Origin of the sequence: Niallia taxi (assembly GCF_004005475.1) — a bacterium.
In the GTDB taxonomy this organism is placed as follows: Bacteria; Bacillota; Bacilli; order Bacillales; family Cytobacillaceae; genus Niallia; species Niallia taxi.
The window spans coordinates 403,699-460,399 of record NZ_RZTZ01000002.1; the positions used below are offsets into that span (position 1 = coordinate 403,699).

Below are 56,701 nucleotides of genomic sequence, written 5' to 3' on the forward strand. Positions count from 1 at the left end.
TGGCTTTCTAATACAAGTCAAACATACATCATATTAACAGCAGTTGGTGACGGTGCGTTTTACTTCTTGCCAATTATATTAGCTGTAAGTGCTGCACGAAAATTTGGAAGCAATATGTTCGTTGCCGCAGCAATTGGTGCAGCAATACTGCATCCTGATTTAACAGCATTATTCACTGCAGGTGAACCAATTTCCTTTATCGGGCTGCCTGTAACAATTGCTACTTATTCATCAACAGTTATTCCAATTCTGTTAGCAATTTGGATTGCTTCTTATGTGGAAAGATGGATTGATAAAGTTACACATGCATCTTTAAAACTTATCGTAGTACCAAGTGTTACATTATTAGTTGTTGTTCCGGTTACATTGATTACAGTTGGACCGCTTGGAGCCATTCTAGGTGAATATCTATCTGGAGGAATCAACTTCTTATTTGATAATGCAGGACTATTTGCGATGATCCTTCTTGCAGGTTCATTCTCGCTTATCATCATGACTGGAATGCACTACGCATTAGTGCCAATCATGATTAACAATGTTACAGTTAACGGTTTTGACTATTTAATGCCGGCAATGTTCCTAGCGAATATGGGGCAAGCTGGAGCTGCCTTTGCAGTTGCAATGAAAACGAAAAACAAAAAATTCAAATCACTTTCTTATTCTGTCAGTGTAACAGGATTAATGGGTGTAACAGAACCAGCTATGTATGGTGTTAACGTTCGTCTTAAAAAGCCATTTATCGCGGCACTTATTGGTGGTGCAGTCGGTGGTGCATATTTAGGAATCACAAAAGTTGCAGCATATATCATGGGTGGTAGTGCAGGTATTCCAGGGGTTACATCATTCATTGGACCAGGACTTAACTTTGTAAACGCTCTTATCGGTATGGCAATCGCGTTTGTTGCAGCAGCAGTTGCGGCATATCTAATTGGTTTTGAAGATGTTCCAGCAGAGAATTCAGAAGAGCAGACTCAAGATGCAGAAGCAGAAGCTGCTGCAACGAAAGAAGCAAGTATTGTCTCAGAACAGATTTTAAGCCCAATCGTAGGAAAAGCAGTTTCATTAAGCGAAGTGAATGATCCAACATTCGCTCAAGAAATTATGGGGAAAGGGATTGCTATCATCCCAGAAAAAGGGGAAGTTCTTTCTCCAGTAAATGGTGTAATTACAACGCTTTTCAAAACAAAGCATGCTATCGGTATTACAAGTGATAAAGGAGCAGAGATCCTTATCCATGTCGGATTAGATACAGTTCAGCTTGACGGTGAGCACTTTACAGCACATATGAAAGAAGGAGATGCTGTCAAAGTCGGAGACAAAATCACTTCCTTTGATATTGATGCATTAAAGAAAGCAGGCTTTGACACAATCACGCCTGTTGTTATTACAAACACAATGGAGTATAAAGATGTAACACCACTTAAGAGTGGCCAAACAAGCTCTAATGATGCAGTGCTTGACTTGACTGTAGTTTAAGTAAGAAAAAGGGACCTAAATATGGTCCCTTCTTAATACAACGAAGAGGTGAATAAAATGGGAAAAAGATTTCCAGAAGGTTTCTTATGGGGCGGTGCAGTAGCTGCTAACCAGCTTGAGGGTGCATATAAAGCAGACGGAAAAGGATTGTCTACAGCAGACGTCTCTCCGTATGGAATTATGAGCCCGCCAGATGAATCAATGACTGCTTACAATTTATATCATGATGGCATCGATTTTTATCATAAATATAAAGAAGATATCGCCCTTTTTGCGGAAATGGGCTTTAAAGCTTTCCGTCTATCGATTGCTTGGACGAGAATATTCCCAAATGGCGATGAAACAGAGCCAAATGAAAAAGGCTTAGCGTTTTATGATAATTTATTTGATGAACTGAAGAAATACAATATCGAGCCTGTAGTAACAATCTCACATTATGAAATGCCTTTGGCTTTAGTGAAAAACTATGGCGGCTGGAAAAACCGTAAAGTTGTTGAGTTTTATGAACACTTTGCAAGAACGGTTTTCACACGTTATAAAGATAAAGTGAAATACTGGATGACATTCAATGAAATCAACGTTATTCTTCATGCACCATTTACAGGTGGCGGACTGTTGTTTGAAGAAGGAGAAAATCAAAAGAATGCTCAATATCAAGGCGCACATCACCAGTTTATTGCAAGTGCACTTGCTGTTAAAGCAGGACATGAGATTATTCCTGGCTCTCAGATCGGTTGTATGATTGCTTCCATGGTAACATATCCATATACATCTAAGCCTGAGGATATGTTTGCAGCAATGCAGCAAGACCGTCAGACTTTATTCTTCTCTGATGTTCAGGCAAGAGGCAGCTATCCTGGATACATGAAGCGCTTTTTCCGTGACAATAATATTGAAATTGTTATGGAGGAAGGCGATGAGCAGCTCCTTAAAGACGGCACAGTCGATTATATCGGCTTCAGCTATTATATGTCGTTTGTTGCCAGCACAGATCCAGAGCATCAGAAAACGAGCGGAAACCTGCTAGAAGGTGTTAAAAACCCGTATTTGGCATCATCTGAATGGGGTTGGCAAATTGACCCTAAGGGATTGCGAATTGTCTTAAATCAGCTTCATGACAGATATCAAAAACCGCTGTTTATTGTCGAGAATGGACTAGGCGCAGTCGATACACTAAGCACGGATGGAACTGTGGAAGATGATTATCGTATTGACTATCTGCAAAGCCATCTTGAAGAGGTGCGAGAAGCAATTGAGGATGGAGTCGAACTAATCGGCTATACTTCCTGGGGACCAATCGACCTTGTGAGCGCATCTACAGCTGAACTTAGAAAACGCTACGGCTATATTTACGTTGACAGAGACAGTGAGGGTAAAGGTACTAATAACCGTATTAAGAAGAAGAGCTTCCATTGGTATAAAGAAGTAATTGAAACAAACGGCGAATCACTGTAAAAAAAAACAACCCCTTAGCGAATTGCTAAGGGGTTGTTTTGTAGTAAAAACCCCAATCAAAATCGATTGGGGTTTATTTCGTAAATTATTGTGAAAGTAAATCCTGCTTCTTTTGTTGTTCTTCCGCTTCCTCCGCCGCTTTTTTAGCAAAATACTCTTCGGCAATAGCGTCAATTTCTTTTTTCAATTCCTCTACCATTGTTTCCTCTGGCACCTTACGGACGATTTTTCCTTTGCGGAATAGCAAGCCTTCGCCTCTAGCTCCAGCAATGCCGATATCAGCCTCTCTCGCCTCACCAGGACCGTTAACAGCACAGCCTAGCACGGCTACTTTAATAGGTGCTTTAATTGTAGAAATATATTCTTCTACTTCATTTGCAATGGAAATTAGGTCAATCTCAATCCGTCCGCATGTCGGACAAGAAATCAATGTAGCTGCATTTGCAGATAATCCGAATGATTTAAGTAGCTCACGGGCAACCTTTACTTCTTCAACAGGGTCTGCACTTAAGGAAATACGAACCGTGTTTCCGATTCCTTTGCTAAGAATAGCACCTAATCCTGCTGCGCTTTTTACAGTTCCTGCAAACAAGGTACCTGATTCAGTAATCCCAAGGTGAAGTGGATAATCAAAAGCTTTTGCAGCCTTTTCATATGCTTCAATTGCAAGGTTAACATCAGAAGCCTTCATCGAAACGATAATGTTATGGAAGTCAAGGTCTTCTAATATTTTAATATGATGCAGAGCACTTTCTACCATACCGTCTGCTGTTGGGTATCCGTATTTCTCAAGAATTCTTTTCTCAAGAGACCCGGCGTTTACTCCAATACGAATTGGAATCCCTTTTGCTTTTGCAGCTTTAACAACTGCTTCAACCTTTTCCCTTTTTCCGATATTACCAGGGTTAATTCTGATTTTGTCAGCGCCACCCTCAATTGCTTTTAATGCAAGGCGATAATCAAAATGAATATCAACAACAAGCGGGATGTTAATTCTCTTTTTTATTTCTGCAATTGCATTTGCTGCACGCTCATCAGGACAAGCAACACGGACAATTTGGCATCCAGCTTCTTCAAGTCGATTAATTTCTGCAACTGTAGCTTCCACATCATGTGTTTTCGTTGTGGTCATACTTTGGATAACAACTTCATTGTTTCCGCCAATTGTCAAATTGCCAACTTTTATTGGTCGGGTTTTAGTACGATGTATAATTTCACTCAATGGTGATTCGCTCCTTTAATAATTGGAGAACCTAAAAATAACTTGATTCTCAAATAAATTCAAAAGTACATTCCTATTGTAACAATGAAATACTTATATTGACAAGAAACTTGCTGATTTTAACAACTGGAAAATTGCAATCGGACTTTTTATTGGTGATTACTGTAATCAGGAAAAGTATATGATTTTCCTACTTGGATATCCTCTGGAGAAACTCCTTTATTTAATTGCTTGAAGTCTTCAATTAGTGTATCAATGCTGACAGGGAGAGTTTTGGTTGTCTCTTTCTCCATAATCGTCAATACCGTTTCTCCTGCTTTTACCTCATGCTCGAAATATCCTGTGTTAGCAGAATCAGAGGAAGCAGCTTGAACCTCGATGGAAGGCTCTTCTTTTACATTTAATGTACCGTGATTTAAATCATAGTAGATAACGTAGATTGTCAATAGACAAATAAAAATAGTGAAGAGCCTTTTCATATCGAGTTCCTCCTGTAATGGTTTATAGTAAAGAATATGCATAAAGAAAAAATGGTAGAACCTTTTTTCTATCATTTTTTCCAAGCAGTTAACTTTTTAAGAGGATTCATTTACATTGCTATATAATTCTTTTCGAAAAGGGGAACAATGTGCTGATATGTCAGGGACTGACCCTTCATTCCGTGAATTTACTACACATAAAGAAGTTTCGACCCTGCGCCTAAATCTTAAGAAAAGTTCTATCACTTAGGCTTTCTTTCTTCTATCATTTCTTGTAAATAGTAGATTTTGATACAAAAAAAACTTGCTCCGTATTATTAGAGCAAGTTGAATTTGGGTATAAGTCTAGTAATTATTCTTTTATTGGTGTTTTTGTTTCTATTTCTTTTATGGATAGGAAAACGATAAATATCGTAATGAACCAGCTGAGAAGGCTGCCATTCGGTACGTTCGTTTCTAGGCTGTCCATAATAAAGAAGAACAGAGTCGGAATTGTCATACTGTAAACTGTGATTTTCCAAGTCTCCTTATAGGTTATACCTTTCCCTAAAATCCTTGCGAAGAAGGTGCCAAAAATAGCAAGAATAAAGGCTTCAATTACTTTTGAAGCAGCTAGGAAAATAAAAAAGACGACGGCCATTATGGCTGTTAGCATTGGTATTATAGAATCGAAGTATTGGGCAAGATCCGTCAGGTCGCTTTTAGTGGCAGTTATATTTCCAAAATAGGAATATTCAAACGACTGTGCCTGCCCTGCTGTTACAATTACAAACTCTTTTTGAAGGAGTGCAACAGTATTGCCAGAGGAGCTAATATTCTTTTCATTGTAGGTCCCTGTTGAATCAATGATAATTGTTAAATCCTCTTTATTGATTACTTTAGGCTCCTTTAATTCTGAATGAAGAGAATTGTCTTCGATTCGGAAATCTGGGACATCCTCTTCCATTGTGGAAGCCAATGTATGTATTCCGTCATTCATGCCCTTGTTCAAATAATAGATGGTAGGAATGGAGGTAACAATAGACAGGATGAGCAAGTATGCGATTGTTTTCCAAATCCCTTGAGTTCGGAAGCTTGCTATATCTTTTGGTGAATAGAGGCTCCGATAAAATTGCTTAAAAATATTCATTCAATTGACACACCCTTATAAAGATTCACTCCTTATTTTATCTTTGCCTAAATGCATATACAAGTATAAGCCGTTGATTCACGAAAAAAACTATGTTAAACATATGATAAGAATGGAAACATTACTTCTTTTCATGTAAATCATTTTGAGGAGGCGAACGATGGATATCATCTACTGGGTAATAATTGTAGCACTATTTATTGTAGCGTATATAGGATTGGTATACCCAATTATTCCAAGCGTTATATTTATTATTGGAGGTTTTTTGCTTTATGGACTGTTCTTTACCTTCCAGGAATTTTCATTGTTGTTCTGGATCGTTCAAGGAGTGTTCGTCATCTTATTATTTATCGCTGACTATATGACAAACTTAATCAGTGTTAAGAAATACGGCGGGTCCAAAGCAGGTATATGGGGGAGTACGATAGGTCTCTTAGCAGGCCCGTTTCTCATTCCAGTTGCAGGTATATTAATTGGTCCATTTGTAGGAGCGGTGATCGCAGAGTTACTCGTTAATAAATCGCATTGGAAAGCAGCCCTTAAGGCAGGTGTCGGTTCACTAGTCGGTTTTTTAGGAAGCGTTGCAGCAAAAGGACTCATTCAAACAATTATGATTGTCTACTTCCTTGTTGCCATTTAATTAATAGAAGGAAGAAGGCTATGTTAGTGTGAGCATTTTAGTTAAGTCCGCACACTTCAATGGGACAGCTTTGGCAGTCGACAGCCCTTTTCAAAAAGCTAAGATCTTTTACAGTAATCTTTTGGGAGGATATAGAGATGATTCCGTCATCTCTTAAATCCTTCATTAAACGCTGAATAACTTCGCGCGTGCCGTACGTTAAGTTTGCTAATTCTTGATGTGTAAGGGGAAAATCAATAAGAATACCATCACAAGTTTTCTTTCCGAAAGAATGGCATAATCTGATAAGAATGCTATACAATCCACCTTTTTTTCCATTCATGATTAAATCCTGACATTTAATGTTTGCTTTCAAATAGCCAGTGCTTAAATAGGAAGTGAGCGAGGCTAGCAGCGCTTTGTCGTTTAAAGCACAGTCCTCGAATTCAGCCCTGTCAATAACAAGCAGCTCGCAATCTGTGATGGGCTTAGCGAAGTGATAATACTTTGGGGCACGCTTGAATAGCTGATATTCAAGAATTAAATCCTCCTGTGTAAGAATCTTCATAATAAATTCCTTGCCGTTTTCATGAATTCTTCCTACTGACATTTTTCCATCCAAAAGGATATATATATTATTGACAAGGTCACCTTCTTGAAAAAGTAAGCTTCCTTTTTGATAAACCTGAATATTTTTTAACGAAAAAAAATGCTGTAGCAGCAGACTGTAAAGTGATAATGTTCCTTCCTTCATAGTTAGCACTCCCTTATTTGTGTCTTAAGTTCGATTAAAAAATATTGTGAATATCTTGTCAAACTGTAAATGTGAAATTTTAGGTTGTTTATTAAGCGCTGTTTTCATGAATCCTTTATATACCAACGAATAACCGTTAATGTGTCTATTTAACGAAACTTTTAAAACGGTAACTACTTTCTTGTTAGGAAATGATGTTTATAATTGTAAGCAAGTTGGTATAAAAAAAATAATCATAAAGATACTAACCGAAGTATGCAGAGCTAATTTTAAGGCAAGCCTTCCAAATAAAAAATAATCCTTCTAAATAAGGCAAATTATTTGAAAGGAATGGCTTAATTTGGTACTGTTTTAATAGATAAAACTTCTCCCATAATTATTGTCAAAATAGTGATAATAATTGTAGGGGAAGCAAAAAATTTACCTATACATAGGAGGAATAACAAATGTCTTTCTCATTACCACAATTACCATACGCTTATGATGCATTAGAACCGCATATCGACAAAGAAACAATGAATATTCACCACACAAAACACCATAACACATATGTAACAAACCTAAACAATGCTTTAGAAGGAAATGCAGAATTGCTTTCTAAAACAGTGGAAGAAATTGTGTCTAATCTTGATGCAGTTCCAGAAGCAGCACGTACGGCTGTACGTAACAATGGCGGCGGTCATGCTAACCATTCATTATTCTGGGAAGTAATTTCTCCAAATGGTGGCGGACAGCCTTCAGGCGACCTAGCTTCAGCTATCGACAGCAAATTCGGAAGCTATGAAAACTTCAAAGAAGAATTCGCTAAAGCTGCTACAACTCGCTTCGGTTCTGGTTGGGCATGGCTTGTCGTTAACAATGGCGAAATTGAAGTAACTAGCACACCAAACCAAGACAGCCCACTTATGGAAGGTAAAACACCAATCCTAGGCTTGGATGTTTGGGAGCATGCTTACTACTTAAACTACCAAAACCGCCGTCCAGAATACATTAATGCATTCTTTAATGTAATTAACTGGGATGAAGTTTCTAAAAGATACGCTTCAGCAAAATAATGTTTACATGGAAAGCTTGTCGGCTTATAAGTCGGCAAGTTTTTTTATGTCTTTTTAAAATGTTGCATAAGCCATCCCTCTTTGATAAAAACTAGCGAGACAAAGGGGAGTTTTTATCATGAAATTAGGGAAATTGATAGGCGATATTAAGTACACAAAGGAATTAGGATTATTGCTGACAATCGGGGGGCTCTATTCGCTTAGCGTAGCTCTTTCCAACACATTCGTAAATATTTTTCTATGGAAACAATCCGGAGAATTTAAGGATTTAGGCTTGTATAATATGGCTATTATTGTCTTTCAGCTTATTACCTTTACATTGGCAGGGCGTTGGGCAAAAAAAATCGACAGGGTTATTGTTTTCAGAATCGGTGTTATTTTCCTTGCGATCTTTTATTTGACCGTGCTGTTCATTGGCGATAATGCGTCCACCTTTTTACTTCTGTTAGGATGCTTGCTAGGCATTGGGAATGGCTTTTATTGGCTTGCTTTCAATGTACTGACATTTGAAGTGACCGAACCAGATACAAGAGACTTTTTTAATGGCTTTCTTGGCATTCTTGGGTCTGTCGCAGGCATGGTTGGCCCAATGTTGGCAGGTTACATCATTTCAACATTAACGAAAACGACTGGTTATACGATAATATTCGGCATCTCACTCGGTTTGTTCTCGCTAGCGGTAGTACTGAGCTTCTTTCAGAAAAGGCGACCTGCAAGCGGTCAGTATTTATTGAAGCGGATTATTGAGGAACGAAAAAACAATTTGAATTGGAAATTAATTACGAATGCACATTTTTTTCAAGGAATGCGCGAAGGAACATATGCCTTCGTCATTACTGTATTTGTTTTTATCGCAACAGGGAGTGAAATGGCTTTAGGGACATTTGGGCTCATAAATTCAGGAATTTCCTTTTTGGCTTACTATATCGTTTCAAGAAGTATTAAAAATGAAAGGCGCAGTAAGTCAATATTAGTAGGGGGAATTCTGTTATTCTTATCCATTTTCATTATTGTCTTTGATTTTTCCTACATTCGACTTCTTATTTATTCGGGAATCATTGCTATCGCCTATCCATTAATATTAGTTCCGTATACGAGCCTGACTTATGATGTGATAGGAAGAGGCTGGAATGCTGGAGAAATGAGAATTGAATATATTGTCGTCCGCGAATTGTACTTGAATTTTGGACGGTTAGTGTCTGTGTTAGTATTTATTACAGGTGTGATGATATTTAATCCTGAGAAGTCAATTCCCGTTATGCTATTTATTCTGGGCTGTGGCCATTCTGTTATTTATTTCTTTGCACGAAAAATAAAGCTTTCTCCTGCACCGCCTCTTCATGGACAAGAGTAGCGAAAAATGACTACACATTCTTTTATCGACCTTTAAGCAGTCGGCAAACTGGTAATTATAAGTTTGCCGACTTTTTGTTTTGGTCTAAAAACTATATCCTGGGAATAAAGAGAACAAGTAAATTCCAGTTAATAAGAAGACTATGTTAAAATTGTGAATTCTGTTAAATATTGATAGAAAGAACCATAATTTTACTTTAAAATAGAGGAGAGTGATATTTAAAAAGAGAGGTATATATATGGGGGAAAAAAAGAGAAAGAGGAAATTTCAGCTTTCCTTACGGTTAAATCTATTGTTTTTGGCGATTTTTTTGCTTTTTTCAGCATTGATTTTTCGGTTAGGCTTTGTGCAGATTGTATATGGAGACGAATATAAACGTGTAGTAGATAAAACAGAGGATATTGTGATCAGCACGACTGTTCCAAGAGGAGAAATTTATGATAGGAATGGAAACAGTATCGTAAGCAACAAAGGCAAAAATGCTATTCTGTTTACGAACTGGAAGTACAAACCGAATCAGCTGAAGGAAACAGCTGGAAAGCTTGCTGACTTAATTGACATGGATTCAGACAAGGAGTTAAAAAAAATCACAGACATAGACAAACAGGATTATTGGCTACTTCTGCATCCGAAACAAGCAGCAAAAAAAGTAACTGCTGAGGAAGATGGGGCATTAAAAGAAAAGTACGGCAGCAAAGAATATCAGAAGAAATTTAATGAGCTTCTTCGCGAAAGGGTAACAAATGAAGAAGTTAAAAGCTTAACAGCACATGATTTAGAAACATTGGCCATTTACAGACTTATGAGCAGCGGCTATTATTATGCTCCGCTTATCATCAAGAATGATGGAGTAACAGATGAAGAGCTTGCGAAAGTCAGTGAAAATCTTTCCTCCATGCCTGGTGTTGATACTGCTAAAGACTGGGATCGAACATATCAATATGGAGATACACTTAAAACGGTGCTAGGTAAAGTCAGCTCCACACAAAAAGGAATACCAGCAGAGCAAAAGGAAGAATATCTTGCAAAAGGCTATAACATGAATGACCGTGTTGGCTTGAGCTATATTGAAAAACAATATGAGGATGTTTTGCGCGGAAAAAAACAAATAGTCGAGTATGTAAGAGATAAAAAAGACCAAATTGTCTCATCAAATACTGTTTCACCGGGGAAGGCAGGCAGCGATCTATACTTGTCCATTGACATGAACCTCCAGCTCGAGGTCGAAAAAATAATTGAAGAAGAATTAAAGAAGACTAAAGCAGGCTATGCAGGTACACAGTTTTTAGACAGAGCATTTGTCGTGTTAATGGACCCACATACAGGGGAAGTATTAACAATGGCAGGGAAGCAGCTTGCCAAGGATGATAAAACAGGCAAGCAGGAGGTACAGGATTTCGCATTAGGCAATATTACAACCTCCTATAATGTCGGTTCTGCAGTCAAGGGAGCAATGGTGCTTACTGGATACAAAGAGGGTGTAATTCACCCGTATTCGACAATGCTTGATGAGGTGATGAGGGTAAAGAAATCACCTGATTTCAAATCATGGACTGTGATGAACACAATAAATGATTTGCAGGCACTCCAACGTTCTTCCAACGTTTATATGGCTAAAACAGCTATTGCGATTGGAAAAGGTCATTACGTAGCAGGGCAGCCTCTTGATGTCAATCCCCAAGCATATACAACTATTCGTAATTCCTTCGGGGAAATGGGCCTTGGTGTGCGAACAAATATAGATTTACCAAATGAGATGACCGGATTTAAAGGAGAAGTGAATCCTAATCAGCCGGGTAACCTGATGTTTCTATCAATTGGCCAATACGATACATATACAAATATGCAGCTTGCACAATATGTTTCCACAATTGCCAATGGAGGTTACCGAATCCAACCTCATATTGTTAAGGAAATCAGAAGCTCATCTAAGAACACAGAGAAATATGGTGTGCTAGAGCAGGAAATTAAGCCAGTTGTGTTAAACAAGCTTGATATGAAGGAAGAGTGGATGAATCAAGTACAAAAAGGCTTCCGAATGGTTATGCAGCCAGGTGGAACAGGCAGTGTCTTCGCTGGAGCCTCCTATACACCTGCAGGCAAAACAGGAACAGCTCAGGCTTTTTATGATGGTCCAGAGCGTGATAATTATAAGGAGCCACCACAAGTCATGAATGTCAGCCTTGTTTCTTATGCACCATACGAAAATCCAGAAGTCGCAATGGCAGTCATGGTTCCATGGGTGTATACGACGGCCAATGGTCCATCACCTAACTTAACAATTGGAAAAAGGGTCATGGATAAATACTTTGAGATGAAAAAGGATTAACAGGAATTGCTTAGCAATTTCCTGTTTTTTTGTGTAATTTTCGCCAAAATTCCACAATATAGAAAGGCAATGATTGCATTTTTCGACTTTTGCAGTATATCCCAGCAGGTTATTAATAGAAATATTAACGAAATTCCATTACAATAGAGTTAGAATGATTGAAGGAAGTGTGGTATTACATTGGGAAACAAGAAGAAGAAAAGGACGTTACCGATTCGCCTTAACCTTATCTTTTTTGCAGTCTTTTTGCTCTTTTCTGCCCTGATTTTAAGGCTTGGATTTGTGCAGATTGTTTATGGAGATGAGTATAAAAGGAAATTGGAAAGAACAGAGGATGTTACGGTTGATACATCTGTGCCCCGCGGGAAAATCTATGATTCGACAGGAAAAGTAATTGTCGATAATAGTGCAAAAAATGCAATAACGTACACAAACACTGGCGTCAAATCAGATGAAATGCTGAAGACTGCCGAAACGCTGGCAAAATATATTACGAAAGATACAAAAAAGGTTACCGAGCGTGATAAACAGGATTATTGGATTATGAAGCATCCTGATGAAGCGGAAGCCTTGGTAACAGATAAAGAAAAAACCGCGCTTGCGGAAAAATATACAGATTCGGATGAGTATAATTCAGAAGTATATAAATTGCAGCTGGATCGAATTACAGAGGATGAATTGAAATCTATATCCAAAGATGATCTTGAAGTTTTGGCTATATACCGCGAGTTTGCAAGTGGCTATAAAATGACACCGCATATTGTTAAAAATAATGATGTGACAGACAAGGAAATGGCGGTTGTAAGTGAAAACCTTACTTCCTTAAAAGGTGTTGACACAACAACAGATTGGGACAGATCTTATGCATTTGGCAACACACTTCGTTCTGTTCTTGGCAGTGTCAGCTCATCAGAGGAAGGTCTTCCAGCCGAATCCTTATCCTATTATCTGTCAAAAGGCTACAGCCGAAATGACCGTGTCGGAAAAAGTTATCTGGAGCTTGAATATGAGGACGTCCTAAAAGGTCAAAAGGAAAAAGTCCGCACGCAAACAGATAGTGACGGGAAAGAAACGACAGAAGTGATTACAGAAGGTAAGCGTGGAAATGACCTCGTGCTTGCAATAGATATGGAGCTGCAGCAAAAGGTGGAAGACATTATAGAAAAACAGCTTAAAGCTGCGAAGCAAATGTCTGGGACTAAATTTCTTGATCGTGCTTATGTTGTTCTGATGAATCCGAATACAGGTGATGTCCTGACAATGGCAGGAAAAAGACTTGTTACACAAAATGGGAAAACAGAAGTGCAGGATGATGCACTTGGTAATTTGACGACATCCTACAACGTTGGTTCTGTTGTTAAGGGTGCAACCGTATTAACAGGCTATAAATATGGAGCTATTAGCCCTGGAACAGTTATTAATGATACACCGGTAATGATAGGTGATACAAGGAAGAAATCATGGACAGATATGGGACCAATCAATGACTTAACAGCATTAATGCGTTCCTCAAACGTATATATGTTCCAAACTGTCATGAAAATAGCTGGTGCACATTATGTTTACGGTCAGCCATTGTCTGTAGACGCAGAGGACTTTACAAAAATGAGAAATGCGTATGCCCAATACGGCTTAGGAATTCGGACAGGCATCGATCTTCCGAATGAACAGACAGGCTTTAAAGGAACAGAAACTAATGTCCCTGGTAAGTTACTAGATATCGCGATCGGTCAGTATGATACGTACACAAATATGCAGCTTGCTCAATACATCTCGACAATCGCCAATGGCGGAAACAGAATGGAGCCGCATATTGTGAAGGAAATACGCAGCCCTGTCTCAGAGGAAGGCGAGCTTGGTGCGATTGTTGATTCCATTGAGCCGAAGGTGTTAAACACAGTTGATGCGAAGTCTGAATGGATTGAACGTGTACAAACAGGCTTTAAGATGGTTGCTCAAAGTCCGAAGGGAACAGCCTATACGTATTTAAGCGGCAAGTCATACTCTCCTTCTGCTAAAACAGGTACAGCAGAGGCCTTCTATGATGGTCCGCAAAAAAGCAATTACAAAACATTGCAGGAAGTTATGAACCTGAGCTTGGTTAGCTATGCACCTTCAGATAATCCGGAAGTGGCAATGGCAGTCCTTGTCCCATGGGCATATAACGGCTCTGTCGATAATAAAGCAAACTTAAAAATAGGTGAACAAGTATTAGATGCTTATTTTGACTTGAAAAAAGAGCGTCAAAAGGATGAGAAATAATAGTATTATCCTGTAACGTAAAGAAAAGGGCTGTCCGAACGGACAGCCCTTTTTTCGTCATTTTGTAATTTTTTCGGCGATTTCTCTGAAGCTCATGTCACTATATATGCGGAATGTACCAACTTGTACCTTTGTATGGTAGTCGTTATCAATTAAAAAAGCTTCAAACTCGTCTTTGTCTTTAATGATTTTTTGCTTTGCCAATGTCTCCGCAATTTCGGCAGGATTCATGCCGCTTTTGATTTTCAGCTTATAGGATACTGGCTGGTTTGAATCAGCCTTGTCTGTTTCTGTTTCCTTTTGCTCCGCTGCTTTTTTTTCTGCATCTGCTTTTGCCTGTTGTGCATCCCTTTCTGCCTTATCTTTGGCAGCTATAAGCTCGTCATACTCGTCTTTTGCAATAGCAGTATAGCCTGCAGCTGAAAGTACTTTTTCTGCTTGCTCTGTTGTAATCTGTTTGTCTGTTTTCTCTGCAGTGCTAGAACCACTGTAAACAGTATATGCACCAATGATGCTAGATGCTGCAAACAGCCCGAATGCAAAGGAACGTAAGCTACGTTTATTCATTCCGCAAATCCTTTCTTCACACCCTCAGTAATAATTTGCTGCACTTGAGCAGTGGATAAGGATGATTGGGAAGCGATTTTTTCAATTGATACACCTTGAGAGGCAAGGGACCAAACTTGATTTTTAATGATGGCATGAATTGGATTGGCTGAATTGTCTGCAACGGGCTGTCTGTCGGCAACAGGGATTGCAGGATTCATATCCACCTCATCAATAAGCAGCTCTTCTTCAAGTACCTTCAGTTTCTTTTTAATTTTATATATTTCTTGCACTTGTTGGATGGAAAGCTGGTCAATATCCTCTTGCAGCTTTTTATAGGGATCCTTCATAAACAACGACACGATGAAAAGAAGTACAGCTATCCCTAATAGACTATACATTAATATGAACAAAATGAGACACCTCTGCTAAATAGTTTGTAAAATACAAGACTTTTTCATTCTACCACTACCTTTGCACATTTCCTAACAGAAATATAGAAAACAATGCTAGTCTGGTCATAGGAAAAATGGGAATAGGGGCAGCAAAAAATGTCGGATACAAACTAATTTTATTAATAGTCATTGTCGAATTGCTGTTTTTTATTCAACATGCAAAAATTTTTATCACCCTTCATCTTAACAGGGAGAATCATTAGCATGATACGACAAATTCCGTTTATTGTAGGTTCTATCATTCGGTGATACCATATAGGAAGAAGCAAGAATCAGTAAATCGACTAGTAGCCTCCAAATTCGACCGATACAATACGTTCAAACATAAACTTTAAAATAGTATGAAATGAAAGGTGCTGATTCCATTGTTAGAACAGATTATTCATTTAAGGAAGGAAGGCATGTCATTCCGCAAAATTGCGAAAGAACTGGATATGAGTCTTGGGAAGGTTCAATACCAGTGGACAAAATATACGAAAGAAGTAGAGAAGTCTGAGGAAAAGGAAAGCTCACTTCCTAAAGAGTATGCAGAAGCAAGTCCTACTATACCACCTTTTTTATGGACAAGCATTCAAACATTAAAAAAGAGTAACGGCATGGAGGCATGGGTCGCAGGAGAAAATAAAGCATTTATTTTCTGGAGTATCCCAGCAGCTAAATGGCAGCTTATTTCCTCGTACTGCGGATTCCTTAATGATGATTTGTCATTAAAAATGCGCATCTACGATATTACTAGCATTTATTTCGATGGAAGTAATGCTCATACAACATTAGAAATTCAATTAGACCATGATAAGAATCAGCTTGTTTTTGAAGGATTACAGCCAAACAGAAGCTATTGCTTTGAAGTCGGCATACAGGATGGCAGTAGATCTTTCATGCCGTTATTAAAGTCTAATCCCCTTCATACACCAAGGACGAGTATATCCCAGTCAGGTGAGAATACAAAGGATGTTATAGACTGGAGTGAAGGGAAATCACCCTTACCAAATTGGATAGAGCATGTCAGCACATACAGTTATTATGAGACAGAGGCAAAGGAGAGTGTGAAAAAGCAATGAACGTATCGTATTTTCAATTAATCGTTCATGCAGACCTTCCTGTCATGAATTATTATTCCAACAAAAAAGAAGACAAACAAGCATTTTACAAAGCATCCATCGCTTTGCTTACTTTCTTGAAGAGCATGGAAAAGAAGGTATTGCCATACAGTGTTTCCTTTGTGCTACCTCCTGTCTATATAGAACTAACAGAAACAGAAGGCTACCAAGAAGAAATAACTGAATATTTGGAAAAGAATAAATGGCAATGGGAAGAGGAGTATTCCTATTGGCTAAGAATAGACCGTAAAATCACAACAGGCTTAAAAAAGCTGATTTCTGCCCACAAGCTAGAGATACTAGCAACTACAGCATCCTATACCTCCATGACAGCTCTTTCGACGAAAAACGGTGTGAAGCTCCAAATGGAAACAGGCCTTTCACTCATAGAGGATCATTTACATAGCCGTAATGGCGGTTTTTGGCTCCCTAATGGCACATATACACCAGGAATTGATTTGCATCTTAAGAAGTCAGGCATTCTTTTTAGCTTCGTACACCATAGCACGCTTGCGTTGACTGACCCACTTCCTGTAGTTGAAGGCATGCCGGTGAAGTCACCACATGATTTATGTCTGATTCCTTTAAGACAATGGGCAGAGCTTGGAGAAACAGTAATAGAGAAGATTAGCTGTTTGAAGGACATAACAAAAACACAAGATACCATGAATGCTATTGCCTTAAGCTTATCAGAAGTAAATGAGCTCAGTGCTGAAATAGGAGAGGTTTTTGGTGAGAATGAAACGTTGATGCCATTATCACCTGAAACTTATATTCGTCAATTTAGCGATAGCCTAGAGAAGGTTCATATTAGCTCCTCTGCTTTTGACCAAGAAAAAACTTCAAGGTTACTAAAAGACGGTAAGAACTATGCAAAGCTGTCTTTTCTTGAAAAAGAAATAGAAGCATGGCGAGAGCTGAAGCTTCCAAATGAGGCGGAAAGAGTAGTGAAGCAGCTTGAAAAAGAATGGCTGATGGCCCATGCTGTAATATCCCAAAAAGATTATCAGGATACGTTTTTGCAGGGATTTTACGATGCAGCAGACAAGCTTAGTTCCTTTTTAAAAGGCGATATCGATAACAACTGGTTGCAAGACAGGGAAAGAAAACAGTCAGTATTTCTCGTATTTCCTTCTGCTTTACCAAAAACGAGCTTACCGCTAATGAAAAAAGGAAGCAAGAAAAAGATTCTCCTTCTTTCTTGGGAATATCCGCCTAATATTATTGGAGGACTTGGTACACATGTAGCTGGGTTGGCAGAAACATTAGCGAGACAATATGAAGTCCATGTTATTACAGCACAGGATATGAATAAAAATCCAGCAGATGAATCCGTGCATGAATCGCTGTTTGTGTATAGAGTGAAGCCTATGCATCATAGGGAAAAAAGCTTCCTCACTTGGATTGGTGGCTTAAATTTAAGTATTTGGGAAAAAGCAATGGAATTGGCTGCTTCTCATTCCTTTGAATTAATACAAGGCCATGACTGGTTAGTAGGTGCAGCTGCCGTTACCTTAAAAGATGAACTTGGCATACCGTTAGTAACAACCATGCATGCAACAGAGCATGGCAGAAACGGCGGGATCTTTACAGAAATGCAGAGGTTCATTCATGAGAAGGAACGACAGCTTCTAACAGCATCTGATACAGTGATTGTATGCAGCGAATATATGAAAACAGAAGTATCCTCTCTATTTTCTATAAGTGGAAGCAAGCTCCACGTCATTCCAAATGGAGTAAAGCTGGATAAAAAGCCACTGCAAAATCCAGCAGAAGAACTAGGGTTGGATCCAAGCAAGAAAACAGTCTTTGCAATCGGGAGAATGGTGAAGGAGAAAGGCTTTGAAACATTGCTTGAAGCAGTAACAATGCTTAAAAGAGATGACCTTCAATTTGTCCTTGCCGGTGCAGGACCGATGTTCAACGAATATAAACAATATGTGTCATTACATGGCTTAGAACATAAAGTTCACTTAATTGGTTATTTACCAGAAGACAAAAAGAACGGCTTCTTTCAAGCTGCAGATATAGTTATTATCCCAAGTTATTATGAACCTTTCGGAATCGTAGCATTAGAATCATTGCTGTTTGAGAAACCAACAATCGTTTCTAATACTGGTGGACTGAAGGGAATTGTGGAGCATGGAAAGACAGGCATGCTGATGGAGCCAGGCAATACAGGAAGCATGCTAGAGCAATTACATTCTTTATTGGAAGATCCGCTTTTGGCTGAGGAAATTGGCAGAAATGGGAGAATCCTTGTGGAGAAGCTTTTTGGCTGGAGCAGAGTCGGTGATGAAACATCAAGGGTTTTTGAAGAAACAATCTTAAATTTGAGAATGGCTGAAAAAGCCTCTTTAAAGGAATAAAAAACTTAATGAAAAAAAGGTGAGTAGGATGAAAACGGAGATTTCTTTACAGTCTGATTTTCAGAATGTCAACAAAGAAATGACAAGAAGCAAGTTGGTCAACACTCCTGGATTATGGATTAACGGCAAAATTTGCTGGCTCCAGAACGGTTATGAAAAAATACTGCCAGAATACTCAGTTTCGGTACATGTTAAAAGTGTTCAAAAGCATTCGAAGGTTCAATATAATGAAATTTATGTGAGGAATCATTCAAAAGAGAATATTGAGGTAAAGGTGTTGCTTCTCAGTCATTTCTCCAAGTCTGATCCGAATCATCTTGCTTTTGTTTCACCGACAGATAACGTCATTTTTCATTCTGTTGAGGATCAGCTAATGCTTGTAAACGGAGAGTTTAATGGAACAAGCCTGGAGCAGAGAACGATTCAGCCAATTTGGAATGTCCATACAGATTTAATATGGAAGAATCAAGAAAATGGCAGCCTCAAATATTTGCCGATGGGCAAGGGCGGATATGTCAGTATTTGTTCTCTTCATATGAAACTAGCTCCCCAAACCTCCAATGTGGGTAGGACATGGACAATATATGGTAACAATAAAGAAGTGATTATGGACTTAAATCATATTCTATTGAAAAACAGTACTAGCATTTCATAAAAAATAATGTTATCATATAAAAGTCGTATGCACGAACTAGTATAGCAATAGTTTGGAGGGAAATAACCATGCGTGTCAACATTACGTTAGCTTGCACAGAATGTGGAGATCGTAACTACATTTCTAAAAAAAATAAACGAAATAATCCAGACCGTCTTGAGCTTAAGAAATATTGCTCAAGAGAAAAACGCACTACAACACACCGCGAAACAAAATAAGACAGAGGGGGTAACCCTTCTGTTTTTTTTTGTATATAAAAAACAATACATATAATAATAAATGGTAAAAGGAGAGGGAATTTGCTATGACAGAAAGTAAACAGGAAATTAGAAGCAGAGTCCTTGCAGAGCTTCGGTCCATCCCTAAGCCAGCATATGAGCAGCTTTCTTATGAAATAGCCCGAAATCTATATAACCATCCTCTTTTTCAAAAGGCTAGTCATGTTGGGGTGACCATTTCAAGATTTCCGGAAGTTGACACATATCAAATTATCAGAGCTGCTTGGGCACAAGGCAAAAAGGTAAGTGTTCCGAAATGCCTGCCAAAAACACGCACGATGGAATTTCGTATACTCGAACGCTTTGATCAGCTAGAGTCTGTTTATAGTGGACTCTATGAACCAATGGAAGCAGAGACTAAATTAACAGATGCAAATGAAATTGAGCTGCTGCTTGTCCCTGGGGTTGCTTATTCGAAGGATGGCTATCGAATTGGATTCGGAGGCGGATACTATGACCGTTTTCTGAAGAGTTTCCATGGCACGACCATATCGCTTGCGATGGAAAGCCAATTGGAGAAGTCTTTACCGATTGAAAGCCATGACATTCCAGTCCAGCATATCATAACAAATAATGGTTCAATGGTTGTGGGAGCAAATGATTAGTATCATCATTATCCTGCTTGCTGTCTTTTTTGCCTGGAAAGAGGGATATTTAAGCAAAAGCGGCAGTATAGCAGCCTTTTTTGTCGGAATAGGCATCCAATTTGGCTTCCACTATCAAGGCTTTATTTTACTTGGTGTCTTTTTTCTTACGTCTAGTTTGCTGTCTAAGTTTAAAAAAGACAAAAAAGCCAAGATGGAGGATATGCATGAAAAGGGCTCCACAAGAGACTATATGCAGGTGATAGCAAATGGTGGAGCAGCAGCAATTGTTAGTTTGCTTTATGGCTGGAACGGGGAACACGGACTAATCGTTCTGTTTGCCGTTTTGCTTGCTGCAGCAAACTCAGACACTTGGGCATCGGAAATTGGACCATTAAGCAGGAATAAACCATTCTCTATCAGAACCTTTAAAAAGGAAGAGGCAGGAACTTCTGGTGCCATGAGTATTACGGGCACATTTGCCGGAATTTTGGGGTCGTTGCTGATTGGATTATGTGCGTATTTGCTGTTTCCAATAAGTATTGGTGAATTTTTGTTGATTTTTGTCTTTGGCTTTATCGGCAATTTGATAGATACAATCTTAGGTGCCTTTGTACAAGCTGAGTATCAATGTACAGTTTGCGGCGCAAAAGTGGAAAAACGAATACATCATGGCAGAAAAGCGAAGAAGATAAAAGGATTTACTGTATTAAATAATGATGCAGTCAATATCCTTTCAGGTGTAATTGCAGCACTTTTTGCTTCCTTTTTTGTCTTGTAATTTTGAAAAAGTTTGGATAAAAAAAAGCTGCTTATCCCAAACTAATCAGTAGGAGGGATGAAAATGTCTAGAATTTTATCCATTGTATTGATTGGTATAGGTGGTTACATGCTATTAACTAGAAGATACCGCATTTTGAACACTGTATTGAAAAGCCCGATTGTCAGACAATATTTAATAAAGATTGTTATGAATTTTCCAGGCTTGCGCAATAAAATGATGGGCAATGTATTTTCTAAGCCTACTGTGTACCAATAAGTAAAAAAATACCCCCAATCAAAGATAGATTGGGGGTATTTTATGTTTACCATATAAAAATGAATATGCTTCATCATCCAGCAGAGATTTGCTGTCTTAAAATAACAGGCTCATTTTCTGCTGTTGTGAAGACCACTAACAGATGATCCTTCGCCAGTAAAATGACAGGAATAGTGCTTCCAATCGGTTTTGTGACAGTGCCATCCTCTTTTGTTATTCCCAGGAAATAATTTTTGTATAGACCTTCTGTCAATTGTCCGATAATTGTCGCCGTCTGAGCCTGTGTAAATCCTGGAAATGGTTTGTCATTATAGGCAGCAAGGTCTGTTAGTAAAATTTTATTAGGATAATCCGCTGAATTAACAGAAAAATGCTTTAGCGCATCCTTTACATGATAATTAATAACATCCTCTGTTTCTTTATCTAGTAATCCTTTCCATTCCTTTTGTGCCTCTGATTGAGGTGTGGCAAAACTGAATGCACCTTTATCAAACTTAGAGTTAACTACATACATATGGTTGGAGGAAAGCTTCTGAGAGCTAAAGATACGATCCTTTTCATCATGGATTTCGGCATAATGGAAGGCGATAGCTTGAAACAGTCTGCTTTCTCTTTCTACAACCGTTTTATCCTCTTTCAGCTCCATCGTATTTTGCTTCCAAGCACCCATTGTGTTTAGCAAACGTCCGTTTGCATAGAGCAGTCCCATGTTTTGCCTTAAGTAAGCTTTTTTATTAACATTGCTCTTCGTTTCCCAAAGAACGCTGTATTCGTCATATCTTTGTTTCCCAAGCTCCAAATTAGTTGCTGCAGTTGGAAAAGAAACACTTGTATCAATTGGGAAATAAGTTATGCTTTCTTTAGCAATTTGATTTTGCTGAAAAAAATAAACAGAACTAATAATAATAACTAATGATATGGTTAAAACAATATAATCCTTCTTCAAAATAAACACCACTTTTCCCATTGGATAAACGTAAAGGACAACCTTTTTCATTTGTTACAATATATGAAGAGAAAGAGGCAGAAATTCATTGTTTTTTTACGTTTATTTATTGGAGCAGTGCTGACTAGAGCAATATCTCGTTCTTGAGTAAAAACGACTTTTCAATTATACTAAAAAATGAAAACGATTTAATGAGGAAGGAATTCCCGTAACCAGGGAAGGTTTTAGGGCGCAAAATGAAAACGATTTACGATGTGCAACAATTTTTGAAAAGGTTCGGAACGATCATATATGTAGGAGACAGATTAGGTGATTTGGAGCTTATGAAGGCAGAATTAAATGATCTCTCTCATACAGAAATAATTGAAAAACAAGATTTTGAGATGGCTGTTTTACTATTAAATCAAGAAATACAGAAATTAAAAGAGAAGCAGAAATAGAAATAGATTGGGGAGAATGCAAATGCAGGAAAAATGGGTGGTTGGAATCGACTTAGGCGGTACGACAGTAAAAATTGCTTTCTTAACAATAGATGGTAGTATGATTGATAACTGGGAAATTCCTACTGATAATTCAAATGAAGGTGCAAATATCACTGGTGATATCGCAAAGTCTATTAATGAGAAACTAACGGAATGGAAGCACAACAAGGAAGATGTGCTAGGCGTCGGAATGGGAGCTCCTGGTCCATTTGATTATGAAACAGGCGTCATTTATAATACGGTTAATTTGGGCTGGCCAGATAATTTTCCACTAAAGGAAAGCTTAGAAAGAGATCTCGACTTGCCTGTCATCCTTGATAATGATGCAAACTGTGCTGCTCTTGGTGAAATGTGGAAGGGTGCTGGTGAAGGCTATAAGAATCTTGTCTGCGTAACATTAGGCACAGGAGTTGGCGGCGGTATTATTGTTGATGGAAAGATTGTACAAGGAGCAAAAGGTGCTGCTGGTGAGATCGGTCATATTACATCAATAGTGGAAAATGGCGCACCTTGCAACTGTGGAAAATCAGGCTGTTTGGAAACTATTTCTTCAGCAACAGGAATTGTTCGAATTGCAAAAGAAAAGCTTGCAGAAAATCCTAACAGCAGTTTGCAGAAAATTCTCCAAGACAATGGCAGCCTTTCTGCAAAGGATGTATTTGATCAAGCAAATGCTGGAGATGTGCTAGCAAATGATGTTGTTTCTTTTGTAGCGCTTCATTTAGGTCTGGTCCTTGCTAATATTGCTAACACATTAAACCCAGAGAAAATAGTGCTTGGCGGCGGTGTTTCAAAAGCAGGAGATGTTTTGTTAAAGCCTGTTAACGAGTACTTCAAAAAGTACTCCTTCAGTGCTGTTGCACAGTCAACTGTAATCGATGTTGCTACATTGGGGAACGCTGCAGGTGTTATTGGAGCAGCCTTGCTTGCAAAAAAATAAAATATTCAGTTGAATTTTGATAACCTCAAACTATTATGCGATGTAACAAATGGTTCTCGTAATGGTTTGGGGTTTTTTGCTGTTTTTTTTCAGAGCAAACTACTGTGGCGGACGCTCATCTCCTTGACCCCGCAGGTGAAGATGAGTTAAGTGTTGATGCGTTTCTTCAGTGAAAGGAAGGGGATTTAAAAATAAGTTCAATTAATTTAGAAGCTAATGATTTTTATAGTCATAATTCTTGTTGTGATATAACCTTTTTTTATGCTCAAGAGGAGGTATATGATACAATTGGAATAAATTAGGTTTTTGTTGATAATTGAATGATAAGAAAAAGAATCGTTTTCATTCTCCCGTCATAAGTATATACAGATGAAAGGAGTGTATATTTATGGAGGTTGTGGCAAGGAATGGTGACACTCTATCGTATTACAGCAGGCTGTTTATGATACCAATCCAGCTGCTTATTGACAGCAATTCAGCTTGCAATCCAGAAAGCCTTAAAAAAGGAGATTGCATAAAAATCCCCGGGTTTGAAGCAGAAACGCTCCATTTACAGGATGGAGATGCATTATGGAAAATAGCAGGAAACAGAAATATTTCAGTAGATAGTTTGCTTTTACTAAATCAAGCTTTAAGCATGAAGGATATGCATGCTGGAACAGCAGTAATTGCTCCAAAAAGAGTCATGCAAAAATCGGTGGATGCAAGAAAGAAGTACGATTCACAAGCATTAAGAAACGACTTAGAAAAGCTAAAGGAGCATTTTCCTTTTATTCAAATAAACATCTTAGGGAAAAGTGTTCTTGAAAACGATATATATGAAATTAGAATTGGCCGTGGAAGCAGAAAAGTACATATGAATGGAAGCTTCCATGCAAATGAATGGATTACTTCGGCAATCTTGATGTCGTATGTTAATGATTATCTGTTGGCTGTTACAAATGGTGGTAAAATCAATAATTTAGAAACATTTCCTATATATCAACATGTAGATATCTCGATTGTACCAATGGTTAACCCTGATGGAGTCGATTTGGTTCTTAACGGACCCGATGAGCGTGTCCGCGATAAAGTAGTTAGAATAAACGAAGGCAGCATGGACTTTACAGGATGGAAGGCAAATATAAACGGAGTGGATTTGAATAACCAATTCCCTGCGTTTTGGGAAATAGAGAAGGAAAGAAAGGAACCGAAAAGCCCTGCTCCACGTGATTATCCTGGGGAGGCTCCTCTTTCAGAGCCTGAAGCGAAAATCATGGCAAAGCTGGCAGAAGAACGAAAGTTTAACAGAATGATTGCTTTCCATACACAGGGGAAGGAATTCTATTGGGGATATGAAAATTTCGAACCGTCAGAATCAGCAATGCTTGCAAATGAGTTTGCCAGGCTAAGTGGCTATAAAGCAGTCCAAAATGTCGATAGTCATGCTGGCTATAAGGACTGGTTCATTCAGGAATTTCGGCAACCAGGCTTTACCCTTGAATTGGGGAAGGGGATTAACCCGCTTCCATTATCACAATTCGATGATATTTATAAAGACGTGCTTGGAATATTTTTGGCATCCTTGTATTTGTAAAATCTACTTCATAAAATAAGCGGAAATTATAAGAAATGGTCGAATATGTTCACACTTTTTATGTTAATATTCAAGATAGTGAACTGCTAGAAAACATAATAAAAGGGTGTGAAAAGGATGGTATGCCTTTCAAAGAGAAATGTGCATGGATTATTTCTTCTCTTGCTCATTTTCACACTTGTTTTATCTGGATGCTCCCATAAACAGAAGGAAACAACGAGTAAAGAGGATGAGAAAGACAATCAAAAAAAAGAAAAAATACAAGCGTTGGCACTGCCAATGCAAGCTGAAAATGGGGAACTTTTGGAAGTGTCTGGATGGCTTGATGACCGTACAATTTGCTATATAAGCAAGGGCGATAGTTATTATGTTTTTAAATATGATATTTATTCAGGCAAGCATACACTTTTGTATACAAGTGAGAATGAAATATCTGCCTTGAAAATTAGTCCTGATTATTCGAAGCTGCTTGTTTTTACAAATGAAGAAAATTATCAAGGAACGATAGTAATTTTAAACAATGAGGGAGAACAGCTTTTTTCTAAACAACTTAAAAGCTATGAAGCAGAATTTGTCTGGAATCCTTTTGATGAAGATAAGCTGTTAGTTTCTTCCTTTACAAAGGAGTGGGCCAGCAGTTCTCATCTGCTGTCCATTCAAAAAGGAACATTGGAAGAAGTAAGTCTAGATAATCCGTTTATTGTTTGGACAGACAAAGAAACCTTCGCTTATTTAGGCTGGCAGGAGGATACGGCGTCTATATCTTCACCAGTAACAAGTAAAAATATTTATACTGGTGAACAATCGGTATTAGAAAGCGACGCCTACTCTATCGGAAGTAAAGGCTCTTCCGTCTTCACCATCTCAGATGATCCAGAAAATATGCAAAAGGCTCACTACACCTTTTATAATAAGCTGAAAGCAACATCAGAGATTTCTCTGCCGCGGTTGTCTAATTTTTCGGATTGGCTTATCCCATACTATGATATTGCTGGCGATAAGATGTACACCTTTTATCCCGAAGAGTCAGGAGATGCAACGACATATACGGGAGCGTATACTTTTGTTACCATTGATATGTCAAGCGGGGAAACAGAGAACGTGATAAAAAAAGACTTGGAGAACGAGCCAATCAGCATTTCACCTGATGGAAAATGGTCTTTATATGGATTTTATATGGAAAATATTATAAATCTTGAAACAGGGGAAATCATTCCCCTGTTTTAATGTTTATATAGTAGATGCTTGAGATTCGTTATAAATTATGACATTATTAAGAATACAAACTAAGTGACAAAAGGAGTTTTTTTTGAATGGCAATAGTAGATGTAACAGTGATACCTATCGGAACAGAATCACCAAGTGTCAGTGCGTATGTAGCAGATATACAGAAGGTGTTAAAATCATACGAGGAAAAAGGGGCAATTAGATTTCAGCTGACACCAATGAATACAATAATAGAAGGAGAATTGCCTGTCTTGTTTGAAGTAATCCAAGCGATGCACGAGGTACCATTTTCTAAAGGCTTGGTTCGTGTCGCAACAAATATCCGAATAGACGACAGACGTGATGTAAAAAGAAAGATGGAAGAAAAAGTCGACAGAGTTCTAAGCCATCTGCAAGATTAATAAAAGGAATGTGGTGACATAAATGATTCAATATAAACAGATGCCATTAGGACCAATACAAACAAATTGCTATGTAATTTGGAATGAACAAAAGGAATGCTTGATTGTTGACCCAGGCGATAATGGCGCGAAAGTCATTAAAACGATTGGGGAAATGGGTGTGCAGCCAATTGCCATTCTGCTTACACATGCTCATTTCGATCATATAGGTGCTGTAGAAACAGTTCGTAACGAATTTGGAATTCCTGTTTTTATACATAGTAAAGAAGATAATTGGCTTACAGATCCGAAGTTCAATGGTAGCTCTGCCTTTAGACTGCCAAATCCTGTTGTTTGTGAGCCTGCAGACCATTATTTGGACGAAAATCCTGCAATGACGATAGGCAGCTTTACTTTTGCTGTTTTGGAAACTCCTGGTCATTCGCCTGGTAGTGTGACATTTTATTTCGCAGAAGAAGGTGTAGCTTTTTCAGGTGATGCATTGTTTTTTGAAAGCATAGGCAGAACAGATCTCGCAGGAGGAAATCAGCGTACATTGCTTAACAGCATTAATGACAAGCTGATATCATTGCCGGAAGAAACAGTGATTTTATCAGGGCATGGTAAAAGCACAACAATTGGTCACGAAATGGATCATAATCCTTACATTAATGGATTTTAAAAAGACAAGCGGAAAGGGATGCCTATCCGCTTGTCTTTTTCATTTTCAGTTCATTATGTGAGAAGGTTCACATACATGTGCTTTATACGCACATTGTTGACAGCCTGAAAGCATATTTTGCCGTTCTGATAAGCGGACATCTGGGAACACAGCTTCAAACATGCCAATAAAAAACTGTTGATGCATCATGCACACCTTATCTTTATTCAGCTTTGCTGTTTCCTTGAAGGGGCAGTTAAATACTTCGAAATAGATGCTAGATTCCTCTTCATCCCATTCAAGTTCAGGCTTCAATCCTGCCAATATGGCTGCATGCTTTAATAGTTGGATTTTATCTTTGTTAGATAATTCATCGATACTGCTTGATAAGCGGTGAAGCTCCTGCCCCATCATTTCCTTGCCGAAGGAGTATCCGGTTTCATAAAGTGCTTTGCTGCCTTCTGGACCAAGCTTCTCTAATGATTGAAGCAAAATGCTGCTTAAAAGCTGGTAGTTCCGAAAAGGAAAGCTTAATTGGATAACCTCTGCTGACAGGCGGTATAATTTGCTTGGCCGGCCACCTCTGCCAGTTTTCTTTGTTTCAGCATACAGCATACGCACATCCTCGAGCTTGGAAAGATGGAGTCTTGCTACATTAGGGTGAATAGAGAATTTGTCGGCTATTTCCTGAACAGTCACATCACGATGACAGTTAGTAATATACTGATAAATATAAAATCGAGTTGGATCTGATAATACATTTGTGATTTTTAATGTATGTTCCATAAGTATTTACCTCCTGGAATTTCAGTATTTTTGTTCATTATAATATAGTAAATCACCATATCCACCGTACTAACTATTTGTTTTTAAAAAGTTCACATCTTAGAAAATAATTTTTCACAAAATAGTCACTTTTACAGCATTTGTACAATTTTCATATTGTTAACCTTTTTGCCAAGGACAAAAAAAGGTACAAAAAGCTACGCTTTTTGTACCAGACTGGGCTAGCTGGATTCGAACCAACGAGTGACGGAGTCAAAGTCCGTTGCCTTACCGCTTGGCTATAGCCCAAAATATTCCCTTTGTATTTATATTATGGATATATTGTTATTTCTTTATACCCGTCATTTTTTAATAAACATAAGAAGTACCGATGATGATCAAAAGAATGAACAACACAACAAGCAACGCGAAACCTCCGCCGAATCCAAAACCTGCTTCTCCCATTTCTGTGCACCTCCACTTTTTAAAACATAATGTATCGTATGCCCTTAGTGGATGTCCTGTTTTCTAAATAGGCTCTTTCTTGGCAAAATAGACATATGCCTATATAAAAGAGCTGCTGATTCATCAGCAGCCCGCTGTATTATTTATCCTCTTTGTGTATCTTTACATGCTTTGGTCGTTCAGGGTAGGAAGCTTCATTAGCTTTTGGTGCGGTAAGGGTGTTTCTTTTATCCAAAACTTTTCCTGAAAACTCAACTGGATCGCGTCTATCCATTCGAAAACCACCTCCTCTTTATAGAATGGTCAATGTGGACAACGTAATGCATTGAAAAAAGGAAAAAAAGAATGAAAAAATGGGAAAATTAAAAAGGTATTTAGCAAATATTGTCGAAATTTACATATAACCAAAAAGGAAAGGATGTGCAATTTTTATTGATCTCCATTGAAGCTTTAGCAAACCGACTCATAAGGGAGGCTGTTGAAGCGAATGCAACAGATATTCATATTGTCCCCAAAAAGAAAGAATCCCACTTGCAATTTCGCATTTCTCACTCCTTATATCACAGAATGACATTGCCTCAAGCTCAATGTGACAGACTAATTTCACACTTTAAATTTACTGCATCAATGGATATTGGTGAAAGACGACGGCCGCAAAGCGGAGCTATCAGCACCAAGCTAAATGGTCAGGACATTAGCCTGAGACTCTCCACATTACCTGCAACTCCACATGAAAGTCTTGTTATTCGTTTACTTGCTGACAACAGCACCATTCCAATCGACAAAATTTCTTTATTTCCAAACACTTCAAAAAAACTGCTGTCACTGCTGAAATATGCACATGGCCTTGTGCTATTTACAGGACCGACTGGATCAGGCAAAACCTCCACATTATACTCCCTTCTAAACAGCAATTCCCATCTTTACAAGCGAAAGGTCATAAGTCTTGAGGACCCCATTGAAAAACCACAGGATAATGTTCTGCAAGTGCAAGTAAATGAAAAAGCCGGAATTACGTATGCTTCTGGCCTGAGGGCTATTTTACGCCATGATCCCGACATTATTATGGTCGGAGAAATAAGGGATGCAGATACTGCCCGGATAGCTGTAAGGGCATCGCTGACAGGGCATCTTGTTCTTGCCACCATGCATACAAGGGATGCAAAGGGGGCTATTTACAGATTGATGGAATTCGGCATCAGTAGGGTAGACATACAGCAAACCCTTATAGCTGTCACAGCGCAAAGATTAGTGGAGCTAGTCTGTCCGTATTGCAGCACTGATTGTCCGCCTTTTTGCTTCAGCGACCAGCATCGCAGTAAAAGGGCAAGTGTATTTGAAATAATGACAGGAAAGCTTATCCAATCGCTTCTTGCTGAAACCTATGTTCAAAACTTGCAGCCCAAACCTGCATTAAAGGAGGCAATCGGCAAGGGGATTGCATTAGGCTATGTAAAGGAGACTGAGTATGCTCGCTGGATTTATGAAGATTAAGAAGGACAGCTGGAGTTTACGCGAACAATCGCTGTTTTTAAAATGTATTGGCGAGCTGTTAACACAGGGCTATTCCCTTTCGGAAGGTGTCCGCTCAAGTGTTCATTATCTCCCTGCTGATAAACAGGAGGATATTATGTCGGTTCTTGGGTCATTGAAAGGAGGGAACTCCTTTTGCGATAATCTGGCAAGACTAAAATTCAATCAGCAGACGATTAGTTATGTTTATTTCGCTGAAAAACACGGTGGATTTGCGAAGGCATTTCTTGATGCCAGCAACATTATGCAAAACCGGCTGCGAACGCTGCAACAACTTAAAAAAATTCTTTATTACCCCCTCTTTCTAGTCCTTTTCACCATCATTTTGTTCTATTTTGTCCATCAAGTTTTATTGCCCCAGTTTTCCTCCTTATTTTTATCAATGAGTGTAGAAACAAATTTATTTATGTCCTTCATAATAGGTGCAGGCAGAGCAATGCCTTTTGTATTGCTGTTAATTGGTACCTTTCTCCTGTCATTACTCTACTATTACCTTCGAATTTTCCGCAAAAAAGATTCTTTGGAAAGGCTGCGGCTTATGGCGGCTATTCCAGTCATTGGCAAGGGCTTTTCTCTTTATTACACCTATATTTTTTCCTTGCAGCTGAGCCATTTGCTGCAAGGTGGATTTTCCATCTTCGAATCTCTCAAGTTCTTTCAGGAAGCCAAAGAGAATGCTCCCCTGGCACTTGCTGGTGAGAAAGTCATAGATCATTTGAAAAAGGGAGAGAGGATGGAGCAGGCATTTTTATGCCTTACTTTTTTAGAAAAGGAATTTTGCAGGATTTTGCAGCATGGACAAGAAAACGGCAAGCTGGATCAGGAATTACATTTTCTCAGCCAATTTTGTATGGATAGCTTGCAGGACATGGTAAATCGTCTCATGAGGAAAATACAGCCAGTTATATATGCCGTTATCGGCATCTTGGTTATATCAATTTATTTGGCCGTTTTGCTCCCGATGTTCCAACTATTGAATGGTTTATGAAAGGAGAAAAAATGAAAAACGAAAATGGGTTTACTTTAATAGAGATGATGATTGTTTTGTTAATTATCTCCATTTTATTAATTGTAACATTACCAAATATCACGAGGCATAATTCAAAAATCAATTCGACAGGCTGTGAGGCGTTTATCAAGATGGTGGAAGCAGAGGTTCAAGCCTATTATATCGACAACAGCAGCTATCCTGACTCTACGGAGGATTTAGTTGCAGAAGGCTACTTAAAAGAAGGTCAGACGACTTGCCCTAATGGAAAGGCGTTATCGATAAATAATGGCTCGGTAAATGTGCAGCAATGAAACAAAAATTAACCGAGTCTGGTTTCACCTTGCTAGAGATGCTAACAGCTTTATCCATTCTACTTGTTATCCTGGCGGTCATTCCGATGCTGTTAAGACCACAATACGAGCTGCTCCAGGAAAGAACCTTTTTTACTCAGTTGCAGACAGATTTGTTATATGCTCAAAATTATGCATTATCCCATCAAAAAATTATCTATGCTCAATTTAATCCGATGGAGAAAAGATATTATTTTCGTGCTGATTTGAAAACTGGAATGATTGTGGACAGGCATTATCATGAGAGCATTACAATAAATGAAGATTCAACTCCAATAAATTTTACTATAACGCCAAGCGGGAATGTATCTAAGTTTGCTTCATACCGAATAAGTATTGGAGAAAATAAATACATTTTCACGATTCAAATTGGAAGAGGGAGGTCGTATGTTAAAGAACAGTAAGGGGATTATTTTGCCTGAGTTTTTTCTTGCCTTTAGCACATGGCTGGTTATTGCCTTCCTTTTTGTACCGGCTTATATGCAGCTGCATATGCAAATGAAGGCAATCGAACATGATCTGCTGGCACATCAGCTTTTATATGAAAGCTTATTGAAATGGAAGGCAGAGGATGTCTTTATGGAGAGCCATATTATAAAGGAAGGTAACATCATGTTCAGATTCAGGTGGGATGAAGGGAAGGAGGCGTGTATAGAGTATGAGGGGGTATCGGAAAAAACAACCCAGGTTTGTGAAAACATATAAGGGGGAGACAGGCTTTATTTTGGCAGAAATGCTTGTTGCCTTGTCGTTATTTTTAATAATATGCGCCTTTTTTCCTCTTACCGTAAAACTTATTACAGACGGCAGTTCTGTTTCCCACAGTCTTCGTAGTCTTGAGTGGGACGTTTTTATTCATCAACTCAAAAAAGAGGTTCGTTTGGCTACAACTGTGCGCGTATCAGAACAAAAGCTGAATTTAACGGTAGAAGGAGAAAATGTTCAGTATGAGAAATATGAAAACAAAATAAGGCGGAGAGTGAACGGCGCTGGACATGAGGTATGTCTTCAGGAGGTAGAGAAGGTAGAATTTGAAGCAATAGAGAGTGGTGTGAGAATACTAGTGACAGATACTTCGTGGTATAAAAGAAATGCAGCAGCCCGTTCCTTTTTGAGCCTGAATGAGGCTGGACTGAAATGAGGAAGTGTCAAAAAGGGTTTATCTATCCTGTAACCTTATCTATTTTCCTGCTTGTCCTCAGCTGTTTTTTGGTGATAATCAGTCTGTATTTGACCGAAAAAAGAATGTATCACAATTCGAAGGAGCTTCTTGTTCAGGAATATTATTTTATGAGTTCAGTAAAGGCTGTCGAGAAGGAGCTACAAATGGGCGAATATGCGAAACAGGGAACACTTCAATTAGTAAAGGGTGCGGTCGATTATTCGGTTGAACAAACGACAGATACTATATTAAAGGTAGAATACCGCCTCCACACAAAAAATGTTGAAACGGTTGGTTACAGTTATTTTGACAGGCTTGAAAACAAAATGACAAAGTGGGTCGAGGCGAAGTAACGTATAAAAGAAGCAGTTACCGGATACACTAACTTCTAAAAGGACGATGTAGGTGATTTATGAAAACAAATGATTATGTAAAATATTTAACGCAAACATTTGTGCAATACATGGATCAGCCGAGGGAAGAACGAAAAAAAATAAAGCAAGAAAGACGGGTAAATAAAGAGCCCTTCATGCTTAGATGGTTCGGCATTCTTCCATATGTATTTGCCTATTTCTTCAAGAAGAAATACTGACAAGAAAAGGATGAATCCTAAACAGGATTCATCCTTTATTACATTGCCTCGGAAGCTAGATAGAATAGCCCGCCATTTATAATGGAAACATTGACTTTCGGCTCATATTGCTCTTTTAATGCAAGTCTTTCCATTTCAAGGCTCTCAATAAGCTCCTCCTCCGCATCCTCATAAAAATGCTCCAGCAAATTTAAGTCCTTCGCCCATCTTTCCCTTGCATCTGCAGCCCATTGATGATCTTCCTGCAAAACAGCTTGTCTAATTGTGTTTTCAATCCGAATCATCCCACTTTTGGGCATGATCAGTGGGGAAAGTGTAAAGCAGTAGTCCGGTATTTTAGCAGAAAGATTAAACTTCTGGACTGTTTCATGAAAATTATCAACAAGCTGACCATTGATAAGCTGTAATCCAATCGACCGGAAAACATCTCGTTTGCGGTCACATTGATAGGAAATCTTCACATTCATGGAAAGCCAAGGCTTCAAGGCTACATGTTTACTCATTTGGCCTGGAATATTTTCATATAAACGAATATAACCAGACAGCTTTTTGGCGCATGCAAATAGTTGATGCAATCTAGGTGAACCAAAATGAATTAACTCTCCCTTTAAATCCTTTGGTGCATGATTAGGATCTGTAATTAATGTAAGTCTGGCAGGATTGGGAACCCCGCCAGTTTTTTCTAAGTAATGCCAATAAAAGGGGCGATTCATCAGCTCTTTATCTAAATCAATGGTTAATTGCACAATCATATAGCCTTGTTGGTCTTCAACAAGCTCACAATCATTAGCGAGAAAAAAACGTTTAAGAAATTGATGAATTTCCTGCTGCTTCATAACTATCACCATCCTTGAGATTTTGGGCAAATTCAATCATGCTAGTCAGGTTATCCATTTTGATTCTCATTTCGCCTTCTGAGTTGGAATTAACAAAAATATCGTTCATATAATCATCCATATTGCCGAAATCAAGCTTTGTCAGAATATCGTCTAAGTCTCCGATAACTTTTTCAAACAAGTGAATTTTTTCATAGAGCAATTTAAGAATATGATCTTCTACAGTATCTTTAATGGCGAAATTATAAATCATAACATCCTTTTTTTGTCCAAGTCTGTGAATCCGGCCGATTCGTTGTTCAAGCCGCATTGGATTCCACGGAAGATCGAAGTTAATAATATGGTTGCAAAATTGCAGGTTTATTCCTTCACCGCCAGCCTCTGTTGCTATCAAAACTTGCGCATGGTTTTGGAATAAATCCCGCATCCAGTCCTTTTTGCCGCGTTTGAACCCGCCTCTAAACGGTACAGAAGTAATACCATGCTGTTTTAAATACCATTGAAGATATAATTGTGTCGCTCTGTACTCTGTAAAGATAATTACTTTATCATCTGCCCTTTTTATGATTTCAAGGGCTTTTTCGGCCTTGGAATTTTTTGTAATAGCATTGATTTTGCTTGTTAACAGATTGATCGTATCCTGAAATTCCTGAGAAGGATTTTCGGTTTTTTTCATCATGTTTTGTATAGTATAATAGACGGATTCTCTGCTGCTGCAAGCTTCCCTTTGTAAGGTAATCATAGAAAAAGGACTCCTTGTTCGAGCGGCATTGTCATCTGCCTCATAGCCTTTAAGCGACTCTATCGTGTCATAAAGAGCTCTTTCCTCCTCTGTAAATTCGATTGTGACAGCCTCAACAACCCGTTTCGTCCATTCGATGCCAGTATCACTTCTTCTGTTTCGAATCATTACTTTATTTACAAGCTCTTTTAAATGCTCATCATCATTAACAGAACGGGAATCCTTTTTATATTTTTCATAGAAGGCTGTCTCACTCCCTAAATGTCCAGGCTTCAATAAGGAAACGAGGTTGAAGATTTCACTTACCCTGTTTTGAATAGGGGTAGCCGTAAGTAATAGACAGAATTTCTTTTTTAGATTTTGGACAAATTCATAGTTTTTTGTCTTATTATTTTTTAATTTATGTGCTTCATCTATAATGACAAGGTCGTAGTCGAGGCTATTAATTATTTCCCGGTGTGGAGCTCTTTTAGCTGTATCAATAGAAGATACGACAATATCACATTGCTCCCAAACATAGCTTTTCCGTTGTGATACTGCAGGGATAAAAAACTTAGTATTTAGCTCTATTGCCCATTGCGTAACAAGGGAAGCTGGAACAAGAATCAATACCTTTTTCACCAAACCACGAATCATGTATTCCTTTAAAATAAGCCCTGCTTCAATAGTTTTTCCAAGTCCTACTTCATCAGCCAAAATTGCCTTTCCGTTCATATCCTCAATCACCTTTTTCGCAACCTCAAGCTGATGTGGCAATGGGGTTAAATCAGACAGGTGTTTCGGTGCCTGCAAGCCTTCGAATTCAGGAATGATGGTATGCTGCTCTACTTCTAATGCTAATTGGTACAGTTCCCAATTTGCCCATGGTCCATCATCATTCATACGTTTCGGCAATTCTTCATTCCATAATTGATCAAAGTTGATTTGGATTGTCATTATGCTTGCATCCTTTCTTGTTTGTTAAGGAAAAAGATAAAGCCAAGCAAGTTGGCTGAATTATTGAAAAATATTTAAAAATCATAAAAAAGTTATTGCCTTGATAGGATTGCAAATGTTAGGATGAAGGTGTAAAACGTTTTCTGTTTTGTAGTGATTTTTAATTTTTTATATGCAAAACATGAACGAAATTAGTAATAATATATATAAATAATCGTCTTTATTTGGCATAAAGCACATAAAGATTTTTTCATAGTTACATATTAGTATGGCCATAATGCAGCAATCTATCCATTTACAAGAAGAAATGCTTCAAAAAGCCAACAAGAAACTGGCACATTACCGTATATTTTATAAATTACATATAAATATAGCGGATGATAAATAGGGGAGAGACTACGTATGTAGCGCCGAAGGAGCAAGCAAAATTTTGTGAATCTCTCAGGCAAAAGAACTCTATTTTGACGCAGCTCTGGAGAGTGCTGGGATTTCGATACTAATCTGAAATCAGCTGAAGTAATTTTGCGCATACTTCTGCCAGCCACCAAAGGGGACACCCGATTCATTCGGCAAACTTTCAGGTGCAAGGACAGAGACCTTTCTTTATCCAAGGATAAAGGGGAGGTTCTGTCCTTTTTTGCGTACTCTTTTTTTATAAGTACACATGCCTTCCTTGGATAATCATTTAGCGTAGTCAGAAATGTTCTATATGCTTTTAACAAATTCATTTGGAAATGGGGATGAAGGGATGAATGAATTAAAACAAACCCCTTTGTATGATTTATACAAGGAGTACGGTGGCAAAACAATTGATTTTGGGGGATGGGCGCTGCCTGTTCAGTTTTCGAGCATAAAGGAAGAGCATGAAGCGGTTCGTACGAAGGCTGGATTATTCGATGTTTCCCATATGGGAGAGATTGAGGTGAAAGGCAAAAATAGTTTGGACTTTCTCCAAAAAATGCTGACAAACGATGTTTCTAAAATACAGGCTGGCAAAGCACAATATTCAGCAATGTGCTATGAAAATGGCGGAACGGTTGATGACCTACTTACATATAAGCTCGGTGAGGATCATTATTTATTGGTTGTGAATGCATCCAATATGGAAAAGGATTTTGCATGGCTAGCAAGCCATGTGGAAGGAGAAGTGGAGCTTTCAAATCTTTCTGGTGACTATGCTCAATTGGCTTTGCAAGGCCCACTGGCAGAAGAGACGCTAACAAAACTTGCTGCTGAAAATATAGGGGATATTGGTTATTTCCAATTCCGGTATACAGCCATAGCAGGTAAGGATGTCCTTTTATCGAGAACAGGATATACAGGAGAGGATGGCTTTGAGATTTATTGCAGCAGTAATGATGCTGTGCACCTTTGGAAGGAAATATTACACGTTGGCAAGGATTCCGGTGTGCTTCCATGCGGTCTTGGCTCAAGAGATACTTTAAGATTTGAAGCAACTCTAGCATTATATGGTCAAGAGCTGACAAAGGATATTTCACCATTGGAGGCTGGCATTGGGTTTGCTGTTAAATTGAACAAGGAAGCAGACTTTATCGGGAAAGCGGCTTTATTAAAGCAAAAGGAATCTGGTTTGCAAAGGAAGCTTGTTGGAATTGAAATGATCGACAGAGGAATTCCACGCCATGGCTATAAAGTTTATAACAATGGCCAAGTGATAGGGGAAGTGACAACAGGCACGCAGTCACCTACTTTAAACAAAGCAATCGGGTTGGCCTTGATTACGAGTTCTTTTGCTGAAGCAGGCAAAGAGGTAGAAGTGGAAATTAGAGGGAAGCTTGTAAAAGCGAAAGTAACAGCTACTCCATTTTATAAAAGGAATAAAGCTTGAACATGACAGGAGGAAAAACGATGAAACACCGCTATTTGCCAATGACTGAAGAAGACAGAAATGCCATGCTTAAAGCGATTGGAGCAGCGTCTGTAGAAGAGCTGTTTTCTGATATTCCAGAAAGTGTTCGTTTTAAAGGGGAATACAATATTAAGAACGCAAAAAGCGAATCTGCACTCTTAAAGGAATTAAGCAAGCTTGCTTTGAAAAATGCAGACAGTAAATCCAATGTTTCCTTTTTAGGTGCAGGTGTATATGATCATTACGCACCAGTAATTGTTGATCATGTCATTTCAAGATCAGAGTTCTACACAGCTTACACTCCATATCAGCCAGAAATCTCTCAAGGAGAACTACAGGCAATTTTTGAATTTCAGACAATGATTTGTGAATTAACAGGCATGGATGTTGCCAATTCCTCCATGTATGATGGTGCAACATCTTTAGCTGAGGCAGGCAGCTTAAGTGCAGGTGTAACAAAAAGAAAAAAAATTCTCATGTCTTGCTGTGTCCACCCTGAGGCAAAGGAAGTAGTGAAAACATACGCAAAGGGTCAATACATTGAAGTAATCGAGGTGCCGCATAAGGATGGTGTTACTGATACAGAAGCGTTGAAGCAGTATATGGGTGACGACGTTGCTGCTGTTATGGTGCAATATCCTAATTTCTTTGGCAGAATCGAACCGCTCAAGGAGCTGGAGGAAATTATTCATGCTCATAAGGCAATGTTTGTTGTTTCAAGCAATCCGCTTGCTCTTGGTGCTTTAACTCCACCAGGCGCATTTAAAGCAGATATTGTTGTTGGGGATGCTCAGCCTTTCGGTATACCAGCTGCATTTGGCGGACCGCATTGTGGCTATTTCGCTGTTACCTCTAAGCTAATGAGAAAGGTACCAGGCAGACTAGTAGGACAGACGGTTGATGAAAATGGTGCAGTTGGATTTGTTTTAACCCTTCAGGCACGGGAGCAGCATATCAGACGTGATAAAGCGACTTCTAATATTTGCTCCAACCAAGCATTAAATGCATTAGCTGCATCTGTAGCAATGACTGCATTAGGCAAAAATGGTGTGAAGGAAATGGCTTTGGCGAATATTCAAAAGGCATATTACGCTAAGCTGAAATTCAAAGCAGCTGGTTTTGACATACGCTTTGAGGGTCCATCCTTTAACGAATTTATAGTAGACTGCAAGTCACCGGTTTCTTCCATTAATAAGGCATTGTTGAAAAAAGGAATTATAGGTGGCTATGACCTCGGCAGAGATTATAAAGGATATGATAACTGTATGCTCGTTGCGGTGACAGAGCTGCGCACAAAAGAAGAAATAGACGAACTTGTCAAAGAATTGGAGGATTATCATGCATAAACATCAACCGCTCATTTTTGAAAACAGCACACCTGGACGAATTGGCTACAGTCTGCCTGAAATGGATATTCCAGAGCTTGATGTGAGTGAGCTTATTCCTGCTGATTATATCCGATCTGAACCCGCTAAGCTTCCAGAGGTATCTGAATTGGACATTATGCGTCATTACACAGCATTGTCCAAGAGAAATCATGGTTTAGATTCAGGTTTTTATCCACTCGGTTCCTGTACGATGAAATATAATCCAAAAATAAATGAAAATGTGGCTAGATTTAGCGGTTTTGCCCATATACATCCATTGCAGGACGAAAGCTCTGTACAGGGAGCTTTGGAGTTGATGTATGACCTTCAGCAGCATTTAATAGAAATTACAGGAATGGATGAAGTAACGCTGCAGCCTGCTGCAGGTGCACATGGAGAATGGACTGGATTAATGATGATCCGTGCCTTCCATGAAGCGAATGGAGATGTTAACAGGTCAAAGGTTATTGTTCCAGACTCTGCACATGGTACAAATCCAGCTTCTGCAACGGTAGCAGGATTTGAAACGATTACAGTCAAGTCAGATGAGAATGGTCTTGTGGATTTAGAAGATTTGCGCAGAGTGGTGGGGGAGGATACAGCTGCGTTAATGCTGACAAACCCGAACACACTTGGTCTTTTTGAAGAGAATATTTTGGAAATGGCTAAAATTGTCCATGATGCTGGCGGGAAATTATATTATGACGGTGCCAATCTAAATGCCGTTCTTTCCAAAGCAAGACCTGGCGATATGGGCTTTGATGTTGTCCATTTAAACCTCCATAAAACATTTACCGGCCCGCATGGAGGGGGTGGTCCTGGTTCAGGTCCAGTTGGAGTTAAGACCGATTTAATCCCGTATCTTCCAAAGCCGGTTATAACGAAGGTTGGAGAGGAATATGTATTTGATTATGACCGCCCGTTATCGATAGGCAGGGTGAAACCGTACTACGGAAACTTTGGAATTAATGTGCGTGCATACACGTATATTCGTTCAATGGGTCCAGATGGCTTGAGGGCAGTGACGGAAAATGCTGTTCTTAACGCGAATTATATGATGAGAAGATTAGCGGAATATTATGATTTACCTTTTGATAGACATTGTAAGCATGAATTTGTATTAAGCGGCAGACGTCAAAAGAAATTAGGTGTGCGCACATTGGATATTGCAAAAAGGCTGCTAGACTTTGGCTATCATCCACCGACAATCTACTTCCCGCTTAATGTAGAAGAGTGCATCATGATAGAGCCAACGGAAACAGAGTCGAAGGAAACGCTCGACCAATTTATTGATGCCATGATTCAAATAGCGAAGGAGGCAGAGGAAACACCAGAAATCGTGCAAGAGGCTCCACATACTACAGTAATCGGTCGTCTGGACGAAACGCTCGCTGCAAGAAAGCCAGTTCTTCGCTATATAAAAGCATAATAAACAGATGAGCCCATTGCCTTAGCAATGGGTTCATTAATGGTGTTTTTATATCAGAAACCACTAATATAGATGTTTTTTATTTCATACATGTGAAACTTATCAATCTTTAAGACCGTATAAATTTTTGAATAGAAGGGGAATTTCACAATTGAAAGGTAATAATGTAATCTTTAATCTTATCGGAGCTATAACTTGTTTTATTTTGTTTGTTATAGGAATGCTATTCTCAGAACAAATAGCCTTATTAATTTTAATTGGGATAATTGGATTGTCAGGTTTTTCGTATTTTACATTTAGAGTCGTATTAAGTATGCTGAAATCAAAAACAACCGATTAAATGAATGAAGGATTTTCTTGCATAATGCAGGACGCCTATTTTTATTAATCCTGTAATTAATAAAAAAGGACACTCATTAAAGTGTCCTTTCGTTCATTTATGAATTTTTTGTTTTCACTTTTCCAGACCATTTTTTGAAACCGCCTTGAAGTTGTGACAGCTGTCTGTAGCCTTTGCGGTGTAAAAATTGAGCCGCTCTTCCGCTTCTCATGCCATTTTGGCAATATAAGTAGACAGGCTTGTCTGAACGGATTTCCCCTTTGCGCATTTTTAATTGGGAAAGAGGAATATTTCTAGCTCCGAGAACGTGACCAGCACTGAATTCATTTGGTTCCCTAACATCAATCAGCTGGGCTTTTCTGTATCCTTGACGGAACTCCTCTTCTGAAATCGTCTTAACTATCTTGCGTTGATAGAGATATACGATTATAGAATAGATAGCAAAAATGGCTATCGCGATTAATAGAGTATAAACTGCTTGCAATCTTCATTTCTCCTTTCGAATACATGATGCTCTACTTCTATTATATAAGTGAAACCTTATAGTAGTAAAGCAATAGTTTATAGGGAATGCTGGCAAGTTTTTTTATATGCTTGTTCCTTTTCAAGCTTGTTCGTTTTTGTTAGACTTATTCACGAGTATATATACATATTTTAACGTAAAGAGGGTTCACGATGACGAAAGAAACATGGAGATTTATTGATACTGGAAACAGTTCCCCTTCTTTTAACATGGCATTGGATGAGGCACTTTTAGATTGGCATTCGACAGGGGATTTTCCGCCAGTCATTCGTTTTTATGGCTGGAATCCAGCGACATTATCGATTGGATATTTCCAAAAAGTAGAAAAAGAAATTGACATGGATGCTGTGAAGGAATTGAACCTAGGCTTTGTCAGAAGACCAACAGGCGGAAGGGGAGTGCTGCATGAGCATGAATTGACATATAGTGTCATTGTCTCAGAGGAGCATCCTGATATGCCGAAAACAGTGACCGAAGCTTATCGAGTCATTTCAGAAGGCATTCTGCAAGGTTTTCATTTGCTTGGTCTTGATGCTTATTTTTCTGTGCCGAAAACAGAGGAGCAAAAAGCGTCACTTAAAAACCCGCGGTCTGCTGTATGTTTTGATGCACCAAGCTGGTATGAACTAGTTGTCGAAGGCAGAAAAGTAGCCGGAAGTGCTCAAACAAGGCAAAAGGGAGTTATTTTGCAGCATGGGTCCATTCTGTTGGATTTAGATGAAGACAAGCTGTTTCGTCTTTTCAAATATTCAAATGACAGAATTAAGGAAAAAATGCAGGCTGCTTTCAAGGAAAAAGCTGTTGCAATCAATGCAATAACAGATAAGCAGATCACGATTGACATGGCGAAAAAAGCCTTTAAAGAGGGATTTGAACGTGGTCTTAATATTGAACTGCAGGAATATGAGCTAACCCAAGAGCAGCTTGCATATGTAGAAAAGCTTGCAAAAGAAAGATATGAAAATGATGAATGGAATTTCAGAAGATAATAAAGCGTACTGGATGGGGGAAATTCCCTGTCCTCTTTTTTATATTTTGGCAAACATTATAGATTATAGTCAGAAAAATAAAAGAGAGGGCGATTTGCCGACATGAAGCCATTTGTACCACAATTAGTTTATATAGAGCCGAAAGCATTGGACTATCCGCTCGGACGTGAATTAAAAGAAAAATTTGAGAAAATGGGTGTGGAAATAAGAGAAACGACCTCACACAATCAGGTCAGAGGAATTCCTGGTGACACAGAGCTCCAGCAATACAGGGTTGCAAAATCTACTCTTGTGGTCGGCATAAGAAAAACGTTGAAGTTTGATACCTCCAAACCTTCTGCAGAATATGCGATTCCTTTAGCAACTGGCTGTATGGGACATTGCCACTACTGTTATTTACAGACTACGCTAGGAAGTAAGCCGTATATACGAACGTACGTCAATTTGGAAGAAATCTTCGACCAGGCACAGAAATACATGGATGAAAGAGGCGAACAAATAACAAGATTTGAAGCAGCCTGTACGTCCGATATTGTCGGTCTTGATCATTTAACCCATTCCTTAAAAAAGACAATCGAATATTTCGGGAAATCTGACAAGGGTCGTCTCCGGTTTGTGACTAAATACCATCATGTCGATCATTTGCTTGATGCAGAGCATAATGGGCATACTCGATTCCGATTCAGTGTCAATTCTCGCTATGTTATTAAAAATTTCGAGCCTGGAACTTCTACCTTTGATGAACGGCTTGAAGCGGCAAGGAAGGTTGCTAATGCAGGCTATCCGCTCGGCTTTATTGTTGCACCAATCTACTTGCATGAAGATTGGAAGGAAGGATACTTCGAATTATTCCAAAGGCTGTCAGACAGCCTGCAAGGAGTTAATCTTTCTAATCTGACATTTGAATTGATTCAGCACCGCTTTACAAAACCAGCTAAAAGAGTAATAGCAAAAAGGTACCCGAAGACAAAGCTTGAGATGAATGAGGAAAAAAGAAAATATAAATGGGGCAGATACGGTATTGGAAAATACGTGTATCAAGATGACGAGGCGAAAGATTTGGAGAATACAATCAGAGGATATGTAGCACAGTTTTTCCCTGAAGCAGAGGTTGCTTATTTCACATAAAGTATATATATTGAAGGGCGCATAAACTTAGTTTATGCGCCCCATTTCATTAATAATAATATCCACCGTACGGATAACCAAAGCCTCCATATGGAGGATAGCCATATCCACCGTATATTGCAGGACCGAGAAGTGCTCCTGTTGCAAGTCCGCCAAGTACACCTAGCCCAAATCCTGCACCTCCGAATCCAGGTCTTCCATAACCAAAACCAGGTCTGCCAAATCCAATTGGTCTTCGCACATTATGATTCATGATGCTTACCTCCTGCATTTTCTAATCTGTTCATCATAATATATGTGCAGTAGTCTACCTGCGATTGGATGAACGTCCCGACTGTATAAAAATCAATGGTGTGATGTGGATTTATTAAATAAATGGCTTGCCTGCTGTACTAATTTTCTGATTTGAAGATTAAAGTGTATCAATGCTGCAATAAAAGGGGAGAAGGCATTATGCACATAGATGGCGTTTTTTCAGGAGGAGGCATAAAAGGTCTTGCCTTAATAGGGGCATATGAAGTGTTGGAGGAAAAGGGTTTTACATTTGAAAGAGTAGCAGGGACAAGTGCCGGTTCCATTGTAGCTGCTTTTGTGGCGGCTAAGTATACTGGTAAAGAAATAGCCGGGATGCTCGAGCAGCTTAACTTGTCCACATTATTGGATGAAAGAAAGCTTCTCATTCCTTTTCCTTTTGCGAAATGGCTGTTTTTGTATTGGCGACTTGGATTATATAAAGGCATTGCCTTAGAGAAATGGCTGGAGGAAAAGCTAGCAGATAAGGGAATCAGGACATTTTCAGACCTGCCGAAAGATTCCTTAAGAGTAATTGCTTCTGATATTACAAATGGAGTCATGCTAGTGCTTCCAGATGATCTGCCTAAATATGGGATAGACCCAGCTAGTTTCTCTGTAGCAAAAGCAATTAGAATGAGCTGCAGTTTGCCGTTCTTTTTTGAACCTGTAGCCCTTGGCACAAAGCAAAACAAAAGCATTATTGTGGATGGAGGAGTTCTCAGTAATTTTCCGATGTGGCTGTTTGATAAAGAGAATGTTAAGAAGATAAGACCAGTGATTGGGATAAGGCTTAGCCATAAGCAGTCAGAACACCCGAAACATATGATTAAGAACGCCTTTCATTTGTTTGGAGCGATGTTTGAGACAATGAAGGATGCACATGATTCCAGATATATTTCGAGAAAGCATGAAAAAAATATTATATTTATCCCGTCAGAAGGAGTCATGTCGACAGAGTTCACTTTAACGAAAGAAAAGCAAGGAGAAATAATCCAGTTTGGAAGGGATTATGCGAAGAAATTCCTGCGAACATGGACGTACTAATAAAAAAAAAAAATCGAGCCTGCCCATTGGAGTAGGGTCGATTTTTTTTCGGCACTTGGCTTATTTTGAAATTAGAAGCATGTATATTAGGCAAAAAGATGCAGGGATTTGCCTACTTTAAAACAGGTCAAAAGGTTGCCCGGTTTTTCTTTTTGCTCTTTTTTCCTTCGATAACAGTCAAGTGTGCACTGCTTGCGCTTCTTTTTTTGCCCTTGAAGGTTGCTGTTTTTGCTTGAGCACCTTGTTTAGGCAATAGTTTTCCTTTTGTGTGCTGTTGTCTTTTCTTTGATCTTTTTGCCGCTTTAACAAAAGCCTTTTGCTCTTTTCTTTCAGGGCTAGCTTTGTAAAATCGTCTAACAATAAACCAGATGAGTAGTCCAATAACAACTAATGAAAGTATGTTTTGCATAAACCCAACAGGATTGGAAACGACTGATGATACTAATCCTATTAAAGCTAATAAGCAGACAATCCCAATAACAAGAAAAGGAACTCGATTCTTCAAGAAAAGCCACCTCCCTAAAAGCATGATGAGCATTTTTTACAACTTTTAAACTTCTATTAAAAAAAGTTTATTCACATCATTTAAATTTGTTGCTTTAATGAAGCGCTAGACAAAAGATTTTTTTTAAAGCCTTATGTTCGTTTATATCCCCTGATTTTAACGGTGTTAATCCGCTGCAAGAATGGCTTTTTCCGATTCTTCTTCTCTGCGCTTTAATTCTTTAAAGGAATAGATGGCTACTTCCACCTGATCGTCAGTCGGCTCTTTTGTTGTTAAAAGCTGCAGCCAAAGACCTGGCAAGCCTAAATATTTCAATACAGGAATATTGCGCAGTTTATTGGTTAATTGAAGTACTTCAAACGAAATACCAAGGACAACTGGAATTAACGCAATCCTGCTTAATATCCGTTCTATAAAGGAGTCTGTTGGGAAAAGTAAATACAGAAACAGACCAACAAATACAGTGAACAATATAAAGCTGCTTCCACAACGATAATGGAGTCTTGACTGTGCTTGCACATTTTCTACCGTAATGTCTTTGCCATTTTCAAATGCATTTATAACCTTATGCTCAGCTCCGTGATATTGAAATACGCGTTTAATAAGAGGAGTCAGTGAAACAAAGTAAATATAACCAAGTAAAAGAAGCAGCTTAAAGAAGCTTTCAAGTAATATTTGAGCAACATGTCCGCTGATAACAGGCTTAAAAAATTCCGCTAAAAAGGCAGGCACTAATGTGAAGATGAATTTACCAAACAAGAAGGAAAGGATACCGATTGCTGCAACTCCTAAAATCATCGTCATTTTGGAGGGTTCTTTTTCTTCCAGCTGGATGTCTTCACTTGGGTCGACATCATAGCGGTCTGTTGAGAAGTTTAAATGCTTTGTCCCATTCCCGCTCGATTCAATAATAGCGACAATCCCTCTTATAAAGGGGATTTTTTTTAGTTTAGTCAACTTCGGATTGTGTTTTCTCGGCAAATGAAAATAATCAATGGATTGATCCTTCCGTCTTATTGCAGTCACGTAATGATTTTTGCCGCCAAACATGACGCCCTCCACTACTGCCTGTCCTCCGAATACTGGTTTTTGCTCATTTGACATGAATATTTACACCAACCTCAGGTTAAATTAGGGTGGAAAAGCAAATGATTAATTGTTTTCTCTCTGTTGGATGGATATGTTGTTCCATCACTATAATTCCCCTATTTACATATTACTAAAAATTTAGAGAAACAACTAGCCTAATGAATTTTAAGTAATTTATAGGTCTTGTTAACAGAGAAGAAAGATAAAATATTCATAGCGGGAGGCATACGGAAATGACAAAGGAAAAAGAAGCGGAAAATCAAAGTGGAATAGCAAAAGAGCCATCTATGCATTTCATTACACTTGTTATATGGACAGGGCTATTTGGGGGGATATTTTGGTCCTTCATGGGATTTCTCGCTTTTTATTTCAATATGACGGAAATAAGACCGAATGTCATATTGGAGCCGTGGGCAATCGGAAGCTGGAAAACTGGCTGGCTTGGAACTCTTATTAGTATTGGGGCAATCGGATTCTTTTCATTAATGGCAGCATTTGGGTATTATCTTTTACTTAGAAGATTTAAGTCCTTTTATATTGGCGCCGGTTTTGGAATAATGGTATTTGGCGTTGTATTCATCATCTTAAATCCTATTTTTCCGAGCATCAAGCCATTTATGCAGCTTAGTTTAAATACGATAATCACTTCTATATGCCTTTATGTCCTTTGGGGGGTATTTGTTGGCTATACGATTTCCTATGAAGAAAGTGAGATTAGAATGAAGGAACAAAAAGAAAACAAACGTGAGGCGAACATTTCGGGTAGTGAAGGATAATTAATCTATGATAGAATGTTCTACATGAGCATTCTTTTTTTAGCATTGCCAATGTTCAGAAGCTTTTACATAATTCTATCTTTTTAGTGGAATAAAATTTTAGTAAATAATTAGTATCGGGGAGAGAACCTTAATGGAGAAATTAACGAAATTACGGGAAGCTTTAGCAACTGCTGGTGTGGATGGCATTGTTATCGCCAGCAATTATAACCGCCGCTATATCAGTAACTTTACAGGTTCTGCTGGTGTGGTGTTAATCAGTGGAGAGGGAGCTAAATTCATTACAGACTTCCGCTATACAGAACAGGCTGCAAGTCAATGTGTTGGTTTTGACATTGTAAAGCACAGCGGTCCGATTCAAAAGGAAGTAGCAGAGCAGGCTGAAAAACTAGGAATCAAGAAGCTTGGTTTTGAACAGGATTATTTGACTTTTACGGAATACAGACTGTATGAAGCTGTATTCAAAGGCGAACTAGTTCCTGTTTCTGGTCTTGTGGAAAAGTTACGCTTGATTAAGAGTAGGGAAGAGATTAAGATATTAAAGGAAGCAGCGGAGATCGCAGATGCCGCTTTTGCCCATATCCTTGAGTTCATTAAGGTTGGGAAGACTGAACTGGAAGTATCGAATGAATTAGAGTTTTTTATGAGAAAAGCAGGTGCGGTATCATCGTCCTTTGACACGATTGTTGCTTCTGGAACTAGATCTGCATTGCCGCATGGTGTGGCATCAGAAAAGTTAATCGAAGCTGGCGACTTTGTGACAATGGATTTCGGGGCATATTATAAAGGATATGTGTCTGATATGACAAGAACAGTTGCCGTTGGCAAACCAGACGAAAAGCTAAAGGAAATATATGATATTGTCCTCCAAGCTCAGTTAAAAGGAATGGCAGGAATAAAACCGGGACTTACTGGTATTCAGGCTGATGCATTGACGCGCGATTACATAAGTGCACATGGATATGGTGAATATTTCGGCCACTCTACAGGTCATGGAATCGGTTTAGAGGTCCATGAAGGACCAGGGCTTTCTTCTAAATCGGAGACAGTTCTTGAGTCAGGCATGGTTGTAACGGTTGAACCAGGCATCTATATTCCAGGTCTGGGCGGGGTTCGCATTGAGGATGATACTATCATAACAGATGATCATAATGAAGCTTTAACCCATTCACCAAAAGAATTGATTATTTTATAGGATTAACAGGAGGATCATTTATGATTTCAGTAAACGATTTTAAAACAGGTTTAACAATTGAAGTGGATAACGGAATTTGGCGTGTATTGGATTTCCAACATGTTAAACCAGGAAAAGGCGCTGCATTCGTACGTTCTAAGTTAAAAAACCTTCGTACAGGAGCAGTTCAAGAAAAAACGTTCAGAGCAGGCGAAAAAGTTGCGAAAGCACAAATTGATAACCGTAAAATGCAATACTTGTATGCAAGCGGTGACCAACATGTGTTCATGGACCAAGAATCTTATGACCAAATTGAGCTTTCTGCAGATGCAATTGAATACGAATTGAAGTTCTTGAAAGAGAATATGGAAGTTTATATCATGATGTACCAAACAGAAACACTTGGTGTTGAGCTTCCAAATACAGTAGTGCTTGAAGTAACAGAAACAGAGCCTGGTATTAAAGGTGACACTGCTTCTGGCGGTACGAAGCCTGCGATTTTAGAAACTGGCCTTTCTGTGCAAGTTCCTTTCTTCATCAACCAAGGTGACAAATTGATTATCAATACAGCTGAAGCGAGCTATGTATCTCGCGCGTAATTTTAGTTTACGGTTTTTACCATTTGCGTTTCATGAATGGATGCTGTATTATATAAATATAATCGCTGCGTTGTACGTTATCGTATGAAGTTTCAACCTTTATCGTTAATTAGGGAGTTCTATATTAAAGAAGGATCAGCATGCCTTATGATTAGCTCATTAGGACATATGAAGAAATCTTTTGCGAACACCCACCTGGTGGAGCAGGTTTTGAAACTCCATACACCTAAGCGGCAAATGCGGCAAAAAAGAAGAGAACATTGTTCTCTTCTTTTTTTTTGTGGAAATCAACATACTTATGCAGTTAGCTTTCAGGTATGATAAGCCTTTGACCTGCATAAATTTGGTTAACATTTTGAATATTATTCGCTTCAGCAATAGCAGAAACCGAAACACCGTATCGCTGGCTTATTGCTGACAGTGTATCACCGGCTGCAATCGTATAAGATTTAGCAGGTGTGCTTGGAGTGCTTTGCTGGTTTTGGGTTTCATCTAAATAAGGAATTGGATTGACTGCATTTGATTTAGCGCTATTCCATCTTCCGCGATGAAGTTCAAAATGCAGATGCTGTCCTGTTGATTGGCCAGTGTTGCCCATGACACCAATAGTTTGTCCAGCTTTGACTCTTTCACCAACAGAAACCCTTCTTGAACCAGAACGCATGTGAGCATAAACAGTTTCCCAAACCTGCCCACCAACCTGATGGACAATCATGATGCACTCCCCATAGCTTGAGGAGACATAGGAGCGAGAAACAGTCCCATCTGCTGCAGCTACAATCGGGTTTGTGCCAGACTTCGCAAAGTCAACTCCAAAGTGCTTGTTAGAACCAGTAGTTCGGAAAGGGTTGCTGAGATTGGTAACAGATGTTGGTCGCCTAAACATGGAAATCACCTCCAAGATATGTTATGCACATAAGAGGAGGGAAGCTTGGACACATAATTTATAAAAAGAAAAAAGGCACAGCCTAAGGTTGCTGTACCTTTTGTATATGCCTAATTTCCAAAGTCATAGCCTTTCATATTAGCAATAATCTTTGAAATATCTGTATTATCAATGACTCCATGGAACCTTTCTGCACCTTTTCCAAAAGCAAATAAAGCAATCATATTACCTGTATGACCTCCCGTTGTTCTGCTAAACTGCTGTGTAGTGCCATCAAGTATGCCAGCATGATAATGGCTGGCAATGATTCTTCCTATTTCTCTGCCGACCTTTTGCTCCGGATAAATACTTCCATCCTGCTTTTTTATTCTTTCCTTAAATTGGGCCAGCTCTTCGTTTGTTAGCTTGATATTTGCGTATTTTTGAAACAGCTCCATAATACTTTCTGTTGTATAATCTTTTGTATTTGCAGCCCTCGTTAATTTTTGTGCCATTAATTCTGGTGTTATTTGAATGTTTTTTAATGCCTTTATGTCCATCGGCTCCGTTACTGAAATCCCCATTGTTTCATGATCTGCTACAACAATCACTAAAGTGTCCTTCCGTTTTTGCGCCCATTCCACACAGTATTTGACAGCTTCATCAAATTCAATTGTTTCTTTCCATATGCTCGGAATATCAGTTGAGTGGGCTGCGTGATCAATTCTTGCCCCTTCTATAACTGCAAAGAATCCATTATTACCTTTTGCAAGTGTATCGATCGTTTTTCCAGCCATTTCTGTCAATGTTGGCTCCGTGCTTTTTAGCTCCTTTCGATCTTGTTTAAAGGAAAGGTGCTTGCTCGCGAAAAGGCCTAGTATTTTGTCACCATTTGATGAGGCAAGCTCGTTGTCTGATGTGACAAACGTATATCCGCGATTTTTGTATTCTTCTATTAACTCCCTGTTTTTCCCGAAGTACATCGCTCCGCCGCCCATTATGACGTCAACATTGTTTTTTAATTGCTGTCTCGCAATTTCCTCCTGATCTGCCCATCTATCCTTAACGCTTGCTGTAAAGCTTGCTGGAGTGGCATCTGTCACACTATTAGTCGAAACAATTGCCGTCTTGTTTCCATTAGCCTTAAATACATCAAGGATACTTGGAGAGTCCTTGCCATCCTTTGTCATGCCAATCATGCCATTGTTTGTTTTTTTACCAATAGCGATGGCAGTTCCTCCTGCTGCAGAATCCGTCACATTATTATTTGCAGAGTACGTTTTGACAAGGGCGGTGTAGGGCAGTGTCTGCAAAAATAACCTGCCTTCTTTTCCATGCTCAAATAGACTCGCAATTTCCATTTGGCCAAGACCCATTCCGTCTCCAATCAGAAGAATGACATTTTTCGGTCCGTTTGCTGCTTTAGCAGCATAAGGCAAGCCTCCAAAAGCCATACAAATAGCGAGAAGCAGACAGATAGAGCGAACTAATTTTGTTTTCATTCTAAAAGACTCCTTTTTAAGTAAATGTTTCTTATAGCTTTTGGAATCTGCCAGCTTTTTAGTCGTATTTATAAAACTCCTTAAGAACGAGAACAGGCAGTCATAATATTGTTCTTCGTGCATACATTTTAATAAGTCGCATTGTAAGCCAGTGAATTTTGTTAGTTGGACAACCTTAAAAAAGGAGAAAAGCGCTGTGAACACATTCTATTCATTTTTGCCCAAAAAAATAGCTGATCAACTACTCACACTCTCTCCTGTTGAAAGAGAGCGAATAGAAGAAATCAGAATCCGTATTGGGAGGCCATTGGAAATATCTCTTCATGACGGTGTTCGATTTATCGATATGGAAATGACGAAGGAGGATGCCGTTCAGTTTCTTAATAAACTCAGTCATTACTCTGTTTATACAATGGATGAAGAGCTGAAGAGGGGCTATATCACCGTCGAAGGCGGCCACCGCGTTGGTCTTGCAGGTAAAGTTATCTTAGAGGAAAGTTCAGTCAAGGCGATTAGGGATATTGCTTCCTTTAATGTGCGAATAGCAAAGGAGAAAATTGGCTCTGCAGAACCATTCGCTCCGTTTCTCTATAACGGGGCAAAATGGCTGCATACGATGATTATTGGGCCGCCGCAAACAGGAAAAACAACGATATTACGAGATTTAGCGAGAATTGCTTCATCAGGAAATGCAAAGCACAAAATCCCAGCCCTTAAGGTCGGTATTGTCGACGAAAGGTCTGAAATAGCAGGCTGCTTGGATGGCATTCCTCAAATGACATTTGGAACACGGGTAGATGTTCTTGATTCCTGTCCAAAGGCAGAAGGAATGATGATGATGATCCGTTCTATGAGTCCCAATGTCCTTGTTGTCGATGAGGTTGGCCGCAAGGAGGATGGAGAGGCGATATTAGAAGCTGTAAATGCAGGTATTCAGCTGATTATGACTACACATGGCACTTCCTTTGAGGAAATTAAAAACAGACCAACACTTAAACCGATTATGGAATCGGGAATCTTTGAAAGATATGTAGAGCTGAATAGGGCAAATGGTCCTGGGACTGTTAGTGCTATTAGAAATGGTCATGGACAGATTTTAAGGGAAATGAAGGTGATGTAAATGATGAAGATAATTGGTGCAATCATCATTTTAGCCACCACAAGCCTTGGCGGAATAGAAATAGCAAAATCATTTAGTGAAAGACCGAAGCAGCTTAGGCAATTGAAATCGGCTCTGCAGTCTTTAGAAGCAGAAATTATGTACGGTCATACACCACTGCATGAAGCGGCCAGACGTTTATCGGAGCAGCTCCATCAGCCCTTAAGCACTTTTTTTGAAAATTTTTCGCAAAAGCTTATGACAGAAGAAACAACGGTAAGGGATGCTTGGACAACCTGTCTTGATGACATTTGGAAAAGGACGGCAATGAAAAAGCCTGAATTGGAAATTATGAAGCAGTTCGGTGAAACACTCGGCAGACATGACAGGGCTTCCCAGCAAAAACAGATTATGCTGACATTAACGCATATTGAAAGAGAAGAGCAAGAGGCAAGAGACCATCAATTGAGATATGAAAAAATGTTTAAAAGCTTAGGCGTGCTTTCAGGGCTATTGATTGTCATTTTATTGATGTAGGTTTAGGAGGAGACATAATGGGTTTAGAGGTGGATATTATCTTCAAGATAGCTGGTGTCGGCATTGTTGTAGCATTTTTGCACACGATACTAGACCAGGTTGGAAAAAAAGAGTATGCACAGTGGGTAACATTATTTGGCTTTATCTATATTTTATTTATGGTCGCCAACATCGTAGATGACTTATTCCAAAAAATCAAGTCGGTTTTCTTATTTCAGGGATAAAGGGGGATACGATCATTGAGATTCTTCAAATAGTCGGAATTGCCCTTATTTCGACCTTTTTAGCCTTAATCATAAAAGAGCAAAAACCCAATATCGCCTTTTTGCTTGTTGTTTTTGTCGGGTGTGTCATTTTTCTTTTTCTCGTTGATCAAATTGCTTCCATCATTGAAATGGTGGAAAGAATCGCTCTTAATGCGAAAGTGAATACCGTTTATGTAGAAACAATCTTAAAGATTATCGGAATTGCTTATATTGCTGAATTTGCTGTTCAAATAACAAAGGATGCTGGACAAGGTGCAATAGCATCCAAAATTGAATTGGCAGGGAAAATTTTAATCCTGGCAATGGCTGTGCCAATCCTAACAGTCCTTGTAGAAACAATCATTAATATGATTCCGAATTAATGTAAGATGTTTAATCTTGAGGTGAACTAATGAAAACGAAACTAAAAATTGTACTATTATTCCTATTCACATTCTTTTTATTCATTAATCCAGTTGTACAAGCAGAATCTCCTCAAGAAGATACAGAAGAAGCAGCAACTAGTCAGGCATTTAGCCCGGAAGAGGTCGTTCAATCCCAAATAGACAGTCTTGATTTAACAGAGCTGAAAGGCTTTTGGGAAAGCATTACGAGTGAGTATGGAGGCTATCTGCCAGAGATTCAGAAGGGAAGTCTCTATGACTTTATCAAAGGTGAGAAGGATTTTGACTTCAGTATGTTTTTTTCTGGCTTAACGAAGTTTATCTTTCATGAAATTGTCGTGAATGGCAAGCTGCTCGGATCGCTCATTCTCTTGACTGTTTTCAGCATGCTGCTACAGATGCTGCAAAACTCCTTTGAAAACAGCTCCATTAGTAAGGTAGCCTATTCCATTGTGTTTATGGTTTTGATTATTTTAGCACTGAACAGCTTTCACGTCGCGATTACCTATGCCAATGAGGCGATCACCACCATGACAAGCTTCATTTTGGCGCTTGTGCCGCTGCTCCTTGCATTGATGGCAGCATCAGGAGGTGCGATATCGGCAGCGTTTTTCCATCCCGTTATTCTGTTCCTAATGAATACAAGCGGGATGCTGATTTCCTACGTCGTATTACCATTATTGTTTTTGTCCACATTGCTGCATATTGTCAGCAGTTTATCAAGTCAGTATAAGGTGACACAGCTAGGTAATTTGCTTCGCAATATCAGCATTGGCATCCTTGGCATTTTTTTGACAATTTTCTTAGGTGTCTTATCTGTCCAAGGTATATCGACTGCTGTTACAGATGGAATTACATTGCGTACAGCTAAATTCGTAGCAGGAAATTTTATCCCAGTAATAGGCAGGATGTTCACAGATACAGCTGATACCGTTATTAGTGCCTCACTTTTGCTGAAAAACACGGTCGGGATTGCCGGTGTTGCCATTCTTTTAATAATTGTTGCTTTTCCGGCATTAAAAATTTTAGTAATCTCGATTATTTATAAATTTGCGGCAGCTTTGCTTCAGCCGCTTGGAGGCGGCCCTGTCATCAACTGTTTAGACATTATCAGCAAAAGCGTCCTATATGTTTTTGCAGCCTTGGCTATCGTTTCCCTCATGTTCTTTTTAAGTCTTACCGTTATCATCGCCGCAAGCAATGTGACGATGATGATGAAATAAGGTAGGTGATTAATATGAGCTATATAACAGAATGGGTTACTAATATCATTCTATTTGTTTTGCTGGCTACAGTAATTGATATGCTGCTGCCGAATTCTACGTTTCAAAAATACGCAAAGCTCGTTTGTGGTCTTTTGCTGATCACCGTTATCCTGACACCAGTGTTTAAGCTTGTTTCAGGTGATTTTGAAAAAGTGCTTGAGGCGGCTACTACCAATCTTCCAGAAGAAAAAAATATAGAAAATTCGATAGAATCGCAAAAAAAAGAAATACAAGCATCACTTGATGAATATACATTAGAAAAAATGGCTGTCCAACTGAAGGAGGATGCCAACAAGGAGTTGATAGCAGATTACGGTGTCGAAATAGATTCCATTAAACTATCGTTAAATGATCAATCAAAAGAAAGCTTTCCAGACAATTTAGACAGACTTGTCCTAGTCCTGAAGGAGGCGGATGAGGAGTCACAAGGGGCAGTGGAAGCAGTCAGTCCTGTATCCATTGATACACAGCAACCCCTTCCAGAAAGCAGTGACAAAGAACAAGTGGATACAGCTAATATTGTTTCATTTCTATCAGGTAAATGGGATGTGCCAGAAGGTGACATCGCCATACTAGCTAAAGGAGGGGAGTAGTGCAGACATGGAAAAAGACAATGACAAGGATAAGGATAAGACCAAGGACAAGGACAATTCACAGGGGCCGATCACTTTTCTGAAAAAAATGCTGTCTGGCAACAACAACAAAAAGCAGGGGAAGGCCCAGTATTTAATTATTGTTGTATTGTTCGGGGCTGCCATAATGCTTTTAAGCAATATGTTCTTTAAAGATGGTAACGCAGATGTCTCGGCATTCAGTCAAAACGAGACAGCAAGCACAGACCAGGCAGAAGAGGTATTTGGTCAAAAATCCGGAAAGTCAACAGACATTACTGATTACGAAAAACTCTACACAGAACAGATAAAAGAGGCGATCAACGCAATGGCTGGCGTGAAGGACGCAGTTGTTTATGTCAATATTGATGGCTCTGAGACGAAGGTGTATGAGAAGAATAAGACCAATTCAAGCCAGACAACACAAGAAGAGGATCCTCAGGGTGGAAAACGAACTGTTGAAGAGAACTCCTCAGAAGAGAGTTTGGTAACAGTGCCAAATGGAGATAAGCAAGTTCCGATTGTGGTGGAAACGAAGAAGCCGACAATTAGAGGTGTTCTTGTCATTGCAAAAGGAGCTGAAAATATAAAAGTGAAAAGCATGATAGTCGAGGCAGTTACAAGGGCATTAGATGTCCCAAGCCACCGGGTATCTGTTCAAGCAAAACAAAATTAAGGGGGATTCATAAATGTTATTAAAAAAGCAAACGGTATGGTTATTGACAATGTTAAGCTTAGTGGTTGTATTGACAGTGTATTACACAACTTCACCAGAACAGACAAATGAATTTGCGGCAACAGAAGATGCAGCGAAGGAAAATACGGCAAAGGAAAAAGCTACTGAAAATGCTAAAGGAGAGCAAGCGGCAGAAGATGGTAGCTCTGTATCAACAATCGCCTCAGATGAAGTATTTGAAGAAATGAGATTACAGTTGGATGAACAGCGCAGTAAGGAAGAAGAGCAGCTGACTGAAACAATGTCAGAAGCAAAGACAGCTGAGGAAAAAAGCGCGGCTCAAGACAAAATTGAGGAGCTGCAAAAGCTGTCTGATAATGAAAAAATGATGGAAACACTTATTAAAGCGGAAAATTATGATGATGTTCTTGTCCGTGCTGTTGATGGAAAAGTGAATGTGACTGTAAAAGCTGGTGAGCTATCTGCTGAAGCAGCTAATGATATCGTCCAATTAGTTAGAGAAAACTTAAATCAGCCAAATGCCTTTGTTGCAGTAAAAATCGATCCAAAATAAGATAAAAGGCAAAAAGGAAAGACAGCTTTCCTTTTTGCCTTTTTTTAGATTT

General features: G+C 38.9%; 63 protein-coding genes, 1 tRNA gene, 1 other RNA gene, 1 pseudogene and 1 riboswitch (1 of these 67 cut by a window edge). Of the genes and pseudogenes, 46 read left to right on the plus strand and 20 right to left on the minus strand.

The genetic code is table 11. From position 1 onward, the window contains the following. Positions 1-1,476, plus strand: partial view of a beta-glucoside-specific PTS transporter subunit IIABC gene (locus tag EM808_RS06840; protein WP_127737439.1) — the 3' portion only. Its footprint begins 402 nt before the window's first position; 1,476 of the gene's 1,878 nt are visible here — the last part of the coding sequence; its start codon lies beyond the left edge, outside the window; its stop codon occupies positions 1,474-1,476. A 57-nt stretch (positions 1,477-1,533) separates the two neighbouring features. Next, on the plus strand, positions 1,534-2,931 hold the full coding sequence (locus EM808_RS06845; RefSeq protein WP_285849497.1) for a glycoside hydrolase family 1 protein: 1,398 nt from the start codon (positions 1,534-1,536) through the stop codon (positions 2,929-2,931). A gap of 85 nt (positions 2,932-3,016) precedes the next feature. Here EM808_RS06845 and ispG read toward each other — a convergent pair whose 3' ends face one another. The 3 genes from ispG to EM808_RS06860 all read right to left on the minus strand — a co-directional run bounded on the left by ispG (position 3,017) and on the right by EM808_RS06860 (position 5,761). Next, positions 3,017-4,153, minus strand: a complete 1,137-nt coding sequence (ispG, locus tag EM808_RS06850) for a flavodoxin-dependent (E)-4-hydroxy-3-methylbut-2-enyl-diphosphate synthase (RefSeq protein ID WP_127737441.1) — start codon at positions 4,151-4,153, stop codon at positions 3,017-3,019. Between the two features lie 149 nt (positions 4,154-4,302). After that, positions 4,303-4,632 (minus strand): LysM peptidoglycan-binding domain-containing protein, encoded by a 330-nt coding sequence (locus EM808_RS06855; RefSeq protein WP_127737442.1) that lies wholly within the window; start codon positions 4,630-4,632, stop codon positions 4,303-4,305. A 352-nt stretch (positions 4,633-4,984) separates the two neighbouring features. Continuing rightward, positions 4,985-5,761, minus strand: coding sequence for a DUF1189 domain-containing protein (locus tag EM808_RS06860; RefSeq protein WP_127737443.1), 777 nt, complete (start codon positions 5,759-5,761; stop codon positions 4,985-4,987). 160 nt (positions 5,762-5,921) lie between these two features. On the opposite strand from EM808_RS06860, the gene EM808_RS06865 reads away from it, so the two are divergent. Further along, positions 5,922-6,401 (plus strand): DUF456 domain-containing protein, encoded by a 480-nt coding sequence (locus EM808_RS06865; RefSeq protein ID WP_127737444.1) that lies wholly within the window; start codon positions 5,922-5,924, stop codon positions 6,399-6,401. Positions 6,402-6,438: 37 nt separating this feature from the next. Here the strand turns inward: EM808_RS06865 and EM808_RS06870 are convergent, their stop codons facing one another. Next, on the minus strand, positions 6,439-7,134 hold the full coding sequence (locus EM808_RS06870; RefSeq protein ID WP_127737445.1) for a Crp/Fnr family transcriptional regulator: 696 nt from the start codon (positions 7,132-7,134) through the stop codon (positions 6,439-6,441). Between the two features lie 446 nt (positions 7,135-7,580). Between EM808_RS06870 and EM808_RS06875 the strand changes: the two genes are divergently transcribed. The 4 genes from EM808_RS06875 (at position 7,581) to EM808_RS06890 (ending at position 14,134) form a co-directional block, all read left to right on the plus strand. Next, complete coding sequence (locus EM808_RS06875; RefSeq protein WP_127737446.1) at positions 7,581-8,189, plus strand: superoxide dismutase; 609 nt, start codon at positions 7,581-7,583, stop codon at positions 8,187-8,189. Between the two features lie 118 nt (positions 8,190-8,307). After that, on the plus strand, positions 8,308-9,543 hold the full coding sequence (locus tag EM808_RS06880) for an MFS transporter (RefSeq protein WP_412759275.1): 1,236 nt from the start codon (positions 8,308-8,310) through the stop codon (positions 9,541-9,543). A gap of 238 nt (positions 9,544-9,781) precedes the next feature. After that, positions 9,782-11,872, plus strand: a complete 2,091-nt coding sequence (locus EM808_RS06885; protein ID WP_127737448.1) for a peptidoglycan D,D-transpeptidase FtsI family protein — start codon at positions 9,782-9,784, stop codon at positions 11,870-11,872. 180 nt (positions 11,873-12,052) lie between these two features. Beyond that, on the plus strand, positions 12,053-14,134 hold the full coding sequence (locus EM808_RS06890; RefSeq protein WP_127737449.1) for a peptidoglycan D,D-transpeptidase FtsI family protein: 2,082 nt from the start codon (positions 12,053-12,055) through the stop codon (positions 14,132-14,134). Between the two features lie 57 nt (positions 14,135-14,191). Here the strand turns inward: EM808_RS06890 and EM808_RS06895 are convergent, their stop codons facing one another. Together EM808_RS06895 and EM808_RS06900 are read right to left on the minus strand one after the other, a co-directional pair. Further along, complete coding sequence (locus EM808_RS06895) at positions 14,192-14,701, minus strand: endolytic transglycosylase MltG (protein ID WP_127737450.1); 510 nt, start codon at positions 14,699-14,701, stop codon at positions 14,192-14,194. Beyond that, entirely contained in the window at positions 14,698-15,093 is a 396-nt protein-coding gene (locus EM808_RS06900; RefSeq protein ID WP_225314669.1) for a hypothetical protein, read from the minus strand. Before EM808_RS06900 ends, EM808_RS06895 begins: the two co-directional genes overlap by 4 nt. A 407-nt stretch (positions 15,094-15,500) precedes the next feature. On the opposite strand from EM808_RS06900, the gene EM808_RS06905 reads away from it, so the two are divergent. From EM808_RS06905 to EM808_RS06935, 7 genes are all read left to right on the plus strand, one after another. Next, the gene (locus tag EM808_RS06905) at positions 15,501-16,196 is read left to right on the plus strand and encodes a DUF4912 domain-containing protein (RefSeq protein ID WP_127737451.1); all 696 of its coding nucleotides are present in this window, start codon (positions 15,501-15,503) and stop codon (positions 16,194-16,196) included. After that, entirely contained in the window at positions 16,193-18,604 is a 2,412-nt protein-coding gene (locus EM808_RS06910; RefSeq protein WP_127737452.1) for a glycosyltransferase, read from the plus strand. The genes EM808_RS06905 and EM808_RS06910 overlap by 4 nt, the downstream gene beginning before the upstream one ends. 28 nt (positions 18,605-18,632) lie before the next feature. Further along, the gene (locus EM808_RS06915) at positions 18,633-19,259 is read left to right on the plus strand and encodes a hypothetical protein (RefSeq protein ID WP_127737453.1); all 627 of its coding nucleotides are present in this window, start codon (positions 18,633-18,635) and stop codon (positions 19,257-19,259) included. A gap of 68 nt (positions 19,260-19,327) precedes the next feature. After that, positions 19,328-19,477: a 50S ribosomal protein L33 gene (gene rpmG / locus EM808_RS06920; protein WP_101175018.1), complete on the plus strand. Its 150-nt coding sequence runs from the start codon at positions 19,328-19,330 to the stop codon at positions 19,475-19,477. Between the two features lie 86 nt (positions 19,478-19,563). Beyond that, on the plus strand, positions 19,564-20,142 hold the full coding sequence (locus EM808_RS06925; protein WP_127737454.1) for a 5-formyltetrahydrofolate cyclo-ligase: 579 nt from the start codon (positions 19,564-19,566) through the stop codon (positions 20,140-20,142). Beyond that, complete coding sequence (locus EM808_RS06930; RefSeq protein ID WP_127737455.1) at positions 20,135-20,902, plus strand: DUF92 domain-containing protein; 768 nt, start codon at positions 20,135-20,137, stop codon at positions 20,900-20,902. Before EM808_RS06925 ends, EM808_RS06930 begins: the two co-directional genes overlap by 8 nt. 63 nt (positions 20,903-20,965) lie before the next feature. After that, entirely contained in the window at positions 20,966-21,160 is a 195-nt protein-coding gene (locus EM808_RS06935; protein WP_127737456.1) for a hypothetical protein, read from the plus strand. Between the two features lie 73 nt (positions 21,161-21,233). On the opposite strand, the gene EM808_RS06940 is transcribed toward EM808_RS06935, so the two are convergent. Further along, positions 21,234-22,106: a hypothetical protein gene (locus tag EM808_RS06940; RefSeq protein WP_127737457.1), complete on the minus strand. Its 873-nt coding sequence runs from the start codon at positions 22,104-22,106 to the stop codon at positions 21,234-21,236. 236 nt (positions 22,107-22,342) lie between these two features. On the opposite strand from EM808_RS06940, the gene EM808_RS06945 reads away from it, so the two are divergent. From EM808_RS06945 to EM808_RS06970, 6 genes are all read left to right on the plus strand, one after another. After that, on the plus strand, positions 22,343-22,546 hold the full coding sequence (locus EM808_RS06945) for a YqgQ family protein (RefSeq protein WP_127737458.1): 204 nt from the start codon (positions 22,343-22,345) through the stop codon (positions 22,544-22,546). Positions 22,547-22,568: 22 nt separating this feature from the next. Beyond that, a complete protein-coding gene (locus tag EM808_RS06950; RefSeq protein WP_127737459.1) occupies positions 22,569-23,528 on the plus strand; it encodes an ROK family glucokinase in 960 nt (319 codons plus the stop codon). A 388-nt stretch (positions 23,529-23,916) separates the two neighbouring features. Then, the gene (locus EM808_RS06955) at positions 23,917-25,104 is read left to right on the plus strand and encodes a M14 family metallopeptidase (RefSeq protein ID WP_127737460.1); all 1,188 of its coding nucleotides are present in this window, start codon (positions 23,917-23,919) and stop codon (positions 25,102-25,104) included. Between the two features lie 117 nt (positions 25,105-25,221). Then, on the plus strand, positions 25,222-26,331 hold the full coding sequence (locus EM808_RS06960; RefSeq protein ID WP_127737461.1) for a YqgU-like beta propeller domain-containing protein: 1,110 nt from the start codon (positions 25,222-25,224) through the stop codon (positions 26,329-26,331). A gap of 86 nt (positions 26,332-26,417) precedes the next feature. Further along, complete coding sequence (locus EM808_RS06965) at positions 26,418-26,732, plus strand: MTH1187 family thiamine-binding protein (protein ID WP_127737462.1); 315 nt, start codon at positions 26,418-26,420, stop codon at positions 26,730-26,732. Between the two features lie 22 nt (positions 26,733-26,754). Continuing rightward, a complete protein-coding gene (locus EM808_RS06970; protein WP_328590370.1) occupies positions 26,755-27,393 on the plus strand; it encodes an MBL fold metallo-hydrolase in 639 nt (212 codons plus the stop codon). A gap of 45 nt (positions 27,394-27,438) precedes the next feature. Here EM808_RS06970 and EM808_RS06975 read toward each other — a convergent pair whose 3' ends face one another. From EM808_RS06975 to EM808_RS29475, 4 genes are all read right to left on the minus strand, one after another. After that, positions 27,439-28,158: a helix-turn-helix transcriptional regulator gene (locus EM808_RS06975; protein WP_127737463.1), complete on the minus strand. Its 720-nt coding sequence runs from the start codon at positions 28,156-28,158 to the stop codon at positions 27,439-27,441. 216 nt (positions 28,159-28,374) lie between these two features. After that, positions 28,375-28,446: transfer RNA gene (locus EM808_RS06980), tRNA-Gln, on the minus strand. A 60-nt stretch (positions 28,447-28,506) separates the two neighbouring features. Continuing rightward, positions 28,507-28,602: a YjcZ family sporulation protein gene (locus EM808_RS06985; protein WP_127737464.1), complete on the minus strand. Its 96-nt coding sequence runs from the start codon at positions 28,600-28,602 to the stop codon at positions 28,507-28,509. 139 nt (positions 28,603-28,741) lie between these two features. Continuing rightward, positions 28,742-28,876, minus strand: a complete 135-nt coding sequence (locus tag EM808_RS29475; RefSeq protein WP_259347260.1) for a hypothetical protein — start codon at positions 28,874-28,876, stop codon at positions 28,742-28,744. A 158-nt stretch (positions 28,877-29,034) separates the two neighbouring features. Here EM808_RS29475 and comGA point away from each other — a divergent pair, with 158 nt between their 5' ends. The 8 genes from comGA to EM808_RS07025 are packed head-to-tail and all read left to right on the plus strand — an operon-like array spanning position 29,035 to position 33,230. Then, on the plus strand, positions 29,035-30,096 hold the full coding sequence (gene comGA, locus EM808_RS06990) for a competence type IV pilus ATPase ComGA (RefSeq protein WP_127737913.1): 1,062 nt from the start codon (positions 29,035-29,037) through the stop codon (positions 30,094-30,096). Further along, a complete protein-coding gene (gene comGB / locus EM808_RS06995) occupies positions 30,071-31,123 on the plus strand; it encodes a competence type IV pilus assembly protein ComGB (RefSeq protein WP_127737465.1) in 1,053 nt (350 codons plus the stop codon). The genes comGA and comGB overlap by 26 nt, the downstream gene beginning before the upstream one ends. Before the next feature lie 11 nt (positions 31,124-31,134). Further along, a complete protein-coding gene (gene comGC, locus EM808_RS07000; RefSeq protein WP_127737466.1) occupies positions 31,135-31,437 on the plus strand; it encodes a competence type IV pilus major pilin ComGC in 303 nt (100 codons plus the stop codon). Continuing rightward, positions 31,434-31,880 carry a competence type IV pilus minor pilin ComGD gene (gene comGD / locus EM808_RS07005; RefSeq protein WP_127737467.1) on the plus strand — a complete coding sequence of 149 codons (447 nt, stop codon included), beginning with the start codon at positions 31,434-31,436 and terminating at the stop codon, positions 31,878-31,880. Before comGC ends, comGD begins: the two co-directional genes overlap by 4 nt. Further along, positions 31,864-32,181, plus strand: a complete 318-nt coding sequence (locus EM808_RS07010) for a hypothetical protein (RefSeq protein ID WP_127737468.1) — start codon at positions 31,864-31,866, stop codon at positions 32,179-32,181. The genes comGD and EM808_RS07010 overlap by 17 nt, the downstream gene beginning before the upstream one ends. Further along, a complete protein-coding gene (gene comGF, locus EM808_RS07015; protein WP_127737469.1) occupies positions 32,135-32,617 on the plus strand; it encodes a competence type IV pilus minor pilin ComGF in 483 nt (160 codons plus the stop codon). Before EM808_RS07010 ends, comGF begins: the two co-directional genes overlap by 47 nt. Beyond that, on the plus strand, positions 32,614-32,991 hold the full coding sequence (gene comGG / locus EM808_RS07020) for a competence type IV pilus minor pilin ComGG (protein ID WP_127737470.1): 378 nt from the start codon (positions 32,614-32,616) through the stop codon (positions 32,989-32,991). Before comGF ends, comGG begins: the two co-directional genes overlap by 4 nt. A 59-nt stretch (positions 32,992-33,050) precedes the next feature. After that, positions 33,051-33,230, plus strand: coding sequence for a YqzE family protein (locus EM808_RS07025; protein WP_127737471.1), 180 nt, complete (start codon positions 33,051-33,053; stop codon positions 33,228-33,230). A gap of 38 nt (positions 33,231-33,268) precedes the next feature. Here the strand turns inward: EM808_RS07025 and EM808_RS07030 are convergent, their stop codons facing one another. After that, complete coding sequence (locus EM808_RS07030) at positions 33,269-34,066, minus strand: YqhG family protein (protein ID WP_127737472.1); 798 nt, start codon at positions 34,064-34,066, stop codon at positions 33,269-33,271. Then, a complete protein-coding gene (locus EM808_RS07035) occupies positions 34,035-35,744 on the minus strand; it encodes a DEAD/DEAH box helicase (protein WP_127737473.1) in 1,710 nt (569 codons plus the stop codon). Before EM808_RS07035 ends, EM808_RS07030 begins: the two co-directional genes overlap by 32 nt. Before the next feature lie 377 nt (positions 35,745-36,121). Continuing rightward, positions 36,122-36,211, plus strand: a riboswitch (glycine riboswitch). 281 nt (positions 36,212-36,492) lie between these two features. On the opposite strand from EM808_RS07035, the gene gcvT reads away from it, so the two are divergent. From gcvT to gcvPB, 3 genes are read left to right on the plus strand one after another with little or no spacing between them, the layout of a single operon-like run. Further along, positions 36,493-37,593: a glycine cleavage system aminomethyltransferase GcvT gene (gene gcvT / locus EM808_RS07040; RefSeq protein ID WP_127737474.1), complete on the plus strand. Its 1,101-nt coding sequence runs from the start codon at positions 36,493-36,495 to the stop codon at positions 37,591-37,593. 20 nt (positions 37,594-37,613) lie between these two features. Beyond that, a complete protein-coding gene (gcvPA, locus tag EM808_RS07045; protein WP_127737475.1) occupies positions 37,614-38,960 on the plus strand; it encodes an aminomethyl-transferring glycine dehydrogenase subunit GcvPA in 1,347 nt (448 codons plus the stop codon). Next, complete coding sequence (gene gcvPB / locus EM808_RS07050; protein WP_127737476.1) at positions 38,953-40,410, plus strand: aminomethyl-transferring glycine dehydrogenase subunit GcvPB; 1,458 nt, start codon at positions 38,953-38,955, stop codon at positions 40,408-40,410. Before gcvPA ends, gcvPB begins: the two co-directional genes overlap by 8 nt. Positions 40,411-40,847: 437 nt before the next feature. On the opposite strand, the gene EM808_RS07060 is transcribed toward gcvPB, so the two are convergent. Then, the gene (locus tag EM808_RS07060; protein WP_127737478.1) at positions 40,848-41,234 is read right to left on the minus strand and encodes a rhodanese-like domain-containing protein; all 387 of its coding nucleotides are present in this window, start codon (positions 41,232-41,234) and stop codon (positions 40,848-40,850) included. A 191-nt stretch (positions 41,235-41,425) separates the two neighbouring features. Here EM808_RS07060 and EM808_RS07065 point away from each other — a divergent pair, with 191 nt between their 5' ends. Both EM808_RS07065 and splB read left to right on the plus strand, forming a co-directional pair. Next, a complete protein-coding gene (locus EM808_RS07065) occupies positions 41,426-42,262 on the plus strand; it encodes a lipoate--protein ligase family protein (protein ID WP_127737479.1) in 837 nt (278 codons plus the stop codon). Between the two features lie 102 nt (positions 42,263-42,364). Continuing rightward, entirely contained in the window at positions 42,365-43,390 is a 1,026-nt protein-coding gene (splB, locus tag EM808_RS07070) for a spore photoproduct lyase (RefSeq protein ID WP_127737480.1), read from the plus strand. 49 nt (positions 43,391-43,439) lie between these two features. Here the strand turns inward: splB and EM808_RS07075 are convergent, their stop codons facing one another. Continuing rightward, complete coding sequence (locus EM808_RS07075; RefSeq protein WP_225314673.1) at positions 43,440-43,643, minus strand: spore coat protein; 204 nt, start codon at positions 43,641-43,643, stop codon at positions 43,440-43,442. Positions 43,644-43,843: 200 nt separating this feature from the next. On the opposite strand from EM808_RS07075, the gene EM808_RS07080 reads away from it, so the two are divergent. Then, on the plus strand, positions 43,844-44,728 hold the full coding sequence (locus tag EM808_RS07080; protein ID WP_127737482.1) for a patatin-like phospholipase family protein: 885 nt from the start codon (positions 43,844-43,846) through the stop codon (positions 44,726-44,728). A gap of 127 nt (positions 44,729-44,855) precedes the next feature. On the opposite strand, the gene EM808_RS07085 is transcribed toward EM808_RS07080, so the two are convergent. Together EM808_RS07085 and EM808_RS07090 are read right to left on the minus strand one after the other, a co-directional pair. Further along, positions 44,856-45,233 (minus strand): SA1362 family protein, encoded by a 378-nt coding sequence (locus tag EM808_RS07085; RefSeq protein ID WP_127737483.1) that lies wholly within the window; start codon positions 45,231-45,233, stop codon positions 44,856-44,858. Positions 45,234-45,398: 165 nt separating this feature from the next. Next, positions 45,399-46,337, minus strand: a complete 939-nt coding sequence (locus EM808_RS07090) for a DUF1385 domain-containing protein (protein WP_127737484.1) — start codon at positions 46,335-46,337, stop codon at positions 45,399-45,401. Between the two features lie 218 nt (positions 46,338-46,555). Between EM808_RS07090 and EM808_RS07095 the strand changes: the two genes are divergently transcribed. The 4 genes from EM808_RS07095 to ssrS all read left to right on the plus strand — a co-directional run bounded on the left by EM808_RS07095 (position 46,556) and on the right by ssrS (position 49,121). Then, positions 46,556-47,098, plus strand: a complete 543-nt coding sequence (locus tag EM808_RS07095; protein ID WP_127737485.1) for a YqhR family membrane protein — start codon at positions 46,556-46,558, stop codon at positions 47,096-47,098. A 133-nt stretch (positions 47,099-47,231) separates the two neighbouring features. Then, complete coding sequence (locus EM808_RS07100) at positions 47,232-48,293, plus strand: M24 family metallopeptidase (RefSeq protein ID WP_127737486.1); 1,062 nt, start codon at positions 47,232-47,234, stop codon at positions 48,291-48,293. A gap of 20 nt (positions 48,294-48,313) precedes the next feature. Then, complete coding sequence (gene efp / locus EM808_RS07105) at positions 48,314-48,871, plus strand: elongation factor P (RefSeq protein WP_127737487.1); 558 nt, start codon at positions 48,314-48,316, stop codon at positions 48,869-48,871. A 59-nt stretch (positions 48,872-48,930) separates the two neighbouring features. Further along, positions 48,931-49,121, plus strand: a non-coding RNA gene (gene ssrS, locus EM808_RS07110) — 6S RNA. Between the two features lie 54 nt (positions 49,122-49,175). Here ssrS and EM808_RS29960 read toward each other — a convergent pair. The 3 genes and pseudogenes from EM808_RS29960 to EM808_RS07120 all read right to left on the minus strand — a co-directional run bounded on the left by EM808_RS29960 (position 49,176) and on the right by EM808_RS07120 (position 51,238). Continuing rightward, positions 49,176-49,310 (minus strand): LysM peptidoglycan-binding domain-containing protein, encoded by a 135-nt coding sequence (locus EM808_RS29960; RefSeq protein ID WP_328169781.1) that lies wholly within the window; start codon positions 49,308-49,310, stop codon positions 49,176-49,178. A gap of 27 nt (positions 49,311-49,337) precedes the next feature. Beyond that, positions 49,338-49,763, minus strand: a pseudogene (locus EM808_RS07115) (M23 family metallopeptidase); the annotation flags it as partial. 104 nt (positions 49,764-49,867) lie between these two features. Next, on the minus strand, positions 49,868-51,238 hold the full coding sequence (locus EM808_RS07120; RefSeq protein WP_127737489.1) for an alkaline phosphatase: 1,371 nt from the start codon (positions 51,236-51,238) through the stop codon (positions 49,868-49,870). A gap of 196 nt (positions 51,239-51,434) precedes the next feature. Here EM808_RS07120 and spoIIIAA point away from each other — a divergent pair, with 196 nt between their 5' ends. From spoIIIAA to EM808_RS07160, 8 genes are read left to right on the plus strand one after another with little or no spacing between them, the layout of a single operon-like run. Beyond that, positions 51,435-52,358, plus strand: coding sequence for a stage III sporulation protein AA (gene spoIIIAA / locus EM808_RS07125; RefSeq protein WP_127737490.1), 924 nt, complete (start codon positions 51,435-51,437; stop codon positions 52,356-52,358). Further along, positions 52,359-52,874, plus strand: a complete 516-nt coding sequence (spoIIIAB, locus tag EM808_RS07130) for a stage III sporulation protein SpoIIIAB (RefSeq protein ID WP_127737491.1) — start codon at positions 52,359-52,361, stop codon at positions 52,872-52,874. It begins immediately after the preceding gene. A 17-nt stretch (positions 52,875-52,891) separates the two neighbouring features. After that, positions 52,892-53,098, plus strand: coding sequence for a stage III sporulation protein AC (gene spoIIIAC / locus EM808_RS07135; protein ID WP_127737492.1), 207 nt, complete (start codon positions 52,892-52,894; stop codon positions 53,096-53,098). 11 nt (positions 53,099-53,109) lie between these two features. Beyond that, the gene (gene spoIIIAD / locus EM808_RS07140; RefSeq protein ID WP_182103747.1) at positions 53,110-53,502 is read left to right on the plus strand and encodes a stage III sporulation protein AD; all 393 of its coding nucleotides are present in this window, start codon (positions 53,110-53,112) and stop codon (positions 53,500-53,502) included. A 29-nt stretch (positions 53,503-53,531) separates the two neighbouring features. After that, a complete protein-coding gene (gene spoIIIAE / locus EM808_RS07145; RefSeq protein ID WP_127737494.1) occupies positions 53,532-54,746 on the plus strand; it encodes a stage III sporulation protein AE in 1,215 nt (404 codons plus the stop codon). 14 nt (positions 54,747-54,760) lie between these two features. Continuing rightward, positions 54,761-55,381, plus strand: a complete 621-nt coding sequence (gene spoIIIAF, locus EM808_RS07150; protein ID WP_127737495.1) for a stage III sporulation protein AF — start codon at positions 54,761-54,763, stop codon at positions 55,379-55,381. A 7-nt stretch (positions 55,382-55,388) separates the two neighbouring features. Next, positions 55,389-56,075, plus strand: coding sequence for a stage III sporulation protein AG (spoIIIAG, locus tag EM808_RS07155; protein ID WP_127737496.1), 687 nt, complete (start codon positions 55,389-55,391; stop codon positions 56,073-56,075). Between the two features lie 13 nt (positions 56,076-56,088). Next, positions 56,089-56,649 carry a SpoIIIAH-like family protein gene (locus EM808_RS07160; RefSeq protein WP_127737497.1) on the plus strand — a complete coding sequence of 187 codons (561 nt, stop codon included), beginning with the start codon at positions 56,089-56,091 and terminating at the stop codon, positions 56,647-56,649. Positions 56,650-56,701 lie beyond the last annotated feature (52 nt).

Coding starts and splice junctions, on each gene's coding strand:
- EM808_RS06845 (WP_285849497.1), top strand. CDS start 1,534: ATGGGAAAAAGATTTCCAGAAGGTTTCTTATGGGGCGGTGCAGTAGCT.
- EM808_RS06855 (WP_127737442.1), bottom strand. CDS start 4,632: ATGAAAAGGCTCTTCACTATTTTTATTTGTCTATTGACAATCTACGTT.
- EM808_RS06860 (WP_127737443.1), bottom strand. CDS start 5,761: ATGAATATTTTTAAGCAATTTTATCGGAGCCTCTATTCACCAAAAGAT.
- EM808_RS06865 (WP_127737444.1), top strand. CDS start 5,922: ATGGATATCATCTACTGGGTAATAATTGTAGCACTATTTATTGTAGCG.
- EM808_RS06870 (WP_127737445.1), bottom strand. CDS start 7,134: ATGAAGGAAGGAACATTATCACTTTACAGTCTGCTGCTACAGCATTTT.
- EM808_RS06875 (WP_127737446.1), top strand. CDS start 7,581: ATGTCTTTCTCATTACCACAATTACCATACGCTTATGATGCATTAGAA.
- EM808_RS06880 (WP_412759275.1), top strand. CDS start 8,308: ATGAAATTAGGGAAATTGATAGGCGATATTAAGTACACAAAGGAATTA.
- EM808_RS06885 (WP_127737448.1), top strand. CDS start 9,782: ATGGGGGAAAAAAAGAGAAAGAGGAAATTTCAGCTTTCCTTACGGTTA.
- EM808_RS06895 (WP_127737450.1), bottom strand. CDS start 14,701: ATGAATAAACGTAGCTTACGTTCCTTTGCATTCGGGCTGTTTGCAGCA.
- EM808_RS06910 (WP_127737452.1), top strand. CDS start 16,193: ATGAACGTATCGTATTTTCAATTAATCGTTCATGCAGACCTTCCTGTC.
- EM808_RS06915 (WP_127737453.1), top strand. CDS start 18,633: ATGAAAACGGAGATTTCTTTACAGTCTGATTTTCAGAATGTCAACAAA.
- rpmG (WP_101175018.1), top strand. CDS start 19,328: ATGCGTGTCAACATTACGTTAGCTTGCACAGAATGTGGAGATCGTAAC.
- EM808_RS06925 (WP_127737454.1), top strand. CDS start 19,564: ATGACAGAAAGTAAACAGGAAATTAGAAGCAGAGTCCTTGCAGAGCTT.
- EM808_RS06930 (WP_127737455.1), top strand. CDS start 20,135: ATGATTAGTATCATCATTATCCTGCTTGCTGTCTTTTTTGCCTGGAAA.
- EM808_RS06935 (WP_127737456.1), top strand. CDS start 20,966: ATGTCTAGAATTTTATCCATTGTATTGATTGGTATAGGTGGTTACATG.
- EM808_RS06945 (WP_127737458.1), top strand. CDS start 22,343: ATGAAAACGATTTACGATGTGCAACAATTTTTGAAAAGGTTCGGAACG.
- EM808_RS06950 (WP_127737459.1), top strand. CDS start 22,569: ATGCAGGAAAAATGGGTGGTTGGAATCGACTTAGGCGGTACGACAGTA.
- EM808_RS06955 (WP_127737460.1), top strand. CDS start 23,917: ATGGAGGTTGTGGCAAGGAATGGTGACACTCTATCGTATTACAGCAGG.
- EM808_RS06960 (WP_127737461.1), top strand. CDS start 25,222: ATGGTATGCCTTTCAAAGAGAAATGTGCATGGATTATTTCTTCTCTTG.
- EM808_RS06965 (WP_127737462.1), top strand. CDS start 26,418: ATGGCAATAGTAGATGTAACAGTGATACCTATCGGAACAGAATCACCA.
- EM808_RS06970 (WP_328590370.1), top strand. CDS start 26,755: ATGATTCAATATAAACAGATGCCATTAGGACCAATACAAACAAATTGC.
- EM808_RS06975 (WP_127737463.1), bottom strand. CDS start 28,158: ATGGAACATACATTAAAAATCACAAATGTATTATCAGATCCAACTCGA.
- EM808_RS06985 (WP_127737464.1), bottom strand. CDS start 28,602: ATGGGAGAAGCAGGTTTTGGATTCGGCGGAGGTTTCGCGTTGCTTGTT.
- EM808_RS29475 (WP_259347260.1), bottom strand. CDS start 28,876: ATGGATAGACGCGATCCAGTTGAGTTTTCAGGAAAAGTTTTGGATAAA.
- comGB (WP_127737465.1), top strand. CDS start 30,071: ATGCTCGCTGGATTTATGAAGATTAAGAAGGACAGCTGGAGTTTACGC.
- comGC (WP_127737466.1), top strand. CDS start 31,135: ATGAAAAACGAAAATGGGTTTACTTTAATAGAGATGATGATTGTTTTG.
- comGD (WP_127737467.1), top strand. CDS start 31,434: ATGAAACAAAAATTAACCGAGTCTGGTTTCACCTTGCTAGAGATGCTA.
- EM808_RS07010 (WP_127737468.1), top strand. CDS start 31,864: ATGTTAAAGAACAGTAAGGGGATTATTTTGCCTGAGTTTTTTCTTGCC.
- comGF (WP_127737469.1), top strand. CDS start 32,135: ATGAGGGGGTATCGGAAAAAACAACCCAGGTTTGTGAAAACATATAAG.
- comGG (WP_127737470.1), top strand. CDS start 32,614: ATGAGGAAGTGTCAAAAAGGGTTTATCTATCCTGTAACCTTATCTATT.
- EM808_RS07025 (WP_127737471.1), top strand. CDS start 33,051: ATGAAAACAAATGATTATGTAAAATATTTAACGCAAACATTTGTGCAA.
- EM808_RS07030 (WP_127737472.1), bottom strand. CDS start 34,066: ATGAAGCAGCAGGAAATTCATCAATTTCTTAAACGTTTTTTTCTCGCT.
- EM808_RS07035 (WP_127737473.1), bottom strand. CDS start 35,744: ATGACAATCCAAATCAACTTTGATCAATTATGGAATGAAGAATTGCCG.
- gcvT (WP_127737474.1), top strand. CDS start 36,493: ATGAATGAATTAAAACAAACCCCTTTGTATGATTTATACAAGGAGTAC.
- gcvPA (WP_127737475.1), top strand. CDS start 37,614: ATGAAACACCGCTATTTGCCAATGACTGAAGAAGACAGAAATGCCATG.
- gcvPB (WP_127737476.1), top strand. CDS start 38,953: ATGCATAAACATCAACCGCTCATTTTTGAAAACAGCACACCTGGACGA.
- EM808_RS07065 (WP_127737479.1), top strand. CDS start 41,426: ATGACGAAAGAAACATGGAGATTTATTGATACTGGAAACAGTTCCCCT.
- splB (WP_127737480.1), top strand. CDS start 42,365: ATGAAGCCATTTGTACCACAATTAGTTTATATAGAGCCGAAAGCATTG.
- EM808_RS07075 (WP_225314673.1), bottom strand. CDS start 43,643: ATGAATCATAATGTGCGAAGACCAATTGGATTTGGCAGACCTGGTTTT.
- EM808_RS07080 (WP_127737482.1), top strand. CDS start 43,844: ATGCACATAGATGGCGTTTTTTCAGGAGGAGGCATAAAAGGTCTTGCC.
- EM808_RS07090 (WP_127737484.1), bottom strand. CDS start 46,337: ATGTCAAATGAGCAAAAACCAGTATTCGGAGGACAGGCAGTAGTGGAG.
- EM808_RS07095 (WP_127737485.1), top strand. CDS start 46,556: ATGACAAAGGAAAAAGAAGCGGAAAATCAAAGTGGAATAGCAAAAGAG.
- EM808_RS07100 (WP_127737486.1), top strand. CDS start 47,232: ATGGAGAAATTAACGAAATTACGGGAAGCTTTAGCAACTGCTGGTGTG.
- efp (WP_127737487.1), top strand. CDS start 48,314: ATGATTTCAGTAAACGATTTTAAAACAGGTTTAACAATTGAAGTGGAT.
- EM808_RS07120 (WP_127737489.1), bottom strand. CDS start 51,238: ATGAAAACAAAATTAGTTCGCTCTATCTGTCTGCTTCTCGCTATTTGT.
- spoIIIAB (WP_127737491.1), top strand. CDS start 52,359: ATGATGAAGATAATTGGTGCAATCATCATTTTAGCCACCACAAGCCTT.
- spoIIIAC (WP_127737492.1), top strand. CDS start 52,892: ATGGGTTTAGAGGTGGATATTATCTTCAAGATAGCTGGTGTCGGCATT.
- spoIIIAE (WP_127737494.1), top strand. CDS start 53,532: ATGAAAACGAAACTAAAAATTGTACTATTATTCCTATTCACATTCTTT.
- spoIIIAF (WP_127737495.1), top strand. CDS start 54,761: ATGAGCTATATAACAGAATGGGTTACTAATATCATTCTATTTGTTTTG.
- spoIIIAG (WP_127737496.1), top strand. CDS start 55,389: ATGGAAAAAGACAATGACAAGGATAAGGATAAGACCAAGGACAAGGAC.
- EM808_RS07160 (WP_127737497.1), top strand. CDS start 56,089: ATGTTATTAAAAAAGCAAACGGTATGGTTATTGACAATGTTAAGCTTA.